The following is a 56,481-nucleotide window of genomic DNA, read 5'->3' as shown; positions in this document are numbered from 1 at the left end:
CTGACCGACGACGAGTTGGCGATGGTTCGTGAGCTGGAAAGCCACACGATGGACCATCCCGATATGCCGGAGACGGTGCGGGTGGAGTGTCCGGAGTGGGCGGAAGGGCCGATGCGGGCTTCGCTCGGCGACCGCTTCGGGGTGGAGATGGAGAAGCTGCTGGAGGCGGCGCCGCTCGACCTGCGTATCAACCCGCTGAAGGCCAACCAGCAGAGCGCGATCAAGGCGCTGGCCAAGGCGCAGATCACGGCGGAGACCACGCGCTGGTCGCCGCTGGGCCTGCGGGTGAAGGGCCGGCCGCCGCTGGGCAGCGTCGACGCCTTCAAGGACGGTCTGGTCGAGATCCAGGACGAGGGGTCGCAGCTGGTCGCGCTGGCGGTGGCGCCGAAGCCCGGCCATCAGGTGGTCGATTTCTGCGCCGGCGCCGGCGGCAAGACGCTGGCCGTGGCCGCGCTGATGAAGAACAAGGGCCGTGTGGTCGCCTGCGACGTGCTGGACAAGCGCCTGAAGCGCGCCGCCGAGCGGTTCCGCCGCGCCGGCCTGCACAACATCGAGGCGCATCCGCTGACCAGCGAGCGCGATCCCTGGGTGAAGCGCCACAAGCGCAAGTTCGATCGCGTGCTGGTCGACGCCCCCTGCTCCGGCACCGGCACCTGGCGCCGCAACCCGGACGCCCGCTGGCGCCAGCTCGGCCCGGGGCTGGAGCAACTGCTGCCGCTGCAGGCCAACATCCTGGACAGCGCGGCGCGTCTGGTGAAGCCGGGCGGGCGGTTGATCTATGCCACCTGCTCCATGCTGCATGACGAGAACGAGGCCCAGGTCGAGGCCTTCCTGCAGACCCACCACGACTTCATCGTGAAGCCGGTCGCCGAGGTGTGGGCGGAGGAGGAGGCCGGCACGCCGCCGCCGGTCGAAGGTCCGTACCTGCGCCTGACGCCCGCCAAGCACGACACCGACGGCTTCTTCGCCGCCGTTCTGGAACGCCGTGTGGAGGAGACGGTGTCGGAGGAAAGCGTTTCCGACGTCGGGATGGAGCAGGGCGAGGTCGATCCGGTCGAACTGGGCAAGGCGATCGATGCGTGAGTGAGGGGAGGGGGGCTGTCGGCTTCGATTGCCCCCTCCCTAACCCTCCCCCTCTTCGAGGGAGAGGGGACTGCCGCCGCTTTGCGGATCCACCCTCTCCCGCGAAGCGGGGGAGGGAAGGGGCCCATGGCGCAGCCATGGGAAGGGAGGGGGCGCCACGCCAACCAACCACCCTTGACAGCCGGGGTGGCGCGCTCCTTATCCGTGGGGTAGGCTTTCCGCCACGCAAACTCCCCCTCAAGAGGACCAGATGAAGTTCTCCTTCGCCAAGCCGTCCCTGCCGGCCTCCGGCGTGCTCGCCGTGACCGTCGCCGCCGACCGCAGCCTCGGCCTGATCGGGCGCGAGCTGGATCAGAAGACCGGCGGGGCGCTGGCCCGCGCCATGGCCGTCGCCCGCTTCAACGGCAAGAAGGACGAGACGCTGACGCTGCTCGCCCCGGCCGGGACCGAGCTTGACCGCATCCTGCTGGTCGGCATCGGCAAGGGTGCCGACCTCACCGATCTGGTCCTCCAGGCCGCCGGCGGCGCCATCGCCGTGCAGCTGGACAAGGCCGCCGACGAGGCGGCGCTGCTGGTCGAACTGCCGGAGGAGGCCAAGCTTTCCCCGGCGGCCGCCGCGGCCGAAATCGCCTTCGGCGCGCAGCTGCGCAGCTACAAGTTCGACAAGTACCGCACGAACGACAAGAAGTCTGACAAGAAGGAGCCGAAGCCCAGCCTGCGCAAGCTGACGCTGCTGGTCGAGGACGACGGCGCCGCCAAGTCGGCCTTCAAGAAGCTGGACACGTTGGCCGACGCCATCCGCTTCACCCGCGATCTGGTGTCGGAGCCGGCGAACGTCATCTATCCGGAAAGCCTCGCCGAGAAGACGAAGGAGCTGGAGCAGTTCGGCGTTGAGGTCGAGATCCTCGACCAGAAGAAGCTGCGGAAGCTCGGCATGGGCGCCCTGCTGGGCGTCGCCCAGGGCAGCGCCTGCGAGCCGCGCGTGGTCATCATGCGCTGGAACGGCAACCCGGATGCCGACGACAAGCGTCCGGTCGCCTTCATCGGCAAGGGCGTGACCTTCGACAGCGGCGGCATCTCGATCAAGGGTGCGGCCGGCATGGAAGACATGAAGTGGGACATGGGCGGCTCCGCCACCGTGATCGGCACCATGTACGCGCTGGCCGCCCGCAAGGCGAAGGTCAACGCCGTCGGCATCGTCGGTCTGGTGGAGAACATGCCGTCCGGCACCGCGCAACGTCCGGGCGACATCGTCACCTCGGCGTCGGGCCAGACCATCGAGGTCATCAACACCGACGCCGAAGGCCGTCTGGTGCTGGCCGACTGCCTGTGGTACGCGCAGGACGTCTACAAGCCCAAGCTGATGGTCGACCTCGCCACCCTGACCGGTGCCATCATCATGGCGCTGGGCCACGAGCATGCCGGCCTGTTCTGCAACGACGACGATCTCGCCATGAACCTGACGGCCGCCGGCCTGAAGGTGGGCCAGCCGGTTTGGCGCATGCCGATGGGCGATGCCTATGACAAGGAGATCGAATCGCCGGCCGCCGACATGAAGAACACCGGGTCTGGCGGCGGCGCCGGCAGCATCGTTGGCGCGCAATTCCTGAAGCGCTTCGTCAACGACGTGCCGTGGGCGCACATCGACATCGCCGGCGTGGCCTGGGCGAAGAAGGACGGCGCCACGGTTCCGAAGGGCGCCTCGGCCTTCGGCGTGCGCCTGCTCGACCGCTTCGTGGCCGAATACCACGAAGGCTGATGACCTGAGTTAAGTGAAGGAGCCATGACCGAAGTCCGCTTCTACCACCTGCAACGGCGCACGATGGAACAGGCGCTGCCCAAGATCCTGGAGAAGGTTCTTGAGCGGAACTGGCGTGCCGTCGTGCTGGCCGGTTCGCCGGAGCGGGTGGACATGCTGAACCAGCATCTGTGGACCTACGATCCCGGCTCCTTCCTGCCGCACGGGGCGGCGCGCGACGGTTTCGCCGACAAGCAGCCGGTATGGTTGACCGACGCCGACGAGAACCCGAACGGCGCCACCGTGCTGGTCACGGTGGACGGCTGCGTCAGCGACCGGATGGACGCCTTCGAGCTTGTCTGCGACCTGTTTGACGGCAACGACGACGAGGCGGTGCTGGCCGCGCGCCAGCGCTGGAAAGCCTGCAAGGCGGCCGGCCACAGCCTGACCTACTGGCAGCAGACCGACCGCGGCGGCTGGGAAAAGCGGGCCTGAGCGGTGCCGGGCCGGCTGCCCGGCCACTCATTTCGCCGGGCTGTTCATTTCGATTGCATTCGATCCGTTCAGAGGCAAATCTAATTGCCCACGCGGACGGTTCAAAGGTGCATGCTCCCGATGAACAGGAGCCAGTTCGACCCGGCGCTCGCCCAGCAGGTCAAGGACGCGAGCATCCTGATCGTGGACGACAACCCGTCCAACGTCGACCTGTTGCGGGAAATCCTGAGTCATGACGGCTATCGCCGTGTGCGCGGCGAGACCGACCCGCGCAAGGTGCCGGACCTCTGCGCCGCGGAGCCGTTCGACCTGCTGCTGATCGACATCCGCATGCCGCACATGAGCGGCTTCGACCTGATGGAGCGGCTGAAGCCGATCTTCGGCGATGACTACGTGCCGATCCTGGTGCTGACCGCCCAGACCGACCAGGAAACCCGGCGCAAGTCGCTGGAACTGGGCGCCAACGACTTCCTGACCAAGCCCTTCATCGCCTGGGAACTGCTGCACCGCGTCCGCAACATGGTGGAGATCCGCAAGCTCTACCGCCGCGCCGCCGAACAGAACCGCGAGCTTGAACACCGGGTTTCGGAGCGCACCGCCGAGCTGTCGGACGCGCTGGAGGCGGCGCGCAAGGCCGACCGCGCCAAGCTGGACTTCCTGGCGGTGATGAGCCACGAGCTGCGCACGCCGCTGAACTCCATCATCGGCTTCGCCGACGTTCTGGCAGGGGAGGGGATGGGCAAGCTGGGCCATCCCGATTACCTGGAATATGTGAAGCTGATCGAGGAAAGCGGCCGGTCGCTGCTGACCATGGTCAACAACATCCTGGATTATACGCGCGGCTCCACCGGTTCCATCGAGATCCAGGAAAGCGACGTCAACATCCCCCAACTGCTGACCGGCTGCGCCGACATGCTGGCGCCGAAGGCGGCGGGCAAGCGGCTGACGGTGGCCGTCCATCCCTGTCCCGCCTTCCGCATGCGCATCGACCGCCGCCGGCTGCGCGAGATGGTGCTGAACCTGCTGGACAACGCGGTCAAGTTCACGCCCACCGGCGGCCATGTCGCCGTCGCGGTGGAGGACCGCGGCAATTTCGTCGGGCTGACCGTGCGCGACGACGGGCCGGGGATTCCGGCCGAGCTGATGGGGCGCATCTTCAACCCCTTCACCCAGGCCGAACGCTCGCTGATCCGCCAGCATGAAGGGGTCGGGCTGGGGCTGCCCATCGTGCGCCGCTTCGCCGAGCTGCATGGCGGCGGCGTGGAGATCGACAGCGCACCGGGGCGGGGAACGGCGGTGACCATCCTGCTGCCGAAGGAGCGGTTGCTGGAGGGGTGATGACCCTCCCTCAATGAAACGTGAACATCTCCGGCGCAGCCCCGATGCGTGCCACCAGCCCGCCGTTGGGGGGAACCTGCCGCCACTGGTCGCGCTGGGCATCGACCGGCTCCGACACCACGATCAGGCCATTCTCGCCCCGGCGCCAGTACAGGCTCGGCGGCTTGTCGTCGGACGCCCAGCGCACCGCCCACATCCGCTCGCCGTCGGTCCAGGTCGCGGTGAAGCGAAGCGGCGCGGTGATGTCCAGCGCCCGCATCTCGTCGCGGATGGCATGCAGCACGCGCTGGAAGGCACCGACCGAATCCCGCTCCAATCCCTGGCCGAGTGCGGCGAGGAAGATCGCCTCGCTGTCGGTGGTGCCGGTGCGGGTGCTGTACAGCTCGTCCGGGATCATCGCCTCGACCCGGCGGCGCAGGCGGGGCCAGTCGCCGACCTGCCCGTTGTGCATGAACAGGAAACGCCCGGCCTTGAAAGGATGGCAGTTGGCCCGGCTGACCGCGGTGCCGGTGGCCGCCCGCACATGGGCGAAGAACAGGTGGGAGCGGACATGGCTGCAGATCGACTGCAGGTTCTCGTCCGACCAGGCCGGGCGGATCTCGCAATAGCGGCCGGGCTCGGTCCGCTCGCTGTACCAGCCGACGCCGAAACCGTCACCGTTGGTTTCGGTCTTCGCCTCCGCGGCGTGCATCGACTGTTCGATCAGGGAATGGCAGGGCGTGCAGACCAGCGTTTCCAGGAACACGGGTTCGCCGCAATAGGCAAGAAACCGACACATCGACCGACGCACCATGGCAGCCGCGACAGGGACTGCGTCAATTTGACCTGATGCGCCGTGTGAAACAAGGGGGCGGAGTCATGGAAGCGTCATGCCCACCGGCACCTGTTGCATTTCCGCCGGTTATCGACGGCACCGCCCGATACTTGTCACCAGACCAGCTTGGGCAACGCTGCGACGCGCAGCGGCCCGACATACAGGGCGCGGTCCTGCACCGTCACCGGGGCGGTGACCAACGGTTCGCCGTTCGGGCCGGTCGGACGCGCCAGCATGGCCAGAACGGTTTTGGCGATGGCGGCCTCGTTCGGGCGCATCATCGGCTTCACCGCGTCCAGGATGGCCGGCGCGCCGCGGATCTCGGCGGTCAGCGCCGCCTGCGGCTGCAGCTGGGCGTCCAGCGCCAGCGTGCCGGACAGCACGGCCCCCAGCGGTCCCCAATCCAGCGCCAGCCGGTCCAGTTCCACCGTGCCGCCGTCGCGGCTCCAGGCCGACAGGCTCGCCGGTTCCGGTCGTGGCGGTATGCCCATGACACGCAGGGTCAGTTCCGTCCGCTTCACCTCGCGGCCCAGCGTCGGCGGCAGCATGCCGTCGGGCAGAGTCAGCCCGTCGGCGGACAGCGTCACGGTCAGGCCGGCGGTGCCGCGTTCGGCCGGCGACCGGTCCGGCTGGGCGGCGCTGACGTCGAGCGCGGCGACCGGCACCGGCTGTCCGGCGACCCGTGCGGTCAGGCCGGTGAAGTGCAGGGCGAGCCGCTCCAGCGTGCCCGACATCCGCATGGTCACGTCGCCGCTGCCACCCTGCGGGGCCAGGATGTCGACGGGCGGCTGACCGGGCTGGACGACGGACAGGCGCTGCTCGCCCGGAAAGGTCAGGGCGATGCGGGTCGGGTTCCAGGGGGCTGCTTCCGCCACCAGGCCCCCGCCAAGCCAGTCGGCACCGCGAGTCGCCAGATGGAGATTTTCCAACTCGGCCCGCAGGGTGAAGGGGAAACCGCCGACGGTCAGCCCGCCATGTTCGACCACTGCCCCGTTGGCGCGCTGGTCGGCGACCCAGGTCTCCAGCCCCTCCCGCACGGACCGGGCCGCCTGCCACCACCACAGCGAATAGAGAAGGGCAGGCAGCAGCAGGACCATCAGCACCAGGATGGCAGCGATCCGGCGCCCGGTCAGCAGGCGGCGCGGGGCGGAAGAGGTGGCGTTGGGTCGCATCCGTGGCATGTCCGTTCCATGTCCGTACCGTTATAGCGACCCCGGAACCCGCATGCTAGGCTCGGTGGCTGTCGATTCGCTTCCGCTGTTCCAGCGACCTCCCTCCTGCGGTTTTCCCCAACGATCTGCCATGGCTCCCGATTCACCGATTCCGACTCCCGCCTGGACCGGCGACATCGCCGTCGAACCCGGCGTCGACCTGTGGGTGTTCGGCTATGGCTCGCTGATGTGGAACCCCGGCTTCATGTTCGCAGAGCGGCATGCGGCGACCCTGGCGGGATACCACCGCAGCTTCTGCGTCGCCTCCTACCGCTATCGCGGAACGCCGGATCGGCCGGGGCTGGTGCTGGGACTGGACCGCGGCGGCTCCTGCCGGGGCATCGTCTTCCGGGTGTCCGCGGCGGACGTGCCCTCCACCCTCGACTATCTGTGGGAGCGTGAGATGGACAGCCGGGTCTATCGGCCGAGGCTGCTTCGCGTGCGCCTGCGCGACGGCCGGTCGGCGGAGGGGTTGGAGTCGGTCAGCGCCTGCTGTTTCGTCGTCGACCGCAACCATCCGCAATATTGCCGTGGCCTCGACGAGACTGCGGTCGTTTGTCGCATCGCGGGCTGCTGCGGCCAGCGCGGCCCCAACATCGATTACCTGGCCAACACGGTGGAGCACCTGCAGGAGCTTGGCATCTGCGATCCGAGGTTGTCAAAGTTGTATGACAAAGTACGTAGACATCCGGGTTGACCCAGGCTTGCGGTCTGTTTCATGGAGTCTTTTCGCTGAAATGTGATCATTTGCGATGGTTGCATTATTGCTTTGTAATTACCCGCTGCGCTTTTCCGCAGAATGATGTCTGAATTGTATGGTTTTGACTTCGATCAACCGGTTCCCTAGACTTTGTATTGTCTATCCGGGAGGTCGTTTGTATGAAAAACGTCAGCATAAGAAAAAAGTTCCTCACCATTTCCGCGGTCATGCTCTGTGCGATCATTGGTATCGCTGTCATCCTTCTCTCGTCCCTGCGAGAGACCCAAGAGGAGAACGGCCGGGCGAAGGTGAGATCCATTGTCGAAGTGGCGATCGGTACCATAAAAGATTTCGAGACTCGCGCGGCGAAGGGGGAAATGCCGCAGGATGCGGCGCGAACCGCGGCCAGGAATGCCGTCCGTGCGATGCGGTATGCCGGAAGCGAATATTTGTTCGTCACGGACGCGGACGGGAAAATCGAAGTCCATGGCGGGCAGCCGCAAATCGAAGGACGGAATCTCGGTGAATCCAAGGATCCGAACGGCGTTCCCTTTGCACAGCTTCTGGTGGAGGAAGCGCGAAGGGGCGGCGGTTACGTCACCTACTCCTGGCCGAAGGTGGCAGGGGCGGAACCCAGCCCCAAGATCGCATACGCGCAGATGACGCCGGGTTGGAAGTGGGTCGTCGGCACCGGGGTCTATGTCGACGACATCGACGCCGAATTCAACCGTCACGCGCTGCAGGCCGGGCTGCTCGGCGGCGGGCTTGGCATCGCGGCCCTGTTGCTGGCGCTGTGGATCGCCCGCTCCATCACGCAACCGCTGTCGCGGCTGACCGCGGCGATGCGGCGGCTGGCCGATGACGATCTCGACGTCGAGGTCACCGACACCGGCCGCCGGGACGAGATCGGGCTGATCGCCGCGACGGTCGGCGTGTTCAAGGAACGCGGGCTGGAAAACCGCCGGCTGCGCGCCCAGCAGGAGGAGATGCACGTCAAGGCGGAGGCCGAGCGGGTGGCCCTGCTGTCCAGGCTGGCCGACGGATTCGAACGGTCCATCGGCGAGGTGGTGCGGCAGGTGACGGCCTCGGCCGGCACCATGAGCCAGACCGCCCAGTCGCTGACCGCCAGCACCGGCACCGCCACCAGCCGCAGCAGCGCCGCCGCCCAGGCCGCGGAAGAGGCGGCGGTCAGCGTCAACACCGTCGCCGGCGCCACGGAGGAGCTGTCCAGCTCCATTGGCGAGATCGGCCGGCAGGTCAGCGCCTCCAACGACGTGGCGAACCAGGCGGTGACCGAAGCGGCCAAGACGAACGAGGTGATGAATGGCCTCGTCCGCGCCGCCAACGAGGTGGGCGAGGTGGTGAGCCTCATCAACTCCATCGCCGGGCAGACCAACCTGCTGGCGCTGAATGCCACCATCGAGGCCGCGCGTGCCGGCGAGCACGGCAAGGGCTTCGCCGTCGTGGCGAGCGAGGTGAAGGGGCTGGCCAACCAGACTGCCCGCGCCACCGAGGACATCCAGAAGAAGATTGCGGAAATCCAGCAGGCAACCAACGTGGCGGTGGTGGCGATCCGCGACATCGGCCATGTCATCGGCGAGATGACCAGCATCTCCAGCGCCATCGCCGCGGCGGTGGAACAGCAGGGGGCGGCGACGCGCGACATCTCCGCCAACGTCCATCAGGCGGCCCAGGGCGCGCAGGCGGTCTCGATCAACGTGGCCGGCGCCAGCGACGCGACAACCGATGCCGGCGTCAAGGCCAACGAGATGCTGGATGAATCCGGCCGCCTGACCGGCGTCGCCGACCGGCTGCGCAGCGAGGTGGACGGCTTCCTGGAAAGCATCCGCGCGGCATGACGCCGCGCTCGCCCTTCGGCGGTCCGGCGCCCATCTTGAGGACCATGACGAAGCTGCGCATCCCGGTCCCGACCCTTGGGGCCCTGGCGGGGGCGGCGCTGACCCTGGGCGCGATTGCCCCGGCCGGTGCCGCACCGCTTCACCATGATATCGACCTGACGCTCGATCCCGCCGCCGGACGGATAGAGGCGGTGGATCGGCTGACCCTGTCGGCGGGGATGCAGTCCCTGAGGCTGGATCCGGCCCTGACGCTGGAGGAGGCGCGGGCCGGCGACAAGCCCGTAGCGGTGGACCGGCGCGGCGACCGGTTGGTGCTGACGGTGCCGGAGGGAAGCGGGTCGGTGACGCTGCGCTACGGCGGCCGATTGCCGGGCTTCACCGCCGGCACCGGCCTTGCCCTGGATGGCGAGGGCGCCTTCCTGCCGGGGCTCGGCGGCTGGCTGCCCGATCCGATCTTGGCGTCGGAAGAACCGCCGACCTGGCGCCTGTCGGTGCGGGTGCCGGCGCCCTATGTCGCGGTCGCCACCGGCCGGCTGGTGGAGGAGGGGCGCGACGCCGCCGGCTACCGCGCGGTGTTCGAGGAAAGCCGCAGCGTGGAGGAACCCTCCGTCTTCGCCGGTCCCTGGACGGTGGAGGAAAGGATGGCGGGGGACCTGCGCCTGCGGCTCTACCGCCATCCGGAGCAGACGGGGCTGGCCGACGGCTATCTCGGACTGTCGGAGCAGGCGATCGCCGCCGGGTCCGCCCGCATCGGCGCCTACCCCTTCGACGGATTCAGCATTGTATCGGTTCCGCCGCCGGTGGGGCTGGGCTTTCCCGGTCTGACCGCGATCGGCCGCGCCGTCCTGCCGCTGCCCTTCATCCGCAGCCAGTCGCTGACCCACGAGATCATGCACAACTGGTGGGGCAACGGCGTGCGGGTGGGCGAGGGCGGCAATTGGGCGGAGGGACTGACCACCTACATGGCCGATTATGCCGCCGCCCAGGCCCGCGGCGCCGATGCCGCGCGGGCGATGCGGCTGGACTGGCTGCGCGACTATGCCGCCCTGCCGGCCGAGCGCGACCGCCCGCTGACGGCATTCCTGTCCAAGACGCACGATGCCTCGCAGATCGTCGGCTACGGCAAGGCGGCGATGCTGTTCCACATGCTGGAGGCGGAAAGCGGGCATGACGTCTTCGATGCCGGCATCCGCCGGTTCTGGAGCGAACATGCCTTCCAGACGGCCGGCTGGTCCGACCTGCGCCATGCCTTCGAGACGGCATCCGGCCGTGACCTGGGCGGGCTGTTCAGTCAATGGGTGGAGCGGCGGGGCGCGCCGATGCTGACCCTGGTCGATGCCCGTGCCGATGGCGACGGTGTGCGGCTGACCCTGCGGCAGGAAGCCGATGCGCCCTATGCGCTGTCCGTGCCGGTGCGGCTGGAGACGGCGGCCGGGGTGGAGGAGCATGGCGTCCAATTCGACAGCCGGCAGGCGACGCTGCGCATTGCATCGAAAGCGGAGGTTCGGGCGGTGGCGGTCGACCCCGACTTCGACCTGTTCCGCCGTCTGGCCCCGGGGGAGGCGCCGCCGATCCTGCGTGACGTGACCCTGCGCCCGGGTGCGGATCGGGTGATCGCCGCAGACGGCGAGGCGGCGGAGGCCGCAAGGATGCTGACCGGCCGGCTGATCGACGGCTCCGGTCGCGAGAGTGGCGGCCGGGAGAGTAGCGGCCAGCATAGTAGCGGTGGAGCGGCGCCGTTGCTGCTGGTCGGCACCGACGTGGCGGTGGCACGGGAACTGGAGGCGCGTGGGCTGCCTCCGGTGCCGGCGGAACTGGCCGGCCGGGGCAGCGCACGGGTGTGGATGTCGCGCGCGGCGGACGGGCGGACGGCGCTGGTGGTGTCGGGTGCCGACGCCGAGGCGTTGCGGGCGCTCGTCCGGCCGCTGCCGCATTATGGGCGGCAGAGTTGGCTGGTCTTCGAGGGCGCGAAGGCGGTGGACCGCGGGGTGTGGGCGGTCGGCGACAGCCCGCTGCGGCGGGTGGTGGGGCGGTGATGGTGGGAGGATGTCGGCTATGGGTGCCCCCTCCCCATCCCTCCCCCGCTTTGCGGGAGAGGGGGCAGGAGCTTTGCGGGATTGCGGCGGCAGTTCCCTCTCCCACGTAGTGGGGGAGGGTTAGGGAGGGGGCACCCCGCAGCCCGTACTTACCCCTCCTTCCCCTCGCCCCAGACCAGCCCGTTGAACAGCGGTTCGATCACCGGCTGGCCGAGGTCGCGGGTGATGAAGACCAGCTTGGTACGGTGGTCGTCGCTGGGCCACTCCTCCAGGCGGACGGGCGGGTGGAACATGTGCTGGACACCGTGGACGACGACGGGCAGCTCGCTTTCCTGGACGTTCAGCAAGCCCTTCACCCGCAGCAGGTTCTCGCCGGCCTGGGCGATCAGTGCCTCCATGAAGTCGACGAAGCCGTTCCAGGGAATCGGCCGGTCGATCACCATGCAGAAGGCTCGGATGTGGTCGTCATGGCGGTTGGCGTCATGATGATGATGGTCATGGCCGCAGTCGGGGGCGCAATGGTCGCCGTGTTCATGGTCATGATCGTGGCTGTGGTCATGACCGTGATCGTGATCGTGTCCATGGTGACCATGGTCATTATGCCCGTGCGCCTTGGCCTGCTCGTCGCGATAGGCCTCCTCGCGCAGCCAGCGGGCGACGTCGGGGCTCTTGGTCTCGGGGTTGTAGAGCCCGGCGTCGAACAGCCTGTTCGGATCGACCTCGCCATGGGCGGCGGGGATGATCGGGGCGGCCGGGTTGATGGCGGCGAGCCGCTGCATCAGGGCGGCGGTCGCCGCCGGGGTGGCGACGTCGGTCTTGGTCAGGACGATGCGGTCGGCGACGGCAGCCTGCTTCACGCTTTCCGGCTGGCGGTCGAGCTGGAGCGAGCCGTGTGCCGCGTCCACCGTGGCGATGACGCCGTCCAGGCGGAAGCGCGCGGCCAGCAGCGGGTCGGACATCAGGGTGTGGATGATCGGGGCGGGGTCGGCCAGCCCGGTCGTCTCCACCACCACCCGGTCGAATTCGGGGATCTCGCCCTTCACCCGCTTCAGGAACAGGTCGCGCAGCGTGTCGACCAGATCGCCGCGGATGGTGCAGCACAGGCAGCCGCTGTCCATCAGCACCATGTTCTCCGACGCCTTGGCGACCAGCAGATGGTCGAGCCCGACCTCGCCGAACTCGTTGATGACGATGGCGGTGCGGGCCATCGCCGGGTTGCGCAGCAGCGCCTGCAGCAGCGTGGTCTTGCCGCTGCCGAGAAAGCCGGTCAGCACCGAGACGGGAAGACGGGCGGGAGGGGCGGCGGGAGCGCTCAACGGGGATTCTCCTGACAGGATTTGCACAGGCCGCGCACCTCGACGGTGGGGCGCTGGACGCGGAAGCCGCGCTCGGCCGCCGCAGCGTCGATGGCGGCGCCGACGCCCGGATCGTCGATCTCGGCGGCGTCGCCGCAGGCCTCGCACACCAGGAACTGCCCGGAATGGACATCCCCCGGCGCGGCGCAGCCGACATAGGCGTTCAGCGATTCGATGCGGTGGACCAGCCCCTGTTCGACCAGGAACTCCAGCGCACGGTAGACGGTCAGCGGCGCCGCCGCCTTGCCGTCCTGCTGGCTGAGATCCTCCAGGATCGCATAGGCGCCGCGCGGCCGGTGGCTGGACCACACCAGCTCCAGCACGCGGCGGCGTAGCGCGGTCAGCCGCGCCCCCCGTTCGGCGCACAGCGCGTCGGCACGGGTCAGGGCATCGGCGATGCAGTGGGTATGGTCGTGAAGCGCGGACATGGGTGTTACTTTATAACACTCCGCCGGCTGTTGCAATGCGCCAAGGGAAAAGGCGGCCCCGGGGGAGGGGCCGCCTTGTCAGGTGGCGGTCGTTCTTTCTTTTTGGGACGGCGCGACCGCACCGGGCCGCTGCCGGCAGGATAGCGAAGGCGCGTGACCGTTTGCGGGCGACGCCATGACTCTTCGATGAAGATCGCCGCTCAGGTCGCGGCCTCCGCCTTGCCCTTGCGCTCGTTGTAGAGGGACAGCGTGCGGTCGCGGGCGACGGCATGGTCGATGATCGGGCGTGGATAATCGTTGCCAAGCCGGACGCCGGCCTGCCGCAGCACCTCGGTCGGCGCGGCCCAGGGTTGGTGGATCCAGCGTGGCGGCAGCCGGTCCAGTTCGGGGACGTAGCGGCGGACGTAATCGCCCTGGGGGTCGAACTTCTCGCCCTGCAGGACCGGGTTGAAGACGCGGAAGAAGGGGGCGGCATCGGCTCCGCAGCCGGCCACCCACTGCCAGTTGCCGGCATTCTGGGCCAGATCGGCATCGACCAGCGTGTCCCAGAACCAGCGCTCCCCCTCCTGCCAGGGCAGCAGCAGGTCCTTGATCAGAAAGGAGGCGACGATCATCCGTACCCGGTTGTGCATCCAGCCGGTCTCCCACAGCTGGCGCATGCCGGCATCGACGATGGGATAGCCGGTGCGCCCGCGCTGCCAGGCTCGCAGGCCGGCGGCATCCTCGCGCCACGGGAAATCGGCGAAGCGGCGGTCCAGCGGGCTGTCGGGCAACTCCGGCGCATGGTGCAGCAGGTGGTATTGGAACTCGCGCCAGCCGATCTCGCGCAGGAAGGCGTCGATGCCGGGCGCCAGTTCCGGCCGGGCCTCGGCCGCATGGCGGGCGGCATGCCAGACCTGCCGCGGCCCGATCTCCCCGAAGGCCAAATAGGGTGACAGGGCAGAGGTGCCGGCGCGGTCCGGCCGATCGCGCTCCGTCGCATAGACCCCGACCGGCCCGTCGAGGAAATCGGCGAGATGGGACAGCGCCGCGGTCTCTCCCGGCACCCAGCGCTTGCGCAGGCCCGCCGCCCAATCGGGCCTTGTCGGCAACAGGCCCCAGCTTTCGAGCGGGTCGCTGGCCGGTGCGGTGCGCGGCGCTAAGAGATCGGACGGTGTGCGGGTCGGCAGCGGCGGGTTCAGCGTGGCCGACAGATGGCGCCAGAAGGGGGTGAAGACCTTGAAGGAACCGCCGCTCTTGTTGCGGACGGTCCAGGGTTCGGCCAGTAGGCCGGCGTTGAAGCTGCGCGTGTCGATGCCGCGCGCCTTCAGCCGCTCCTTGATCGCCGAATCGCGGGCGGTCTGGGCGGGGGTATAGCGGCGGTTCCACAGCACGCACTCCGCACCCGTCTCCGCGATCAGCGCGTCGAGCACGGCGCCCGGTTCGCCCCGGCGCAGCACCAGCGGCGAGCCGTGGCGGGCGCAGCAGGTGGCGAGCCGTTCCAGGCTGCCGTGCAGCCACCAGCGCTGCGCTCCGCCCAGCGCCCAGGGATCGCCGGCTTCCTCTTCCAGGATGTAGAGCGGGATGACCGGCGCGCCGCGCTCGGCAGAGGCTTGAGCGGCGGCGGTCAGCGCCGGGTTGTCGGCAAGGCGCAGATCGTTGCGGAACCAGACGATGATGGGGGCGGGCATGCGCGGTGCTCGGTTGGTCTCATCCGGATCCACCGATATAGGCCGCGCTCACGCTTCGGCCAGAGCATCAGCGCGCGCGGTCCGGCGACAAACGGGCGCAGGGGAAGCGGTAGACCCGGCCGCGCGCCGTCATCAGCACCTCGAAACCCGGCGCCAGCAGCCCGTCGAAGGCGGCATCCAGCACGTTCAGCCCGCCGGTGAAGCTGCCGAAGGCCGGCAGGATCAGCTTGGCGCCGTCATGGGCGAAGCAGCGTTCGCGCACCCGCCGCCCGGCCAGTGCCACGGCGGCGGCCGGATGCAGGTGTCCCGACAATTCGCCCACCGCGCCCGGCTGTGCCTCGTGCCGGAAGGTCAGGGGGCCGACCGACAGTTCCGCCGCCACCCGGCCGCCGAAGCCCTGCGGTGGTTCGGGGTCGTGGTTGCCGGTGATCCACACCCAGTCGGCGACGGCGGCGGTCAGTCCGCACAGCCGCTCCACGTCGGCGGCATCCATCCGCTCCGCCGCGCGGCGGTCGTGGAAGCTGTCGCCCAGGCACAGCACGCGCGCCGGCCGGATTTGCGCGATCAACTCCGCCAGCCGGTCCAACGTCGCCCGCGTGTCGTAGGGCGGCAGCATCCGGCCGCGCGCGGCGAAGGCCGATCCCTTCTCCAGATGCAGGTCGGCGACGGCGAGGATGCCTTCCGCCGGCCACAGCAGCGCGCCCGACGGATCGGCCAGCAGGTCGGCACCGCGGAAGATCAGGGTGGCGCGGCTGTCGTCGCCCTGACAGGCAGAGCCGTGGCCTTGGGAGGAAGCTGACAACATTCGTTTACCGGCAATCATCGGAAAGGGGCGATATCCATGATATTTCTGTGGGCATGATGTTTGCAGCCGGGCGGGCCACCGCCGTGGAGGCATGGCGGATCACAACCATACCCGGAGGATACCCATGGCCACAGTGACGTTCACCGGCCTGAACATGACTAAGGACATGACCGTCTACGCGGTCGCCGGCGATACCGGTACTCTGCTGGCGCTGGCGAAGAAGCACGACATCCCGATTCCGTTCCAGTGCCAGGACGGCGAGTGCGGGTCCTGCCTCGTCAAGGTGACCTATCTGGACGGGAAGACTCCGATGGCGATCGATCTGACCGAAAAGGAGAAAGTTACCCTGTCCGTGAACGGCAAGCTGAACAGGGACCTGTTGGAGGCGGCCGAGAACGCCCACCGCCCGCCGCCCTACCGTCTGGCCTGCCAGTTCATCGTCCGTGACGAGACCATTCTTGTCGAGTTCAGCGGCGAGCCGGGAGTGGAGCCGGAACTGCGCAAGTAACCTGCGGTCGGCATGGGGCGGTGTCACAACGACAACCGTCCCTGCTGCGGGCGCCCCGTTTCCGATTTTCCAGCCCGTGGCGGAGCCAGTTCCGGCATCGCCTCCGCCAGCAGTTCGGCCTCGGCGGCGGCGAGCAGCTCGTCGGTGGCGCTGCCGTCCACCCGCTCGCGCCCGATCTCCAGGATCACCGGCACCGCCAGCGGGGAGATGCGGTCGAGGTCCTTGTGGGTGATGCGCCCGCGCACCCGCGCCAGGAAATCGGACAGGCGGCGGATGTCGGTCAGTCCGCCCGCCGCATCGGCCCGCGTCGCCCGCAGCAACACATGGCCGGGGTCGTGCTTGCGCAGCACGTCATAGATCAGGTCGGAGGAGAAGGTGACCTGCCGCCCGGTCTTCTCCTGCCCCGGATGGCGGCGGTCGATCACCCCGGCGATCAGCGCCACATTGCGGAAGGTCCGCCGCAGCATCGACGATTCGTCCATCCAGGCTTCCAGGTCGTCGCCCAGCATGTCCTGGTCGAACAGCGCGTCCATGTCGGTGCCCATATCCTGGGGAGAGCGCAACGACCACACCGCCAGCACATAGTCGGTGGCGACGAAGCCCAGCGGTCCCAGACCGAAGCGCTCCATCCGCCGGGTCAGCAGCATGCCCAGCGTCTGGTGCGCATTCCGCCCCTCGAACGCATAGGCGACGAGGAAGCGCTTGCCGGCCTTGGGGAAGGTCTCCACCAGCAGCCCATCGCGATTCGGCAGGACCGAGCGGTAACGCTGCAGCCGCAGCCATTCCCGCACATCCTCCGGCAGCCCGTCCCACTGGCGCGGATCGGCCAGCATGGCGCGCACCCGCTCGGCCAGATGGGTGGTCAGCGGCAGCCGCCCGCCGGCATAGGCGGGAACCTTCGGATCGCCGGTGCCGCCCTTGGCGACCTGCGCCTCCATCTCGCGCACGCCGAGGAACTTGAGCAACTGTCCGGCGAACAGGAAGGTGTCGCCGGGGGTCAGGCCCTGGATGAAATACTCCTCCACCTCGCCCAGCACCGGACCGCGGTTCAGGCGGACGCGCAGCAGCGCCTCCTGAGTGATGGTGCCGACATTCATGCGGTACTGGCGCGCCACCGCCGGGCCGGCAACCGCCATCCGTCCGTCCTCGCGCAGCTTCAGACGCTGGAACCGCTCATAGGCGCCGAGCGCGTAGCCGCCGGTGGCGACGAAATCCAGCACGTCGTCGAACTCGTCGCGGGTCATCGCGGCGTAGGGGGCGGCGGAGACCACCTCCTCATACAGCTCGTCGGCCAGGAAGGGCGCGGCGCAGGCCATGCCGAGCAGATGCTGGGCCAGCACGTCCAGCCCGCCCGGCCGCGGCGCCTCGCCATCCAGCGTGTGGTCGTGCACCGCCTCCAACGCGGCGCGGCATTCCAGCACCTCGAAGCGGTTGGCGGGGACCAGCAGGGCGCGGCTGGGCTCGTCCAGCCGGTGGTTGGCGCGGCCGATGCGCTGGACCAGCCGGCTCGCCCCCTTCGGCGCACCGATCTGCACCACGAGATCGACCGCCGCCCAGTCGATGCCGAGATCGAGCGAGGATGTGGCGACCACCGCCCGCAGTTCACCGCGCGCCATGGCGCCTTCGACCTTGCGGCGCTGCTCCACCGCCAGAGAGCCGTGGTGGAGCGCGATGGGAAGGTTGTCGTCGTTGACGCGCCACAGCGCCTGGAACACCAGCTCGGCCTGGGCGCGGGTGTTGACGAACAGCAGGGTGGTGCGCTGGCGGCGGATGCGCTCGTAGATCTCTTTCATGGCGTGCATCGCCATGTGGCCGGCCCAGGGCACCCGCTCCTGCGAGGTCAGGATCTCCACCTCCGCCTGGGCGCCGCTGCGACCCATCACAAGCCGAACGTCGTCGGAGTCGGTTCCGTCATGCCGGCCGCGGCGGGACAGCCAGGCCAGCAGCCGCTCCGGCTCCGCCACCGTTGCCGACAACCCGACCCGTCGGGCGGCGGGGGCGAGCCGCGACAGCCGGGCCAGACCCAGCGCCAGAAGATCGCCGCGCTTGGTGCCGGCCAGCGCATGCAACTCGTCGATGATGACGCAGCGGAGGTTGCGGAACAGCCGGTCGGCGTCGGTATAGGACAGCAGCAGCGCCAGGCTTTCCGGCGTCGTCATCAGCATGTGCGGCGGATGGGTGCGCTGGCGCCTGCGCTTGGCCTCCGGAGTATCGCCGGTGCGGGTTTCCGCGCGGATCGGCAGCCGCATCTCGGCGATGGGCTGTTCGAGGTTGCGCTGGATATCGACCGCCAGAGCTTTCAGCGGCGAGATGTAGAGAGTGTGCAGCCCCTCGCGCGGCCGTTCGGCCAGCTCGATCAGCGAGGGCAGGAAGCCGGCCAGCGTCTTGCCGCCGCCGGTGGGGGCGATCAGCAGGGCGCTTTCACCCTGTTCCGCCGCCTCCACCATGGCGACCTGATGCGGGTGCGGCGCCCAGCCGCGCGACCGGAACCACGCGGCGACGTTGGGCGGGATCAGGGCAGGGGAGGGTGCATCCATGGCGGTCGGACTGTAAATGATCGCCTGGAACGGAGAAAGAACGAATTGGAACTGGCAACCTGCGTGATCGTGGGGGTGTGATGGTCGGCGCCGGCAGCTTGTCTGCTCACCAGCGCTGGCCTGCCGGCACCTCGATTTCCTTCAACCCCAGCGCGGCGGCCATTTCCTTCCGGGTGGCCAGCCGGATGTCCCTGACCATCAGGAAACCCCGGATCATTGCGCCGATCCCGTACGCACCGGCCTCGTTGGATTTGATGATTACCTGCGTCGGATGGCGGGTTTCGCCCTTGAAATCTTCCGATTCGAAATTGATGAAATTGTCAGAGTTGGTGATGACCGTCGTGTAATGTTCTCCGAAATCGAAAGCGAGCAAAATCCTGTCTTTCATGATCCCCTTGCCGGGGCGATAAGCGCTGTTCTTGTCAAAGACCCAGAACGCCTTATCCGATGAACGACCGCCATAAGAGTATGTCAGCTTTTTATTTTTGTAATTCGGGATATCGGGCGAATTGGCGTCCGTCCAGCGATAGACATAGGTCATGGCATCCCCCATTGCTTAGTGACGCATGCCACGATTAGGCAGGGGATAACCTTTGGTGTGCAACCGTTATGAACTGTGACGAACCGCCTTGGTCAGCATTGAGGTTATTTCCCCGATGCGTCCCGCCTAATAAAGTGCGTTCTAATTGGCCGCCTTCTTCATTCCGAAGCAATGTTCCGGCCCCGGAAAGGCGCGGCTGCGCACCTCGGCGGCATAGGTCGCGGCGGCCTCGCCGACCGCTTCGCCCAGGTTGGCGTAGCGCTTGACGAATTTCGGCTGGAAGGCGCCGAACAGGCCGAGCATGTCGTCGGTGACCAGCACCTGCCCATCGCAGGCCGGCGAGCCGCCGATGCCGATGGTGGGGATCGCCACCTCTTCGGTGATGCGGCGGGCGAGTTGCTCCATCGTGCCCTCGATCACCAGGGTGAAGGCGCCGGCCTCCGCGATGGCGCGGGCGTCGGCGGCGATCCGCTCGGCGGCCTCGGCATCGCGGCCGACCGCCTTATAGCCGCCCAACGTGTTGACGGATTGCGGCGTCAGCCCGACATGGCCCATGACCGGGATGCCGCGGGCCGTCAGGAAGGCCACCGTCTCCGCCATTTCCAGTCCGCCTTCCAGCTTGACCGCCTGGGCGCCGGTTTCCGCCATCACGCGGGCCGAGGCGCGGAAGGCGGCCTCCTTGCTCTCCTGATAGCTGCCGAAGGGCAGATCGACGACGACGCAGGCGCGTTCCGATGCACGCACCACGGCGGCGCCATGGGCGATCATCATGTCCAGCGTCACCGGCAGCGTGCTGTCCAGCCCATAGACCACCATGCCCAGCGAATCGCCGACCAGCAGGATATCGACATGCGGGTCGAGCAGTCGGGCAACCGGGGCGGTGTAGGCGGTCAGGCAGACGATCGGCTCGCCCCCCTTGCGGGCGCGCAACGCCGGGACCGAGTGGCGGGCGGTGAGGTTGGAAGCGCTCATGATCTGGTCTTTCCGGGGCTGGCTGCCTGTTCGCTCGCTGATCGTTCGGTACGCTTATCCGGCAATACGCTTGACCGGCGGACAATCGGGCCGAACGAAATGGCGCAGATACACCAAAACCGCCCACGCGAGGATCGCGGGACGGTCGGGTGCAAGACACAAGGGGTCTTGGGCGCGCATCACACGCGCCCTTCGCAGTCGCGACGTGCGACCGACGATTAATAGCCCTCGCGTTCCATCCGCTTACGGAGCAGCTTGCGGGTGCGACGCACCGCTTCAGCCTTCTCACGCGCACGCTTCTCCGAGGGCTTCTCGTAGTTGCGGCGCAGCTTCATTTCACGGAAAATGCCCTCGCGCTGCATCTTCTTCTTCAGCGCGCGGAGGGCCTGATCGACGTTGTTATCTCGGACCAGAACTTGCACGTTTACCGTCACCCTTCCAAGTGAGCCGTGTTGCACCAAGGCAACAAATAGGCATGCGCGGCGGGCGCACCCCTTGTGTGGGCGCAGTGTGTAGCATGCCCCACCGTCTTTGTGAAGGGGAGTCTTCGGCCCGTAAGCATAAGCCCGGCCGGAACCACAGGCGTAGAACCGCAGGAAACGGTTGCTCCGGCCGCATCCACACTCCAGATATAGCGGCATGCCAGTGCTTCCAATCGCCCGGATGGGCAATCCCGTACTCCGCAAGATCGCGGAGCCCATCGCCGACCCGACCGATCCCGCCGTCGCCCGGCTGGCGGCCGACATGATCGCCACCATGCTCGACGCCCCCGGAGTCGGGCTGGCCGCGCCGCAGATCGCGGAGTCGCGCCGGATCATTGTCTTCCGCGTCCCCGCCGACCGTGGCGAGGGGGAGGAGGTGGCGAACACCGTCCTGGTCAATCCGGTGATCGAGCCGCTGACCGACGACATGGTCCTGGGCTGGGAGGGGTGCCTGTCGATTCCCGGCCTGCGCGGGCTGGTGCCGCGCTACGCCCGCATCCGCTATCGTGGCTATGGGCTGGACGGCGCCCGGATCGAACGGGAGGCGTCGGGATTCCATGCCCGTGTGGTCCAGCACGAGGTCGACCACCTGGATGGCGTGCTCTATCTTGATCGCATGAACGATCTGCGGCTCCTCGTCTGCACCGAGGAGATGCATCACCTCAACGCCGCGCTGGCCGCGGCGACTCATATCACGGCCGCGCCGGGCGCGGCCACGGACGCGCCGACCCCGGCCTGAGGGCGAGCGCAGGGAGATTTGGCGATGAGCATCGACACGCTGCGCGACGAGATCCTGGTGGCCAGCCTGCCCAACGTCGTCTTCGACGGATGGAGCCTTCAGGCTCTGCGCGACGGCACCGAGATGGCAGGGCACGAGCCGTCGGCGCTGCTGCGCGCCTTCCCCGGCGGCGTCACCGACGCGGTCGAGCATTTCGCAGACTGGACCGACCGCCAGATGCTGGACCGGCTGGAAGCCCAGCCGATGGCCGAGATGAAGGTGCGCGAGCGCATCTCCCTCGCCGTCCACACCTATTTCGCGGTTCTGGAGCCCTATCGCGAAGCGAAGCGCCGGCAACTGTCCTATCTGGCGATGCCGCAGAACGTGACGCTCGGTCTGCGGCTGCTTTACCGCACGGTGGACGCCATGTGGTTCGCCGCCGGCGACACCTCCACCGACTACAACCACTACACCAAGCGGGCGCTGCTGGCGGCGGTGGTCAGTTCCTCCACCTTCTATTGGCTGGACGACAAGTCGGACGACCATGCGGAGACCCGTGCCTTCATCGACCGCCGGCTGGCCGACGTGATGGCGGTGGGCAAGGCAACCTCGTCGGTCGGCAAGCTCGGCTCGATGCTGAACTTCCTTCCCAACCCCTTGCGCTTCGCCCGCCAGATGCGCCAACGCACCGCCGGCGCCCAGGCGAGCAACGCGACGATCCACATGGCGGACAATATTTGAGGCGCGTGAAGCTCCCTCTCCCGCCCCGGGAGAGGGAGCATTATTTCCGCTTCACCTTCACCGCCTTCTTTGCCGCCGCCCGCAAGGCCGCCTCGAACCCCGACCGGGCCCAGGGGAGCAGTTCGTCGCGGTCGTCCAGCGCCGAATCGGGCGGCGGGTAGTAGGACAGGGTGGTCGGCTTGTCCGGCATCGGCCGGAAGGGCTCCAGGCCCAGCTCCGCGAACGCCGCGCGGTTCACGTCATCCGCCTTGAAATACAGAATCTCGTCGGCGATCAGCGCGAAGGTCAGCCCGTCGATGGAAAGGCCGTAGCCGCCGAACATGCGGCGCGCCCGCACATCACCCAGCGGCGCCATCATCTCGCAGAGCGTGGCGACATATTCGCTGGGCGGTTGGGCGGGCATGTGTGGGAGACGGTTACTTCTTGCGGAAGGCGTCCAGGGCCACGACCTCGCCGCGCTTCGGCTCCTCGGCCGGGGCGCTTTCCTCCGCCTTTTCCTCGGCACGCTCGGCGGCGGCGCGGGGCGGCATGGTCGAGACCTCCGCCGATTCGGCAGCGGCCAGCGGCTGGAACTGCAGGGCGAAGTTCACCGACGGGTCGGCGAAGGTGGTGATGGCGGCGAACGGAATCACCAGCCGCTCATGCACGTTGTTGAAGCTCAGCGTGACCTCGAAATGGTCGTCCGTCACGTCCAGCCCGTAATACTGGAACTGCAGGACGATGGTCATCTCGTTCGGATACTGGGAAGCCAGATAATCCGGGATTTCGACGCCGGGGAAGCCGGTGCGGAAGGTCAGGTAGAAATGGTGATTGCCCGGCAAGCCGCGCTCGGCAACCTCCGTCAGCGCGTCGCGGACAACGCCGCGCAACGCGGTCTCGACCATACGGTCATAGCGGAGCTGCTCTTTCGGCATGCTTGGGCGGGTCCCTGATAACGCGATCGGTCTGGCGTCCCGCCTTGGCCCTATGGCCGGCACGAAACGCTGGAAAGAGAGGTGTGGGCCTTCTGTTGCTAGGCGGCCCACGGCCCCACCCTTAGGCGCTAACCCTCGGGGATTAGGTTTAGGCTACCAGCCGCCGTTAGGCAGCGAGGCGAGCCTGAGCAACGTTGTCGTTGGCAACTATTGCAACGGCCCGATAACGGCGGAACCATGCCGAGCGAAAACCATGCCTTTACCACGCGTGTCGATCCTATTTCGCCCCCAACGACCCCGGTCAACGAGTCCGGTGTATGGTTGGTGGAGGCGCCGGGTACCGCCCCCGGGTCCACAACGCTTATTCCACAAGGCGTTTATCGCCATAGTCGGCGAACCGACGACGGGAATATAGGCACTCCGGCCCGGCAAGGGAAGGGGGTGTGTGCATGATCGCCGAATGCGCCGCGTTGACGCGGACAGGATCGTTCGTTCACCGTTCCCGACAGCCACGCGGTCTGGTAAGACAGCCGGCACCGTAACCCCGGAGTCACCATGCCGATCACGCCCGAGCAGCGCGACGAAATCGATCGCCTGCGCGCCGTCACCGCCACCACCCGCCGCGCCACCGTCCCGGCGCTGGAAGAGATCCTCTATCAGCCGCTGGAGGTTCTGGACCACGGCTTCGTCCGCGTCATCGACTATATGGGCGACGATTCGGCGGTCGTGCAGGCGGCGCGCGTGTCCTATGGCAAGGGCACCAAGAAGGTCAGCGAGGATTCCGGCCTCATCAAGTATCTGATGCGCCACCGCCACTCGACCCCGTTCGAGATGTGCGAGATCAAGTTCCATGTGAAGCTGCCGATCTTCGTCGCACGCCAGTGGATTCGCCACCGCACCGCGAACGTGAACGAGTATTCGGCGCGCTACTCCATCCTCGACCGTGAGTTCTACGTGCCGGCGCCGGAACAGCTTGGCGCCCAGGCCGTGGTGAACCGCCAGGGCCGCGGCGATGTGCTGGAGGGCGAGGAGGCCGCCAACGTCATGCGGCTGCTGCGCGAGGATTCCGAACGCGCCTACAGCCACTATGAAGAGATGCTGAACCACCGCGAGGACGGCAGCGTCATCGACCCGACCCGCCAGGGTCTGGCGCGCGAACTGGCGCGGATGAACCTGTCGCTGAACTACTATACGCAGTGGTATTGGAAGGTCGATCTTCACAACCTTCTGCATTTCCTGTCGCTGCGTGCCGATGCCCACGCCCAGTACGAGATCCGCGTCTATGCCGACGCGATGCTGGACGTGGTGAAGCGCTGGGTTCCGGCGGTCTACGAGTCCTTTACCGAATACCGCATGGGCGGCGCCCACCTGTCGCGCACCGGCCTCGATGTGGTGAAGCGCCTGCTGGCCGGGGAGCCGGTGACTCAGGAGGCCAGCGGCCTGTCCAAGCGTGAATGGCGTGAGCTGATGGACCAGCTCGGCCGCACCGAAGCATAAGACGGAACCGAAGACGATGACGCCGGATCAGGCCGAAAGCATCTACCGCCAGGGCCTGATCGCCGCGCAGGCCGGCCGCTGGGCCGAGGCGCAGAACCTTCTCGCCCAGGCCATCACCGCCCGCCCCGGCGTCGCCGTCTGGTGGGCCAATTACGGGCTGGTGCTGGAAAGTCAGGGCGACGCTCTGGGGGCGGCGCAGGCCTATGCCGGGGCGTTGAACCTCGACGGCGGCCTCGCCATGGCGATGGACGGCCTGCTGGTGATGGCGGAGACGCTGACCGGCGCCGGGCGCGCCGATCTGGCGGAAGGTTGCTACCGCCGCGCCATCGCGCTCAGCCCCGCCACGCTGGCCGTGCTGGTGAATGCCGGCAATCTGCTGCGGGCGCAGGCCCGCAGGACCGAGTCGGTGGCGCTGCACCGCCGCGCGGCACAGCTCGAACCCGACAGCTGGATCCCGCCCTACAACATCGGCAACGCGCTGGCCGAGATGAACCGGCCGGGCGAGGCCGACCGCGCCTATCGCGCCGGGCTGTGCCTGGAGCCGTCGCGGGTGGAGCTGTGGGCCAACCGCGCCAGCCGGTCTCTCGCTCCTCAGGCCCGCATCGGCGAAGCATTGGCCGCGCTCGACCGCGCCCTGCGGTTGGCGCCCGGCGCCGATTCGCTGCACAGCGCCCGGCTGTTCCTCATGCAGTACGACCCGGCGCGGACCATGCCGCAGATCGCGCGGGCCCATGCCGACTGGGGCGCCCGCTATCCTGACCGGCCGCCCGCCTCGGTGGCGGCTCCCTCGCCGAGGCTGCGCGTCGGTTACGTCTCCGCCGATTTCCGGAATCACCCCGTCGGCACGTTCCTGGAGCCGGTGCTGGCCGCCCATGACCGTGCTGCGGTCGAGGCGATCTGCTATTCCAACACCGCCAATCCGGACGCCGTGACGGCGCGGTTGCGCCGTCTGGCCGACGGCTGGGTCGACAGCGCGGCGATGGACGATGCGGCCCTGCTGGAGCGCATCCGCGCCGACGGCATCCATATCCTGGTCGATCTGGCCGGCCACACGCTGGGCAACCGGCTGGGAGTCTTCGCCCGGCGGGCGGCGCCGGTGCAGGTCACCTGGGCCGGCTATGTCGGCACCACCGGCCTGCCGGCGATGGATTACCTGATCTCCGACCCGCGGCAGAGCCCGGAGGGGGCGGACGGCTGGGCCATCGAGGGCATCGTCCGCATGCCCGACGCCTATGTCCCCTGGTCGCCGCCGGCCGCCGCACCCGCCGTGGCGCCGTTGCCGATGGCCGCGCGCGGCGCCCCGACCTTCGGCTCCCTGAATGCCCTGCCCAAGCTGAACGCGCAGGTCGCGGCCTTGTGGACCCGACTGCTGGCGGCGGTGCCTGGATCGCGGCTGCTTCTGCGCACGCCCGGTCTGGACGACGCGGAGTTGCGGGCGCGGACGCTGGCGCTGTTCACGGCCGCCGGCGCCGACGCGGCTCGCATCGAGCTGCGCGGCGCGGCCCCGCATGCCGAATTCCTGGCAACCTATGGCGAGATCGACGTCGCGCTCGATCCCTTCCCCTATTCGGGCGGGCTGACGACGCTGGAGGCGCTGTGGATGGGCGTACCGGTGGTGACGCTGGGCGGCGACCGGTTCTGCGCCCGCCATACGGTGACGCACCTGACCTCTGCCGGGCTTCCGGCGCTGGCGGTCGAGGGGGAGGAGGCCTACATCGCCATGGCGGCGGCGCTGGCGTCCGATCCGGACGGGCTGGCGAGCATCCGCAGCCGCCTGCGCGACCGGCTCGCCTCCTCACCGGCGCTGGACGGCGTGCGCTTCACCCGCGCGCTGGAGGCCGCCTTCGGCGCCATGTGGCAGAGGGCCGCGGCGGGGCAGGGGCGGGCGTCCTTCGCCCTGAACTTCGACTGAGGTCAAACCCTGTCGGCGACCGCTTCAGTTCCGGTCGTAATCGTCGTCCCGCTCTTCCTCGTCGTCTTCCTCTGCCGCTTCGGTGGCGAGGCGGCGCTGGTTGGCCAGCATGTCGAGCGCGCCCTGCAGGATGTAGGCGGCGGCCATCTTGTCCACCACCTCGTCGCGGCGCTTGCGGGTCATGTCGGCCTCGCCGATCATGAAGCGCTCGACGGCCGAGGTGGACAGCCGCTCGTCCCAAAAGGCGATCTCGGCCTCCCAGCCCAGCAGGTCGGGGCGTTCCAGCAGGTTCTTGGCGAAGGCGCGCACCGATTCGGCACGCGGCCCCTCCGTCCCGTCCATGTTCAGCGGCAGCCCGACCACCAGACCGCCGATGCCGTAATCGCGGATGGTCTTGCCCAACTCGCGCGCATCCTGGGTGAACTTGGTGCGCTTCAGCGTGCCGATCGGAGATGCGACGATCAGTCCCGGATCGGCGACCGCCAGCCCGACGGTCTTGGTGCCGACGTCAAGGCCAAGCAAACGTTGGTTTTTGCCCAGCCGGGCCGCGAGTTCGGAGAGGGTATGGATCATCGCCCGACCATAAGGCCGCGGCCTTGTCACTGCAAGATCGCTTGAGTTGTTGTAAAAGATACTTATTCTTCTAAGTATGAGCAGCGCACTCTCCCTTACCGCCCTGTCGCACCGGCCGCTCGCCGACGCCGACATCCCCACCATCTGCGGGTTCCCACGCACCGCGGAGGAGCTGTATTTCCTGTTCCCGCGCGCCGTCTGGCCGCTGACCCCGGATCAGGTCCGGGCGACGCTGGGGCTCCGCCGCGATCCGACGGTGGTCACATTGACCGAGGATGGGCGGGAGCGCGTGGTCGGCTATGCCAATTATGCCACATTCGAGGATGGCCGCACCGCCAGCATCGGCAATGTCAGCGTCGACCCGACCCTGCGCCGCCGCGGCATCGCCGAATATCTGGTGCGGACGATGATCGACCGCGCTTTCGATCACCATCATCTGCCCGAACTGACGCTTTATTGCTTCAGCACCAACACGCCGGGCCTGCTGCTTTATGCCAAGCTCGGCATGATGCCGATCGCGCTGGAGACGCGGGTGACGCCCTGGGGCGAGCCGATCGCACTGTTCAAACTGCGCATGGACCGTGCCAGCTGGCGCTCGGCCGCCCCCATCGCCGCCTGACGCGGCGCCTTCTGAGCGGTGGAGTGGCCGCAATCGTTGCGGTGCGCGTGCGCGGGTGATAGCTTCGCGGCCGATTTCCAATGTTTTGGAAGAGAGTAGAGGCATGTCGCTCGACAAGGCCACGGTGGCCAAGATCGCGCATCTGGCCCGCATCAAGGTGCCGGACGAGGAACTGGAATCCCTGGCTGGGGAACTGAGCCAGATTCTGACCTTCGTGGAACAGCTCAACGAGGTCGACACGAAGGACGTGCCGCCGATGACCAGCGTCGCCGCGCAAAAGCTGCGCCGCCGCAAGGACGAGGTCACCGACGGCGGTTATGCCGCGCAGGTCCTGTCGAACGGTCCGGAAACGGCCGAAGGCTTCTACGTCGTGCCCAAGGTGGTCGAGTGATGACGGCGCTCACGCATCTGACGATGGCGGAGGCCCTGGATGGCCTCTCCAAGAAGGAGTTCACCGCGGTCGAGCTGACCGAGGCGCATGTGCGCGCGGTCGAGGCCGTGCGCCCCTTCAACATCTTCATCACCGAGACCCCCGACGCCGCCCTGTCGATGGCCAAGGCCAGCGACGAGCGCCGCGCGAAGGGCGAGGCCGGTCCGATGGACGGCCTGCCCATCGCGGTGAAGGACCTGTTCTGCACCAAGGGCGTGTCGACCACCGCCGGCAGCCATATCCTGGACGGCTTCAAGCCGGAGTATGAATCCACGGTGACCTCCCAGCTGTGGCGCGACGGCGCCGTCATGCTGGGCAAGGTGAACCTGGACGAATTCGCCATGGGCTCGGCCACCATCACCGCCCACCAGGGCGAGACGGTCAGCCCGTGGAGCCCCGGCGCGCCCGGCGCCTGGGACAAGAAGATCGTCGCCGGCGGCTCTTCTGGCGGTTCGGCCGCGGTCATCGCCGCGCGTGCGGCGCTGGGCGCCACCGGCACCGACACCGGCGGCTCGATCCGCCAGCCGGCCGGCTACACCGGCACCGTCGGCATCAAGCCGACCTACGGCCGCTGCTCGCGCTGGGGCATCGTCGCCTATGCTTCCTCGCTGGATCAGGCCGGGCCGATGACCCGCACGGTCGAGGATGCGGCGATCATGCTGCGCTCCATGTGCGGTTTCGATCCGAAGGATTCCACCTCGGTCGATATGCCGGTGCCGGACTTCCGCGCCGCGCTGACCGGCGACATTCGCGGCCTGCGCGTCGGCATTCCCAAGGAATACCGGGTGGAGGGCCTGTCGGCCGAGATCGCCGCGCTGTGGGACCAGGGCATCGCCTGGCTGAAGGAGGCCGGCGCCGAGCCGGTCGAGGTCAGCCTGCCGCACACCAAATACGCGCTGGCCGCCTACTACATCATCGCCCCGGCCGAGGCGTCGTCCAACCTCGCGCGCTATGACGGCGTGCGCTACGGCCTGCGGGTCGAGGGCGGCAACCTCAAGGAAATGTACGAGAACACCCGCGGCGCCGGCTTCGGCAAGGAAGTGCAGCGCCGCATCCTGATCGGTACCTATGTGCTGTCGGCCGGCTACTACGACGCCTACTACAACAAAGCCCGTCAGGTGCGCACGCGCATCAAGTGGGACTTCGACGAGGCGTTCAAGAGCTGCGACGTCATCCTGACGCCGACCGCGCCCAGCACCCCCTTCGCCATCGGCGAGAAGATGGACGATCCGGTGCAGATGTACCTGAACGACGTCTTCACCGTTCCGATCAACCTTGCCGGCCTGCCGGCCATGTCGGTTCCGGCCGGTCTGGGCGCCGACGGCCTGCCGCTCGGCCTGCAACTGATCGGCCGCCCCTTCGACGAGGAGACGCTGCTGCGCGTTGGCCATGTCGTCGAAAAGGCCGCCAACTTTACCGCGCTTCCGCCCTTCGTGGCGTGATGCGGACGACGTGACAGCGAAAGGGCCGGCTCGCAGGAGCCGGCCCATTTCGTTTGGAATGTCGGCGGCCGACACCCACCCATCACGCTCCGCCGATCCCCTGCACATAGGTCTCGCCGGTCTTCGGATCGATGTTCTCGCCCGTCCCTGGCGTTCCCGGCGGCGCTTCGTCCTTGTCGCTCATCGGCTCGGCCGCCGACTTCACCGGGATCGGCTTGTTCGCCGGGCGATAACTGCCGGACCGGTCGTTGCCAGACCGGTCGTTCTGCGGCAGATCGGACCTGTTGTCTTCGGCCATGGCGGCATCCTCCCTCTGTTGGCTGGCTTCACCTCCACCAACAGGCCGCCCGCCGCTTCGTCACCCTGCGCCGCCACTATTCGGCAGCCTCCAGCGCCACCCGCGCCAGTTCCAACAGCTTCCTGTCCACCTCGGCGGCATCATAGCCGGGGCTGTCGGCCAGGGAGTCGCGCAGGCGCATGGTGATAAACTCACCGGTGTGATGCTTCTCGTAAAGGCGGACGTCGCCCAACGCCTTGGCGACGCGGTGCAACTTGTCGCGATCCATCTTGCCCTCCCGTCTTGGTCACCCATCTTGATCACTGCTGTGGCAACAGCCGGGCCGCCGCATCATTCCTGTGCGTTGAGTTCACCTTGCGCCGTACTGCGCATGGATGCCGGAACAGGACGCGGCTCTCCGGCGTCCCTGTTCATGGCTGCAATCACTGGCGATTGGGGGCGAAGGCATGGACCCGGGACACGATCAACGGCGCGAACTGCTCACCCGCGTCCGCCATGTCGTGGAGCATTACGAGCGCCACAGCACCGCCGGCCCCGCCATCATGCGTGGCGTGCGCTACGACCTCGCGGTGCGGGCGACCGATCTGAACGGCGACGGCTGCCTGTTCCCGGCCTGCAATTGCGCAAAGGCGGATTGCGCGGAGCGAACGGGCAGTGCGCCGCCGGACGTCGGCGTCTGGATCGAACAGGCCAAAAAAGAAAACCGCCCCCGGCGCGAACCGGGAACGGCTTTCGAATGATGCAGAACCGACCGCGGCGCCCGTCGCCGGACGCCGCGGGGGGCGCCGTCTCGTCGAGTGTAACTGCAGCCTTCTATTGGGAGAGGCCTGACCGGTACCGTGACACCTGGCGTGCTTTGCCCTGTCATGTCATGCATAGGCGTCTCTTGAGCAATGTGGCGGGAATTGAATATAGGCCTGGACCGTCAGCTTTCGGGTTGCCAAAATTCGGCGTGCTGTTCTCTCACTAGAATAGAGCGCTGGACGTGAAAGAAAAAATTCAGGCATTCGCTTTTGCTGCGTTTCTGATGATAGTTTTTGGAGCGGTAGGAGGTGCTCATGGCGGCGAAGGGCAAATTTCTGCAGAGCCATCTATGACTCTTAAGCAGTTTGTTGATTACAAGAAGCTTCTTGATGAAGAAGCGAAATCCTATCGTGATTTTATTCAGACGTTTTCGATATTCGGTGGAGCTGCAACATTAATTTTCGGCGCAATTTTGGCGTGGATGAACTGGAAAACTCGCTCAGATGTTCAGATTGAAGTGCAAAAGCAGCTGGAGTCTATCGTTAAAAAAGAAATAGAGAGGCAATTTCCCGGGTTAGAAAAGAATATTTCCGCCGCAGTTGAAGATATAACTAGACGTATGGGTTTGCTTGAAGAAGATGCAAAGCACCATTATGAGGAGCATAAAAATAATCTCGAAGGAATAGTTCGAGATGCCAACGCGAGGCGGGCAGAGATAAACCGTATGATTGTTGAGATATCCGGATCTATACGCCTCTTCAGATCCGTGCGGCCAGAAATCGATGACGAAGCACCTTCGTTGGTTTCGGACAACGTGAGGCTTCTCAATATATTGTGGGTTGATGACGCACCGTCAAATAATGCCTATCCGGTTAATGTCCTTCGTTCAATGGGTGCAAGAATAACCCAAGTTTTAAGCACCAACGACGCTTTTGACGAGTTGGTGGAAAACTCCAAGGCTTCTTATAACTTAATCATATCAGACATGGGTAGGGGGGCTGACTACACGGCAGGCCTGAGCCTTCTAAGGGAGTTGCGTTATAGGAAATTCAATACGGCATATATAATATTTTGCAGTGCCAGAGGTGAGGTCGAACACAAGATTGAGGCTGCTAATCTCGGAGCCTTGGCAATAACATCAAGCACAACAACATTGTTTGGCGAGGTTACAAAAGTAGCGAACAGTATTACAGCTTAGAAAATAGTTTGGCATTGCGAGAAAATAAAGGGACGATCCGAGTTATGCTGCTATATTTTGATATTCTATTCGCTATCTCGTGTGGAGAAGTGTAGATGTTCGCCTTTGTATGAGAAATCAATAATTCATTGCATTGGTTCTCTTCAAAATTGCGTAGGCTATGTTCTTCATCGATATGCCGATTTTTCTCTACTTTGTTCTTATTTTATAAGAGTAGTCGTGGCTCTCTTCTGTCTTCCTCGCGTCGGTATCGGCTGTATCTGGTAGCGGTCATGACAACACGCACGTGGGTGTCCCTCCGAAGGCTTCTTGGTGGAAAAGGAAAAGATGCCAATAACCGCAAAGAAAAGAGGCCCCCTGGTTTCCCAGGGAGCCTCTTGACTGGGTACACCGGGCCGGTACACCCTCCGTTTCCGAAGTGATGAAAGGCCCAGTGTTTCCAAGGGCCAAATCAAACCGAGTAGTACATCTTGTACTCGATCGGGTGCGGCATGGTCTCGAAGGCCATCATCTCTTCCGTGCGGAGGTCGATGTAGCCGTCGATCATGTCCTGCGAGAAGACATCGCCCTTGCGCAGGAACTCGTTGTCCTCGCGCAGGGAGTTCAGGGCTTCGCGCAGCGAGCCGCAAACGGTCGGGACCTTGGCCAGCTCTTCCGGCGGCAGGTCGTACAGGTTCTTGTCCATCGCGTCGCCAGGATGGATCTTGTTCTGGATGCCGTCCAGGCCGGCCATCAGCATGGCGGCGAAGGCCAGGTACGGGTTGGCCGACGGATCCGGGAAGCGGACCTCGACGCGCTTGCCCTTCGGCGAGGCGACGTACGGGATGCGGCAGGAGGCCGAACGGTTGCGGGCCGAGTAGGCCAGCAGCACCGGAGCCTCATAGCCCGGGACCAGACGCTTGTAGCTGTTGGTCGACGGGTTGGTGAAGGCGTTCAGCGCCTTGGCGTGCTTGATGATGCCGCCGATGTAGTACAGCGCCAGCTCCGACAGGTCGGCGTACTGGTTGCCGGCGAACAGCGGCTGGCCGTCCTTCCAGATCGACTGGTGGCAGTGCATGCCCGAACCGTTGTCGCCGAAGACCGGCTTCGGCATGAAGGTCGCGGTCTTGCCGTAGGCGTGGGCGACGTTGTGCACCACGTACTTGTAGTACTGCATGTTGTCGCCGGTGCGGACCAGCGTGTCGAACTTGATGCCCAGCTCGTGCTGGGCGGCGGCCACCTCGTGGTGGTGCTTCTCGACCGGAACGCCCATCTCGGCCAGGACGCTCAGCATCTCGGCGCGCAGGTCGTTGCAGCTGTCGACCGGAGCGACCGGGAAGTAGCCGCCCTTGGTGCCCGGGCGGTGGCCCAGGTTGCCGTCCTCATAGTCCTTGCCCGACGAGTAGGAACCCTCGTCCGAGGCGAACTCGTACGACACCTTGTTCATGTCGACGGAGTACTTCACGTCGTCGAACACGAAGAACTCGGCTTCCGGACCGAAGAAGACGGTGTCGCCGATGCCGGCCGAGGCCGTGTACTTCTCGGCGGCCTTGGCGATGCCGCGCGGGCAGCGGGCGTAGGCGCCGCCGGTGCCCGGATCATAGACGTCGCAGAGGATGTTCAGCGTCGGCTGGGCGGCGAACGGATCCATCACGGCCGTCGTCGGGTCCAGCTTCAGGATCATGTCCGACTCTTCGATGCCCTTCCAGCCGGCGATCGAGGAACCGTCGAACATGATGCCGTCTTCGAACACGTCTTCGTCGATGGTCGAGACGTGCTGGGCCGTGTGGTGCAGCTTGCCGCGCGGGTCGGTGAAGCGCAGGTCCACGTACTTGACGTCGTGTTCCTTGATCAGGTCGAAGACCTTGCTGATGTCGGACATGTCTCTTTTTCCACGCTTTAAGAGGGTTGGATCCCGCTGCGTCAAGCCGCTGCCCAAGCCCCTACGGGGCCCTGGCGGCGGAGGGCGGCGCTCGCGGCGGACGTTATCTCACGCCTTTCTTCCCCGCACAACGCGCCAACCCAAAAAGTCGCACGTTCGCCATAGGCGGCCATCGGCCGTTCGGCGAGGTGTGCGGCCGGGGCCGGCATGAGGTGATGGGGAAAGCGGCGCATGTTGGCGGATTCTGGTCGGGAGGGTGCCGGTCGGAAGGGAGGAGCCGGTGGACGATGCTATCCGGGCGCGGTCAGATCGCGTCGGCGCCCTTCTCCCCGGTGCGGATGCGGACCACCTCCTCCACGGGCGTGACGAAGATCTTGCCGTCGCCGATGCGGCCGGTATGGGCGGCCTGCTGGATCGCCTCGATCGCCCGCTCCACCAGGGAATCCTCCATCACCACCTCGATCTTCACCTTCGGCAGGAAGTCCACGACGTATTCCGCGCCGCGGTAAAGCTCCGTGTGGCCCTTCTGGCGGCCGAAGCCCTTGGCTTCGGTGACGGTGATCCCCTTGATCCCGACTTCGTGAAGGGCTTCCTTCACCTCGTCGAGCTTGAACGGCTTGATGATGGCTTCGATCTTCTTCATGGGTCTCTCGTGTACGAGGTGCCAACGCCGGCAGGCACCGTCCACGGCACTGCCGACAGCGACGACGATAAGCATGGAGCGTGCCACATTCGGCCGATCCGATCCGGCGGCATCGACGCTGGTCATAAGACGGTCGGGTGCCGTCCAATGGGGCAGGGTGCTGCCGAAGGATTCGGCGGAGTGAACAATATTTGTGCAATTGGCGCAAGTGCTCTGCGCTGGCGGGGCTGGATGGTTGCTCCGGACGGGCGAAAGTGGGGCCTTGGCGCCCCGAAATAGGTTTTTTCATTTTTCGTGAAAAAGGTGCTTGACCGGAAAGCCGAGCTGGAGGATAACGCGGCTCCCGACGGCGGAAACGCTGACGGCGGCGGTGGTAGCTCAGTTGGTAGAGCCCTCGGTTGTGGTCCGAGTGGTCGTGGGTTCGAGTCCCATCCATCGCCCCATCTTCCCTTTTCTTTCTTCTGAAAATCCGTTCTTCTTATCGTCCGCACGGCTGATTGGCCGTTTCGCGGGCGTTCATGCTTGTCTGCATCGTGCTTTCCAGGCAAAGACGCAGCCCACGGGTAGAGTGGGGGCGCGAATGTTCGCCCTAGAGAGTTCGCCCGCAAGGGAAGGCAGCGCCGGGGGAATGGGGGATGGATGAGCTTCTATCCGTCGCGGAGATGTATCGGGCCGACCAGTTGGCCATCGCCGCCGGGGTGCCCGGCCCGGCCCTGATGGAGGCCGCCGGCGCCGCCGTGGTCCGCGCCGTGTGCGAGCGCTGGGCGCCGCACCCGACCGCCGTGCTCTGCGGTCCCGGCAACAATGGCGGCGACGGCTTCGTCATCGCCCGGCTTCTTCTGGAGGCGGGCTGGCCGGTGAGGCTGGCCCTGCTCGGCACGCGTTCGGCCCTGACCGGCGACGCGGCGGTGGCGGCGGAGCGCTGGCCCGGCCCGATCGAGGCAGCCGATCCCTACATCCTCAAGGGCAACCCCCTGGTCATCGACGCGCTGTTCGGCGCCGGCCTGTCCCGGCCGCTCGACGGCCTCGCCCGCGCGATCGTCGAGGCGATGGAGGGTCGCACCGTCGTCGCCGTCGATGTGCCGAGCGGCCTGCACGGCGACAGCGGCCGGGTGTTGGGGGCCGCTCCGCAAGCGGCGCTGACCGTCACCTTCTTCCGTCGCAAGCCCGGCCATGTGCTGTTGCCGGGCCGCGCCTTGTGCGGCGAGGTGGTGGTCGCCGACATCGGCATTCCGGAGCGGGTGCTGGACAGCATCGCGCCGCAGACCGCGGTGAACGAGCCGTCGTTGTGGCATCATCGCTTTCCCTGGCCAGCGCTGGACGGCCACAAGTACGCACGCGGCCATGCGGTGGTGCTGGGCGGGGCACGGATGACGGGTGCGGCCCGGCTGGCCTCGGTTGCGGCCCTGCGCGCCGGTGCCGGGCTGCTCACCATCGCCTGCCCGCAGGAAGCCTTCCCCATCTATGCCGCCGGCTGCGCCAGCGTGATCGTCGATCCGCTGGAGGATGACGGCGCGTTCGCCCGGCTGTTGCAGGACCCGCGCAAGAACGCGGTGCTGATCGGGCCGGGGGCGGGCAGGGGGGCGCAGACCCGCGCCGCCGTGATGGCCGCGCTGGACGCGCGCCGGGCCTGCGTCCTGGATGCCGACGCGCTGACCAGCTTCGCCGAGTCGGCCGACGAGCTTCTCGACCGGCTCGACAAGCGCTGCGTCCTCACCCCGCATGAGGGGGAATTCGCCCGGCTGTTCGGTGATTCGGTCGGCATGGACGGCGACAAGCTGTCGCGGGTGCGGGCCGCCGCCGCGCGGTCAGGCGCCGTCGCCGTCCTCAAGGGAGCGGATACGGTGGTCGCCGCCCCCGATGGCCGCGCCGTGGTGAATGTCAACGCGCCGCCCGATCTGGCGACCGCCGGCACCGGCGACGTGCTGGCCGGCATCGTCCTGGGCCTGCTGGCGCAGGGAATGGATGGGTTCGAGGCGGCCTGCACCGCCGTCTGGCTGCATGGCGAGGCGGCGCGCGTGCTCGGCCCCGGCCTGATCTCCGACGATCTGGCGGGAGCGCTGCCCGGTGTTCTGAAGGCGCTGAAGGCGCAGGGTTGAGGCCTGCCAAGACCGGACCATGGGTCGACGTCTGCGGTACCCCTGACGACGGCGTTCGCGCGCCCTCTTGCGGCGGCGCTCCGGTCGGGCCAGACTCCGGGGCATGAGCGACGCACCCGACACCACCACTCTGGAGCCTGTGCCGCCATCCCAGGCCGCGCAGCCCAATTTCTTCGACCGCGCGCTGGACAACCTGCGCACCCGCTGGCGCGAGATCGCGGCGTCGGCCCGCGGCGCCGTCGGCGCGCCGCCGCGCACCCATCTGCCGAAGGAGGACGCCGAGCGCCTCAAGGAGCAGATCGAGGCCTGCCTGGAATCGCGCGGCGGCGAGGTTTCGGCCCGCGCCCGCGCCGCCCAGCTCGGCCGCACCTATCTGGCGCTGGATCCCCAGGGTCGGCGCAACTTCCTAGTAATGCTCGCGCGCGACTTCGACGTCGACCGCGATGCGGTGATGGACGCGATGGCGACCTTCCAGGCTGCCGCCGACCCGGTGGCGCGCGGCCATGCCGAACGGGCGCTGCGCCGTGCGCTGGAACCGCCGCGCCTGCGGTTGCTCACCCAGTTCAACGCCCTGCCGGAAGGTGTGAAGTTCCTGGTCGACCTGCGCGCAGAACTGATGGAAATGGCGCGCGGCGAACCGCTGCTGCAGGCGCTGGAAGACGATCTGAAGAACCTGCTGCGGGCGTGGTTCGACGTCGGCTTTCTGGAGATGCACCGCATCACCTGGGACAGCCCGGCCTCGCTGCTGGAAAAGCTCATCAAATACGAGGCTGTGCACGAGATCAGCGGCTGGCAGGACCTGAAGGATCGGCTCGATTCGGACCGGCGCTGCTTCGCCTTCTTCCACCCGCGCATGCCGCACGAGCCGCTGATCTTCGTCGAGGTGGCTCTGGTCCAGGGCATGTCGGACAATGTGCAGGCCCTGCTCGACCCCACCGCGCCGGTCTGCGATCCAAAAAGCGCAGACAGCGCCATCTTCTATTCGATCTCCAACGCGCAGGTCGGGCTGGCCGGCATCAGCTTCGGCAATTTCCTGATCAAGCGGGTGGTCGACGGGCTGGCGACCGAGTTCCCCAACATCAAGTGCTACGCCACCCTGTCGCCGATCCCCGGTTTCCGCCGCTGGTTCGACCGGTCGCTGGACCGCGACGGCGACGCCCTGCTGACCAACACGGAGGCCGAGCGCATCGCCGAACGGCTGGCCGAGCTGGAACAGGCCGACGATGTCGAGGCGACCACCGAAGGCGGCGTCGGTACCGACGAATCGCCGCTGCTCGTCCGCGCTGTCTCCCGTCCCGGCTGGGCAGAGGATGAAGAGCTGCAGAAGCAACTGCGCGGCCCGCTGATGCGGATGTGCGTCCATTACCTGACAAGTGTGCAGGAGGCGAGGGGCCATGGTCGTGCCCGCGCGCTGGACCCGGTGGCGCATTTCCACCTGACCAACGGCGCCCGGATGGAGCGGCTGAACTGGCTGGCCGACCGCTCGGCCAAGGGGCTGAAGCAGTCGCTGGGAATGATGATCAACTACCGCTACCGGCTGGGCGAAATCGACGCCAATCACGAGGCCTACACCGGCGAGGGACGCATCATCACCTCGTCCGCGGTGCGCTCCCTGGACAAGGCGGGGAGCAAGGCGGCCGGGAAGGCCGGCGGTTGACGCGAACAGAGCGGGCCTCACTCTCTTGAGTGGGGCCATTTTGCCTGTTTGCTTCCGGCGCGCTGTGCTATAGACCGGACTTCGCCGGCGGTCCGGCGGGTGTTTGCGCACCCGTCGCGGCTGCCTTTGCCATGAACGCGGGCGTGGCGGAATTGGTAGACGCGCTGGATTTAGGTTCCAGTGACTTCGGTCGTATGGGTTCAAGTCCCTTCGCCCGCACCATGGCAACACCTTGGACCGCATGGACAACACGGATTCGGGCCGCCCGGACGGGCGCCGCCGGGCCGGAACAACGAGATAGGCTTTCGTTCCGATGAACATCACCGAGACCAGCACCGACGGCCTCAAGCGCGAATTTCAGGTCGTCATTTCCGCCAAGGACATCGAAGAGAAGGTGAACGGCAAGCTGGAAGAGCTGCGCCGCACGGTCCAGCTGCCGGGCTTCCGTCCGGGCAAGGTGCCGGTCACCGTGATCAAGCAGCGCTATTTCGGCGGCGTGCTGTCCGAGGTGCTGGAGGACGCCATCTCCGACAGCTCGCGCCAGGCGCTGAGCGAGCGCGGCCTGCGCGTCGCCCTGCAGCCGAAGATCGAGGTCGAGAAGTACGAGGACGGCGGCGACCTCACCTACAAGATGGCGGTCGAGCTGCTGCCGGACGTCGAGCCGGGCGACTTCTCGGGCATCGAGCTGGAGAAGCCGGTCGCCGAGGTCACCGACGAGTCGGTGGAAGAGGCGCTGACCCGTCTGGCCTCGGCCCACTCGACCCAGGCCCCGGTCACCGAGGACCGCGCCGCCGAGACCGGCGACATCGCCGTGATCGACTTCGCGGGCAGCGTCGACGGCGAGGCCCTGCCGGGCATGGACGGCAAGGACTATCCGCTGGAGCTGGGCGCCGGCCGCTTCGTGCCGGGCTTCGAGGAGCAGCTGGTCGGCGCCAAGGTCGGCGAGCACCGCACCGTCAACGTCACCTTCCCGGAGGACTACCCGCATGAGCGCCTGAAGGGCGCCGCGACGGTCTTCGAGGTCGACGTGAAGGAGCTGCGCAAGAACGTCCCGGCCGAGGTCAATGACGAACTCGCCAAGGAGTTCGGCATGGAGAGCCTGGAGAAGATGCGCGAAGCCATCCGCGACCGCATCAAGGGCGAGTATGACGGCCTGTCGCGCCTGCGCGTGAAGCGCCAGCTGCTCGACAAGCTGGCCGAGGCCCATTCGTTCGAGGTGCCGGCCGGCATGGTCGACATCGAGTTCGAGGGCATCTGGGCCCGCCTGCAGGAAGAGCTGAAGAACGGCACCGCCGGCGAGGACGCCAACAAGTCCGAGGACGAGCTGAAGGCCGAGTACCGCTCGATCGCCGAGCGCCGCGTCCGCCTGGGCCTGCTGCTGTCGGAAGTCGGCCGCCGCAACAACATCCAGGTCACCCAGGACGAGGTGAACCGCGCCCTGATCAACGAAGCCCGCCGCTTCCCCGGTCAGGAACGTCAGGTGTTCGAGTTCTTCAAGCAGAACCAGCAGGCGCTCGAGAACCTCCGCGCCCCGATTTTCGAGGACAAGGTCGTCGACCACATCCTGGATCAGGCCAAGGTGACCGAGAAGACCGTCAGCGTCGAAGAGCTGAGCAAGGACGAGGACGAGGCAGGCAGCGAGTCTGCGGCGGCCTAACTCCCCGAAAGGAGTGGGGGCGGACTACCATCCGCCCCCAAAGGTTCCTATATGTGGTTCCGTGCCGGCAACGATCACCGGTTCAGCCAACTGCGGGGGCAGGGAAGAACACATGTACGACTTCGAGCCGAAGATGAATGCTCTGGTCCCGATGGTCATCGAACAGACCAACCGGGGCGAGCGCGCGTACGACATCTATTCGCGCCTGCTGAAGGAGCGGATCATCTTCCTGATCGGCGGAGTGAACGACGCCGTCGCCAGCCTGATCTGCTCGCAGCTGCTGTTCCTTGAGTCGGAGAACCCGAACAAGGACATCGCGCTCTACATCAATTCGCCGGGCGGCTACGTCTCGGCCGGCCTCGCCATCTACGACACCATGCAGTACATCCGTCCGCAGGTGTCGACGGTGTGCATGGGGCAGGCGGCCTCGATGGGCTCGCTGCTGCTGGCCGCCGGTGCGCCGGGCAAGCGTTTCTCGCTGCCCAACAGCCGCATCATGATCCATCAGCCGTCGGGCGGCGCCCAGGGCCAGGCCTCGGACATCGAAATCCAGGCCCAGGAAATCCTGAAGCTGCGCTCGCGCCTGAACGACATCTACGTCAAGCACACCGGGCAGGACCTCGACACCATCGAGACCGCCATGGAGCGCGACAAGTTCATGTCGCCGGAGGAGGCGAAGGCCTTCGGTCTGATCGACGAGGTGGTGGAGAAGCGCCCCGGCGTCGACCACCATTCGTAAGCCGCGGTTTCCAAGCCCTCCCAACAAAGGGTTGATCGGGTCGTGACGCTGTTGTTGAATGGCGGTGACACGATCCGGTCATAGGGGGCGGTCATAGGGGAATCCCCTTGTGGCACGTCCGGTATGCGGATTGTAATGCGTCGCTAAACCGGCGCGTGACCTTGTCGCGGGCGTCGTCCGCGATAACCTGAGTAGGACCGGCGTCGGGGGGCGCCGCGAACGGGCATGGTCCCAGGGGACCACGCCTCCCGCGAGATGACGGAGTACCGATGAGCAAGTCCAGCAGCGGCGATTCGAAGAATACGCTCTACTGCTCCTTCTGCGGCAAGAGCCAGCACGAGGTCCGCAAGCTGATTGCCGGTCCGACGGTGTTCATCTGCGATGAATGCGTCGAACTGTGCATGGACATCATTCGCGAGGAGAACAAGACGACCCTCGTGAAGTCCCGCGACGGGGTCCCGACTCCGCGCGATATTCATGCGGTGCTCGACGATTACGTCATCGGACAGTCTTACGCAAAGCGCGTGCTGTCGGTGGCGGTCCACAACCATTACAAGCGCCTCGCCCACGGGACGAAGCATAACGACGTCGAACTGGCGAAGTCGAACATCCTGCTGATCGGCCCGACCGGCTGCGGCAAGACGCTGCTGGCCCAGACGCTGGCCCGAATCATCGACGTTCCCTTCACCATGGCCGACGCCACGACGCTGACCGAAGCCGGTTATGTCGGCGAGGATGTCGAGAACATCATCCTCAAGCTGCTCCAGGCCGCCGACTACAATGTCGAGCGGGCGCAGCGCGGCATCGTCTACATCGACGAGGTCGACAAGATCAGCCGCAAGTCCGACAACCCGTCGATCACCCGCGACGTGTCGGGCGAGGGCGTGCAGCAGGCCCTGCTGAAGATCATGGAGGGCACCGTCGCCTCCGTGCCGCCGCAGGGCGGGCGCAAGCATCCCCAGCAGGAATTCCTGCAGGTCGACACCAGCAACATCCTGTTCATCTGCGGCGGTGCCTTCGCCGGCCTGGACAAGATCATCGCCCAGCGCGGCAAGGGCACCAGCATCGGCTTCGGCGCCGATGTCCGCTCCGCCGACGAGCGCGCCACCGGCGAGATCCTGCACGAGGTCGAGCCCGAGGATCTGCTGAAGTTCGGCCTGATCCCCGAGTTCATCGGCCGTCTGCCGGTGCTCGCCACCCTGTCCGACCTGGACGAGGGGGCACTGGTCGAGATCCTGAGCAAGCCGAAGAACGCCCTGGTCAAGCAGTACCAGCGCCTGTTCGAGATGGAGGACGTCCATCTGGAGTTCTCCGAGGACGCCATGCGGGCCATCGCCCACAAGGCGATCGCCCGCAAGACGGGTGCCCGCGGTCTGCGGTCGATCATGGAAGCCATCCTGCTCGACCCGATGTTCGACCTGCCGGGTCTGACCGGCATCGAGAGCATCCTGGTCAACAAGGAAGTGGTCGAAGGGCGCGCCAAGCCGCTCTACGTCCACGCCGAACGGCGCAGCGAAGCGCCGGGCGCGTGATCGGACCAATAGGCCGTCGCAGTCTTTGCGACGGGACGACGAGAGGGGCGCTTAGGCGCCCCTTTTCTTTTTTGGCCCGTTTCCGATGCAGCCGGCGCATGGCGCCCGGACAGTTCATTCCGAATCGTCGCCCCTGGGGGGCCTATGCGGCGGATCGTCTGCGGCTGACAGGGTGAATGGCGCCGCAAAGCTTCCGTTTGGGTGGTCGAAGGGGGGCAAAACCGGCTCGAACCGCCTGTTAAGTCGTCCGAAAGGAGAGCAAAGGCGGTCTTGGCCGGCCAAACGGCCTTTTCACCTTGCGGAAACGGCGGGAAGACGGTCGCAGCCCCTTGAAGGGCGCATGGCCGTGTGCCACGTTAGTCCGGTGCCGTAGGCGATCCCCGCGCTCAACCCGAGGCGAGGGCCGTGTCAGGCCCATTCCGGGCTGGCGGCGATCCATTCATTGAGGCCCTGCCCATGATCGAACTCTCCCGTGGTGCCCTCTACCCGGTCCTGCCGTTGCGCGACATCGTGGTCTTCCCCCACATGATCGTGCCGCTGTTCGTCGGGCGCGAGAAGTCCGTGCGCGCGCTGGAAGACGTGATGAAGGATGACAAGCAGATCCTGCTCGTCACCCAGAAGAACGCCGCGCAGGACGATCCGACTCCGGCCGACATCTACAGCGTCGGCACCGTCGGCACCGTGTTGCAGTTGCTCAAGCTGCCGGACGGGACCGTCAAGGTGCTGGTGGAAGGTGGCCAGCGCGCCGCCATCACCAAGTTCGCCGACAATGAGGAGTTCTTCCAGGCCCAGGCCGAGCTGGTCGAGGAGAAGACCGGCGAGAACCAGGAGCTGGAGGCGCTGAGCCGCGCCGTCGTCTCCCAGTTCGAGCAGTACATCAAGCTGAACAAGAAGATCCCGCCGGAGGTGCTGGTCTCGATCAACCAGATCGAGGAAGCCGGCAAGCTGGCCGACACCGTCGCCTCGCATCTGGCGCTGAAAATTCCGGAAAAGCAGCAGTTGCTGGAATGCGCGACCGTGTCGGAGCGTCTTGAGCGGGTCTATGCCTTCATGGAAGGCGAGATCGGCGTGCTGCAGGTGGAAAAGCGCATCCGCAACCGCGTCAAGCGGCAGATGGAGAAGACCCAGCGCGAGTACTATCTGAACGAACAGCTGAAGGCGATCCAGAAGGAACTCGGCGAGACCGAGGACGGCCGCGACGAATCGGCGGAACTGGAAGAGAAGATCAACAAGACCCGCTTCTCCAAGGAAGCCCGCGAGAAGGCTCTGGCCGAGCTGAAGAAGCTGCGGTCCATGAGCCCGATGTCCGCGGAAGCCACCGTGGTCCGCAATTACCTGGATTGGATGCTGTCCATTCCGTGGAAGAAGCGCACCAAGGTGAAGCGCGACCTGAAGCTGGCGCAGAAGGTGCTGGACGACGATCATTACGGTCTGGAGAAGGTCAAGGAGCGCATCCTCGAGTACCTCGCCGTCCAGAACCGCATGAACAAGGTCAAGGGGCCGATCCTCTGCCTCGTCGGCCCGCCCGGCGTCGGCAAGACCTCGCTCGGCAAGTCGATCGGCAAGGCGACCGGCCGCAACTTCGTCCGCATGTCGCTCGGCGGCGTCCGTGACGAGGCCGAGGTGCGCGGTCACCGCCGCACCTACATCGGCTCGATGCCCGGCAAGGTCATCCAGGGCATGAAGAAGGCCAAGTCCTCCAACCCGCTCTTCCTGCTGGATGAAATCGACAAGCTCGGCGCCGACTGGCGCGGCGACCCGTCGTCCGCCCTGCTGGAGGTTCTGGATCCGGAGCAGAACGGCACCTTCAACGACCATTACCTGGAGGTCGACTACGACCTGTCCGACGTGATGTTCGTCTGCACGGCCAACACGATGCGCATGCCGCAGCCGCTGCTGGACCGCATGGAGATCATCCGCGTCGCCGGCTACACCGAGGACGAGAAGGTCGAGATCTCCAAGCGCCACCTCATCGAAAAGCAGGTGGAGGCGAACGGCCTGAAGAAGGGTGAGTTCGCCATCTCCGACGACGCGTTGCGCGATCTGATCCGCTACTACACGCGGGAAGCCGGCGTCCGTTCGTTGGAGCGCGAGATCGCCAACCTCTGCCGCAAGGCGGTGAAGGAGATCCTGCTGAAGAGCGGCAACGCCAAGGTTTCGGTCACCCGCCGCAACCTCGACAAGTATGCCGGTGTCCGCCGCTTCCACTATGGCGAGGCGGAGCTGGAGGATCTGGTGGGCGTCACCACCGGTCTGGCCTGGACCGAGGTCGGCGGCGAACTGCTGTCGATCGAGGCCGTGGGCCTGCCCGGCAAGGGCCGCGTCACCACCACCGGCAAGCTGGGCGACGTGATGAAGGAGTCGGTCCAGGCGGCCGAGAGCTACGTCAAGTCGCGCGCCGTCGCCTTCGGCATCAAGCCGACGCTGTTCGAGAAGAAGGACATCCACGTCCACGTTCCCGAAGGCGCCACGCCGAAGGATGGCCCGTCGGCCGGTGTCGCCATGGCCACCTCCATCGTCTCGGTGCTGACCGGCATTCCGGTCCGCAAGGACGTGGCGATGACCGGCGAGATCACGCTGCGCGGCCGGGTCCTGCCCATCGGTGGACTGAAGGAAAAGCTGCTGGCCGCTCTGCGTGGCGGCATCAAGCATGTGCTGATCCCGAAGGACAACGAGAAGGACTTGGCGGACATCCCGGACAACGTGAAGCGTGGGCTGGAGATCATGCCCGTCGGCACGGTGGACGAGGTGCTGCGCAACGCCCTGGTGCGTCCGCTGGAGCCCATCGAGTGGACCGAGCCGGAGGTCGATCCAGCCGCGGCGAAGGCCCAGGAGAAGGGTGCCGACGGCGAGGTCCTGCGTCACTGATCCGGGGCCAGAACGGCCATGATCTGATCGTAGCCGTCGCCGGACAGTCGACTTTTGGGACAAGAGGAGCTTAGCCGCCCGTCGGGAATTGACGGGCGGCAAACGCTGTGCTTATCCTTTGCTTCCAAAAAGTCGTGGACGAAAAGTCCTGGGGCGGCTTTTGTCTTTCAGTATTTGCTGAATTTCGAAGGGGGATTGCGTGAACAAGAACGATCTCGTGGCGCATGTTGCCGAAGCGTCCGGTCTGTCCAAGACCGACGCCACGAAGGCCGTCGACGCCGTGTTCGACAGCATCGCCGAATCCTTGAAGAACGGCGATGAAGTCCGTCTGGTCGGCTTCGGCACCTTCGCGGTGGCTGAGCGCCCCGCGACCGAGGGCCGCAACCCGCGCACGGGCGAGAAGATCGACATCCCGGCATCCAAGCAGCCGAAGTTCAAGGCGGGCAAGACCCTCAAGGACGCTCTGAACTGAGCGAGAGGTTTGGCAGGCTTGAAGTTTCCAGCCCACTCAGGGCATAGTGCGGCCGGCCGGGCAACCACCCGGCCGGATTGCATTTCAGTGCATGATTTTTCAGGTTCGGGCGATTAGCTCAGCGGTAGAGCGTCTCGTTTACACCGAGAATGTCGGGGGTTCGATCCCCTCATCGCCCACCATTCCCCACCACTCCCAACACTGTCCATGATGTCAGGCCCCGTTCCGGGGCTTTTTTCACGCCCGGATACTGGGGGGCGCCGGATGGGCGCCCCCTATCCGCCTATTGCTCGCCGCAGGGATTCGGCTGGTCCTTCATCCCGACATAGCCTTGCTTCGCGTCGTACAGGAACTGGTACTGTCGCAGGAAATGGCGGCCGGTATTGATGAACGGCGCCTTCTTGGGAGCAGGCGGGGGCGGTTCGGTGCTGGAGGGGATCACCTGCGCCGGTTCGTTCGGTGCGCCGGCCCCGACGATGAAGGCATCGTTCGCAATCGGGTTGCCGGCATTCGGAATCTGGACGGCGACCGACGTGTTGGGCGCAAGCACCCATACCATCTTTGTCGGCTCGCTCAGATCGGCCTGCTGCACCTTGCCGAATTGGATCGAGGGCGGCAGCGTCATGTAGCTCTGCGGGATTCCGGTATCCACCAGGATGTTGGCCATTGTGCAGACAGGGCCGTCGGCATTGCGGTTCACCTCCGGATTCACCGTGATGCAGCCCTGCGGCATCATCCAGTCGCCGAAATATTGCGGGTAGGGGGCCAATTGGGCGAAGCGGAAGCCGGACGTGTTCGCAGCGGTCAGGCCGACCTGGATGCCCTGACGGCCGATGATGTAACCCTTGTTGAACGTGCCGTCGACGATGGGCTGGCCGTTCACGCTGCGCAGGTTCAGCAGGACATTCTTGTCGGGTGTGCCTTGCGGCTGGAAATCGGCCTCCTGGCCGAATCCGACCCCCATATACAGCACCGGCTTCTCGGGCGCAGGCAGATTGGAGCAAATCTGCTGGTCGCTCTGGTAGCTGTCGCAGGTACCGGACTTCTCCACGCCCAGGATCAAGACCTCGGAGGTCGTGACCGGCGTGTTGGCGCGGTCATAGAGCGTGACCGTCATGGGCACCCAGGTGCCGACCCACAGCACCTTGCTGCTCGACAGGAACTGGGTCCCCGGCTTGGCGCCCGGCGCTGACTTCAAAGTCTCGTAATTCGGGATACTCGTGGCGGACATGGCCACCCCGACGGACCCGGTGTCCATGGTCACCGTGTGGATGGTGTTGTCGCCGGCGATGCTGAAATTCAGCTTTGGCGGATCGGTGAAGGACACCGGCTGAAAAATGGCGAATGGGATGCACTGCGTCACGCTGGCGCCGCCGTAATCCCGCAGGCCCTGGGCCAGCGCAGGGGCGGTCGCAACCAGGGTCAATGCGGCGGCGGTGACGGAGCGTGAAGGCCAACCGGAGACTCTCATGGAAATGCTCAGCAATGGTTGCGAATTCCAAGAGAGTTACCGGCATATTGCCTCAAGTCCAGCGATCAATATCGCCAAAATTGCGCAAATCTCCGCAATCACGCAACCGTTGGCCCGGCCGTTGGGCGGTGGTCAGCGTGCGTGCTGATCCAGAAAACTGCGGCATTGATCGAAATCGTGCAGGCACGGGTCGGGCAGGGCGATGCCCTTGCGCTCTGCCAGGCTGCGGGCGAAGGCGACCATGCGCTCCGTCGGTTCGCGACGGCGGCGCGACTCCGGAATGGGCGAAGCCTCTGCCGGCCCGCTTTCAGCCACTGCGGCTGCCACTGCGGCGATTGGCGGGGCGCTGCCGGTTCCCTTGGCCTTGCGGGTGCGCCGCGGCTTTGGCGCCGCTGCGTCCCCCTCGGCGGGTGCCGCAACCTTGCGGGTCCGCCGTCGCGCAGGCTTCGCCACATCGCCCGACACAGCACCGCCGCCTCGCGTCGTCGTGCGTCGTCCAACTGCGCCACGGCCGGCGAATCGAACCTTGGCGGCGGGCAGGCCGAGATCCAGCGCGGTACCGCGTTGCCCGACCAATGCACCGATCAGCCGTTCCGCCTCGGTCGCAATGGCGTCGATGACGCGGCGGAAATCGGCGCGGCCGGTGACGACCTCATCCAGCTTCATTTCCCACAGCGCGGTGGTTCCGGGATCCACCAGCGTCGGGGCGGCGGCGCGCAACGTCTCGAACAGGTGCAGGCCCGCCGGTGTCGGGACCAGCCACTTGCCGTCCGCCCCCAGCAGGTTCTGCTTGCGCAACCCCTTGATGACTTCGGCGCGGGTGGCCGGAGTGCCGATACCCTTGGCCTCCTTCAACCGGTCGCGCAGGGCCGGGTCCTCGACGAAGCGCCAGGCGTTCTGCATGGCGTCGACCAGCGTGCCTTCATTGTAGCGTGGGGGAGCCTGGGTGCGCTTGGCCTCCACCTTGGGATCGGTCAGGATCGCCGATTCGCCGTCGGTCAGCGGCGGCAGGGTCTGCTCTGCCTCCTCCTCCGCCTTGCCGCCGGAGCGGTCGTCGCTTTCGGCGGATCCGAACGCGGCCTTCCAGCCCAGCTTCAGCGGGATGCGGCCGACGGCCCGGAAGGCGACGGGCTTGCCACCCTCAGCCGATGGCACCGGAACCGGCATGGTCACGCTGGTCTGGCGATACTCGTAATCCGGCATCACCGCGGCGAGGTAGGAGCGGCAGATCAGCGCGAACAGCCGCTTCTCGTCATCGGTCAGCCGGACCAGCCGCGATTCCAGATCGTCCAGCACATTGACGTTGGGGATCACCGCATGGTGCGACACGCCTTCCAGTGCCTTGTCGCAGAAATGGCCGGACTTGCCCTTGCGGATCACCGGCCGGGCAATGTCGAGGTGGGCAAAGCCGCGCAGCCGGGTCAGCGCCCCGACGATGGCCGGCGCGTCGGCGATCTGGTTCTCCGACAGGTAGCGCGCTTCGGCGCGCGGATAGGTGATGAGCTTCTTGCCCTCGCCGTCATACAGTTCCTGCGCCACCGCCAGCGTGCGGTCGGCGGTCCAGCCCCAGCGCTGACCGCAGGTCTTCTGCAGCGAGGGCAGGTCGTACAGCTTGGGCGGCGCCTGCCGCTTCTCCTCGACGGTGACGGTCAGCGGGCCGCGGTGGTTGTCGGCGGCGCGGGCGATGGCCTCGGCGGCGGTGCGGTCCTTGATGCGGTCCTTCGGCGCCGGGGCGTGGCGCATCTGGAAGCTGCCCTCCGCCACGGCGGCGGTCGCCACAACCTCGAAATAATCCTCCGGCTTGAAGTTGCGGATCTCAAGCTCGCGCAGGCAGACGATGGCCAGTGTCGGCGTCTTGACCCGGCCGATGCCGATGACGCCACGGGTGCCGGGGGCCAGCAGGGTCTTGGTCGCCGTGCGGGTCAGCGACAGGTTGTAGATCTGGTCGGCCTGCTGACGCGCCACCGCCGCCTCGTAGAGCGGCCGCATGGAGTCGTTGGGCTTCAGCGCGGCGAAGGCGTCGCGCAGGGTCTTCGGGTCCTGGGCTGTGAAAAGCGCGCGCCGCACCTTGCCGCGATAACCGACATGCTCCAGGATCTCCTGGCCGATCAACTGGCCCTCGCGGTCGCAGTCGGTGGCGAGGATTACCTCGTCGCAGGCGCGCAGCGCGGCGGTGATCGCCTGCAGCTTCGCCGCCTTGTTGCCACCCTGGTCGGGCCGGGTGGGGAAAAGCCCGTCCGGCTTCAGCAGCGTCGGCGACCAGCGCTTCCAGGCGGGATCGACCTCGTCCGGCTCGGCAAGCCGCAGCAAATGGCCCTCGGCCGGCAGGATGCGGCCGTAGCGGTCGCCCAGGGCCGCGCGCAGGTCCTTCGCCTGACTGGATTTTTCGGTGATGATCAGCGTCGCCATGCGTCGGAGGATACGGTATTGAGGGAAACGGAGCAAGAACATGCGCGCGGTCGGCCCGACCTTCGCCTTGGCCGTGTGGTCGCAACCGGGCTTGCCCTTACGATCCTGGCCGGTGCGCCGGTCGTCCATGCCGAACGGCCGCTGCTTCCCGGCGTCGGGCTTGGCGACCGGCGGGCGCCGGTGGATGCGACTTCGGCGCCTTGGCGCAGCATCGTCCGGGTGCAGACCAATCTGGCCGGCCGCTGCACCGGGGCGCTGGTCGGCCGGCACACGGTGGTGACCGCCGGCCATTGCCTGTTCAATCCGCGCACGCGGCGCTTCCTGCAGGCGTCCTCCCTGCATGTCCTGTTCGGCTATGACCGGGGGGAGTTCACCCGCCATGTCACGGTGGCGCGCGTCGCGACCGACCCGGCCTACGACCCCGCATCCGCGACTCCCAAGGTCGCCGACGACTGGGCGGTGCTGACACTTTCAGAGCCCGCCCCGGAGTCGGTGCCTTCGCTGCCTCTCAGCGCCGGACAGTTGTCGCCGGGAACGCCGGTGATGCTCGGCGGCTACAGCCAGGACCGGGCGCAGATCCTGATGGCCGACCGCGACTGTCATCTTCTGGGGGAAAGCGCCGGCCTGCTGGTGCATGATTGCGACGCCACGCGCGGGACCAGCGGCGGGCCGCTGCTGGTGCGGACACCGACGGCGAATGGAGAGGGCTGGTCGGTCGCCGGAGTCGGCGTCGCCGCCGGACCCGGCCCGGCCGTGCGCAATTTTGCGGTCCCGTCCGCGCGTTTCGCCGCACTTTTGGCGAAGGATGGCGCTGCGGGTCAGCCCTGAGCGGCTGAGACGCATTTTTCGCTTCGCGCGCGGCCCCGAATGGCATAGACGTACCCGCGTCTTTTTTGAGCCCCCCGGAACCCGGAGTCTTTCCGCAATGTCGATCCAGCGCTTCCACACCGGACCGCGCATGAGCCAGATGGTCGTCCACAAGGACACGGTCTATCTCGCCGGTCAGGTCGCCGACGAGCCGACGCCCGACGTCGAGCGTCAGACCGCCCAGATCCTGGCCCAGATCGACGCCTTGCTGGCGGAAGCGGGCAGCGACAAGAGCAAGCTGCTGTCGGCCACGATCTATCTGGTGGACATCGCCAGCTTCAGCGCGATGAACAAGGCGTGGGAGGCCTGGGTCGATCCGGCCAATCCGCCGGCGCGCGCCACAGTGGAAGCCAGGCTGGCCGCTCCTGAGTATCTCGTTGAAATTCAGGTCACCGCTGCTAAATAAGGCGGCGGAAACGGGGCGACCCGGCAGCCTCGGTTGGGGTGTGCCGGCGTGGCCCGAACGCTGTGAGGGCCGCGCGCTTCAATATTCCGACAAATTGCTTGTCGGTTTACGGAATGTTAATGACGCCTTAACAGATCGCCCGTAAAACCCCGACCAACCTCTGCCGCCGAAGCGGACGACCCTGACGGTCGCGCTTCGGTTGTCGCGTTACTGCAATGGAACCGCAACATGCCGCGCCAAACGCCACTGTCTGACATTCGGAACATCGGCATCATCGCCCACGTCGACGCGGGCAAGACGACGACCACCGAACGCATTCTGTACTACACCGGTCGCAAGCACACGATCATCGACGTCCACGAGACGAAGGATCTGAAGACGTCGACCACGACCGACTATATGGAGCAGGAGCAGAAGCGCGGCATCACCATTCAGTCCGCCGCGGTCTCGGCTTTCTGGCGCGACAAGAAGATCAACGTCATCGACACCCCCGGCCACGTCGACTTCACCATCGAGGTGAACCGTTCGCTGCGCGTGCTCGACGGCGCGGTCGTGGTGTTCGACGGCGTCGCCGGCGTGGAGCCGCAGTCGGAGACCAACTGGCGTCTGGCGGACAACTACAACGTTCCGCGCATCTGCTACGTCAACAAGATGGATCGCTCGGGCGCCAACTTCCAGCGCTGCGTCAGCATGATCCGTCAGCGTCTGAACGCCCGTCCGGTCTGCATCCAGGTTCCGCTCGGCTCGGAAGACAACTTCCGCGGCATGGTCGACCTCGTCGAGATGAAGGCCTATGTCTGGTTCTCGGACGACAAGGACGCCAAGTGGGAGACCTGGGAGATCACCGACGATCTCGCGGCCAAGCTCAACCTGACCGTCAAGGAAGACCTGGACAACGTCGCCAGCATTCCGGCCCTGCGCGCCGAACTCGTCGACACTGCCCTGGAGCAGGACGACGCGGCGATGGAAGCCTACCTGGACTCGGGTGAGGAGCCGTCGGCCGACGTGCTGCGCGCCTGCCTGCGCAAGGGCACCATCACCGGCGCCTTCACCCCGGTCCTGTGCGGCTCGTCCTACAAGAACAAGGGCGTCTGCCAGGTTCTGGACGCGGTCGTCGATCTGCTGCCGGCCCCGACCGACGTCGAGGCGATCAAGACGGTGGACGAGGACGGCAACGCGAACGGCGAGCGTCTCAGCTCCGACGACGCGCCCTTCTCGGCGCTGGCCTTCAAGGTGCTGAACGACACCTACGGTTCCATGACCTTCATCCGCGTCTATTCGGGCGTGCTGACGAAGGGCATGTCGATCCTGAACTCGACCCGCGGCAAGCGCGAGAAGATCGGCCGCATGGTCGAGATGTTCGCGAAGGAAGCCAACCCGATCGAGGAAGCCCGCGCCGGCGACATCATCGCGCTCGTCTCCCTGCAGGAGACCGAGACCGGTGACACGCTGTGCGACGCCGCCCACCCGGTCATCCTGGAGCGCATGCGCTTCCCCGACCCCGTCATCAGCGTCTCGGTCGAGCCGAAGACCAAGGGCGAGCAGGAGAAGTTCTCGATCGCTCTCGGCAAGATGGTCCGCGCCGATCCGTCGCTCCGCCTGGAGACCGACCGTGAAACCGGCCAGACCATCCTGCGCGGCATGGGCGAGCTGCACCTGGAAGTGACGCTGGACCGCATGCGCACGGAGTTCGGCGTGGAAGGCAACATGGGCAAGCCCCAGGTCGCCTACCGCGAGACGATCACCAAGCCGGTCGAATACACCTACACCCACAAGAAGCAGACCGGCGGTTCGGGCCAGTTCGCCGAAGTGAAGATCATCTTCGAGCCGCTGGAGCGTGGCGCCGGCTTCACCTTCAAGGACGAGACGGTCGGCGGTTCGGTTCCGCGCGAATATGTTCCGTCGGTCGGCAAGGGCCTGGAAATGCAGAAGGAAGACGGCGTCCTCGCCGGCTACCCGACTGTGGACTTCAGCGCCCGCCTGGTGGACGGCAAGTACCACGACGTCGACTCGAACGCCCTGACGTTCGAAATCGCCGCCAAGGCCTGCTTCCGCGAGGCTCTGCCGAAGGCCGGTCCGATCCTGCTCGAGCCGGTGATGAAGGTCGAGATCGTCACGCCGGAGGATTACCTGGGCGACGTCATCGGCGACGTGAACCGTCGTCGCGGCACTGTCCTGGGCCAGCTGGAGCGTGGTTCGAACATCGCCGTCGAGGCCAATGTCCCGCTGAACGAAATGTTCGGCTACATCGGCCAGCTGCGCGGCATGACCTCGGGCCGTGCGTCCTACACGATGGAGTTCAGCCACTACGAGCCGGTGCCGCGCAACGTCACCGACGAAATCGTGGCCGGCCGCAACAAGGCCGCCTGATCGCCTTTGGGACGATCTGGACACATCCGGTAAAGCAGACGGCCGGCGGAGCGATCCGCCGGCCGTTCGCCGTTTCCGACCATTTTTCGGCCTGCACCAATGGTATAGGGGCATAGGTCGGCGGCTCTAAAGCCCAAGGGCAGCGCCTCTGACCAATTCTTTAGCGTTTTGCAACCAAAAAATAGTTGGCAGCCCGTCGAATCCGTGCCCAAATTTGGAGCATGATGATTCGACGCTTCTTTTCCTTGACAGTGCTTTTGCTGCTGACCCTCGGGGTGCCGGCCGGCGCGGGGCAGGGGAACATGCGTCTCGACAGTCTTTTCCAGGCCTTGCACAGCACCGCGGACGCCGCCTATGCCGAATCGGTGGAGGAGCATATCTGGGACTTCTGGCTGGAGCATCCCGACCCGGTGATGGTGCGCGACATGCGCGCCGGGGTGCTCAGCCTGAATGGCGACGACTACGAGTCGGCGCTGCACGCCTTCGACGCGGTGGTCGCCCGCGACCCGTCCTATGCCGAAGGATGGAACAAGCGCGCTGCCGCCCATTACATGCTGGGCGACTATCGCGCCGCCATGCTGGACCTGCGCCATACCCTGTCGCTTGAGCCCCGTCATTTCGGGGCGCTGGTCGAGCTGGGCCTCGTCTATCTGGCGCTGGGCGACGAAAAGCCGGCGCTGCGGGCGTTCGATGCGGCGCTGAAGATCAACCCGCATCTCAACCGCGTCCGTGTCCAGGCCGAAGCGATCCGTCATCGGATTGCGGGGACCGACCTGTAGGCGGACGGGCTTGCGCTGCGGATTGTCGCGCGCAAAATTGCATTATAAATCCCTCAATGAGAGTATAACCTTCGGCGGCGCGACCGCCGGGCGGCCGTGCTGTCTTGGCTGCACGTCCGGAAAGCGACGTGTCGGCACTGCGGGCTGGGGCCGGCTGGGGGCGTGATGTTCGACGAAGTGATCCATGTGGTCGGCGAGTTGCGGGTGCTGAGCGCACTCGGTCTGCTCGGCCTGTCCTTCATCCTTCCGCTGACGATCTTCATCGGCCGCAGCAACATCAAGAATGTGCGTCAGAAGATCATCGCGGACCTGGAGTCGGTCTTCCGCATCGAAGGGCAGGATCACGACCAGCTGATCCCCTCCTTCGAGTTCGCGGCCTATAAGTACCGCGCGCTGCCGCAGGGACCGGACAACACGCAGCCGTCGGAATGGCGCGCCTATTTCTTTCCGGTCCTGGTCTTCATCATGGTGTCCTTCAGCGGCTTTCTGACCTCCAGCGGCATGCTGCTGGGCAAGGACCGGCTGGATCATTTCCAACCGCTGTTCAGCGGCATGACGCTGTACGGAGTCGACGGCGTCACGTCGATGGATCTGGTGCATTATCAGCTCCAGACCGTGGCGGTGTTGTCCTTCGCCTTCTTCGGCGCCTATGTTTGGTCGATCGACTACCTGATCCGCCGCATCTCCAACTATGATCTGTCGCCTATCTCCTTCCTGCGGGTGACCGGCCACATCATCCTGGCCTGCATCACCGCGGTCACCCTGCATCACGCCTATATGGACATGGCGCGCATCGTGCCGGAGGGCGCGGTCGGTGACGGCGTACCGGAATTGCTGGTGGCCTTCCTGACCGGATTCTTCCCCAAACTCGGCCTGCAAACGCTGCTGAGTCGGGTGCCGCAATTGCAGATCCGACGCATCGACCCGCGGGCCCAGGGCTTCATCCGCGAATATCCGATCGACATGATTCTCGGCATCGACTCGGCCATCAAGTTCCGACTTGCCGAGTTCGAAATCGAGGACGTTCAGAACCTGGCCACGGCTAACCCGATCCTGCTGTTCGTCGAAACGCCCTACGGCATCTACGAGACGATGGACTGGGTGGCTCAGGCGCAGTTGATCCTGGCGCTCGACCTCGACCAGATCGAGGCGCTGCGGGTCATCAATGTCCGCACCATCTTCGACATCGAACGCTTCATGAGCCGGCCGGAGTCGCGGCCACGGCTGATGCAGGCGCTGAATTGTCCGAAGACCGACGGCAAGGGTGCGGTGCTGCTGGCCGACCGCGGCATCACGTTGGAGAACCTCGAATCGGTGGTGCAGGCGATCGGCGAGGACCTGCATGTCCAGCGCCTGCGCCAGATCTGGCGCAACATCGAATTGAAGCTTAGCCTCGACCTGCCGCAGGTTCTCCGCGACCGTGCCCTGCTGAAGGCCGGCCGGATGCCGCTGCGGCCAGTTCCGGTCGAGGACATGCCGGACGAGAACTCCGGACCCGGCTTCGAACAGGCCGCCACTGGCCCGGCGACGGCCCGGCAGCCGGTTCCAGCCGAATAACCGCCGGCAATTCACCTTGACAAGTTCCGCGGTTTTCCTATAGTCGCACCCTCTCGCCATCCCACAGGGGTGGCGGGTAACATTGTGCGTTCCTGGTCCCGGCGTTGTGCCGGGCGGGATTTGCTCGGTGTGTAGGCGGCCCGACGGGCTGCCGTTGAGATATCGAGATCGAGGAGAGCAGCGTGGCGCGTATCGCTGGCGTCAACATCCCCGCGCAGAAGCGCGTGGAGATCGGGTTGACCTACATCCATGGCATCGGCCCCTTCAAGGCCAAGGAAATCTGCGCGAAGCTGGAAATCCCGGCCGAGCGTCGCGTGAACGAGCTGACGGACGACGAAGTCCTGAAGATCCGCGAGACCATCGACGCCGACTACCGCGTCGAGGGCGATCTTCGTCGTGAAGTCGCCATGAACATCAAGCGTCTGATGGACCTGGGCTGCTACCGTGGCCTGCGTCACCGCAAGGGCCTGCCGGTCCGCGGTCAGCGCACGCACACGAACGCCCGCACCCGCAAGGGTCCGGCCAAGCCGATCGCCGGCAAGAAGAAGTAAGAGGACGAACGCAAAATGGCCAAGCCCTCCGCCGCTTCTCAGCGCCTGCGTCGTCGCGAGCGCAAGAACATCACCGCCGGCGTCGCTCATGTGAACGCCTCGTTCAACAACACGATGATCACCATCACCGACGCGCAGGGCAACACCATTGCCTGGTCGTCGTCGGGCACCATGGGCTTCAAGGGTTCGCGCAAGTCGACGCCCTACGCCGCCCAGGTCGCTGCCGAGGACGCCGGCCGCAAGGCCCAGGAACACGGCATGAAGACCCTGGAAGTCGAAGTGAAGGGTCCGGGTTCGGGGCGTGAGTCCGCCCTGCGCGCCCTGCAGTCGATCGGCTTCCAGATCACGTCGATCCGCGACGTCACGCCGATCCCGCACAACGGCGTTCGCCCGCCGAAGAAGCGTCGCGTCTGATTCAGCATTGTTTCCGCACCCGCGGGGACCAGCCATTCCGGGACAGGGGGCCGCAGCCATCGCGGTCCCCTCAGCATGGGAATGGTTCGGGCCCCGCGGGTTCGTGTTCACCCGATGGCATCTTGAGGTCGATCCGTGCTTCAGAAGAACTGGCAGGAACTGATTAAGCCGAGCAAGCTGGACATCCAGCCCGGTGACGACGCCGACCGTTTCGCGACCGTGGTCGCCGAACCGCTGGAACGCGGCTTCGGTCTGACCCTGGGCAATGCCCTGCGCCGCATCCTGCTCTCCTCGCTGCAGGGCGCCGCGGTCACGTCGATCCATATCGACGGCGTGCTGCACGAGTTCTCCTCCATCCCCGGCGTCCGCGAGGACGTGACCGACATCGTCCTGAACATCAAGACGATGGGTCTGCGCATGGGCGGCGACGGCCCGAAGCGCATGCGCCTGCGCGCCGAAGGCCCGGGCGAG

Annotated in this window: 51 protein-coding genes, 3 tRNA genes and 1 other RNA gene (2 of these 55 running past the window's edge); 35 read left to right on the top strand and 20 right to left on the bottom strand. The window is 66.4% G+C overall.

What is annotated here, in order from left to right; all coding sequences use genetic code 11:
- The 4 genes from FZ029_RS01590 to FZ029_RS01575 all read left to right on the top strand — a co-directional run.
- Positions 1 to 1,083: the 3' portion of an RsmB/NOP family class I SAM-dependent RNA methyltransferase gene (locus tag FZ029_RS01590; RefSeq protein WP_149267750.1), read on the top strand. 318 nt of this gene lie to the left of the window's left edge; 1,083 of the gene's 1,401 nt are visible here — the last part of the coding sequence; the start codon falls outside the window, past its left edge; its stop codon occupies positions 1,081 to 1,083.
- A 250-nt stretch (positions 1,084 to 1,333) separates the two neighbouring features.
- Entirely contained in the window at positions 1,334 to 2,842 is a 1,509-nt protein-coding gene (locus tag FZ029_RS01585; protein WP_149267749.1) for a leucyl aminopeptidase, read from the top strand.
- Between the two features lie 24 nt (positions 2,843 to 2,866).
- Complete coding sequence (locus tag FZ029_RS01580) at positions 2,867 to 3,316, top strand: DNA polymerase III subunit chi (RefSeq protein WP_149267748.1); 450 nt, start codon at positions 2,867 to 2,869, stop codon at positions 3,314 to 3,316.
- A 120-nt stretch (positions 3,317 to 3,436) separates the two neighbouring features.
- On the top strand, positions 3,437 to 4,654 hold the full coding sequence (locus FZ029_RS01575; RefSeq protein WP_149267747.1) for an ATP-binding protein: 1,218 nt from the start codon (positions 3,437 to 3,439) through the stop codon (positions 4,652 to 4,654).
- A 10-nt stretch (positions 4,655 to 4,664) separates the two neighbouring features.
- Here FZ029_RS01575 and FZ029_RS01570 read toward each other — a convergent pair whose 3' ends face one another.
- Both FZ029_RS01570 and FZ029_RS01565 read right to left on the bottom strand, forming a co-directional pair.
- Positions 4,665 to 5,432, bottom strand: coding sequence for a class II glutamine amidotransferase (locus tag FZ029_RS01570; protein ID WP_149198303.1), 768 nt, complete (start codon positions 5,430 to 5,432; stop codon positions 4,665 to 4,667).
- A gap of 149 nt (positions 5,433 to 5,581) precedes the next feature.
- Positions 5,582 to 6,649, bottom strand: coding sequence for a DUF2125 domain-containing protein (locus tag FZ029_RS01565; protein WP_247892094.1), 1,068 nt, complete (start codon positions 6,647 to 6,649; stop codon positions 5,582 to 5,584).
- A gap of 121 nt (positions 6,650 to 6,770) precedes the next feature.
- Here FZ029_RS01565 and FZ029_RS01560 point away from each other — a divergent pair, with 121 nt between their 5' ends.
- The 3 genes from FZ029_RS01560 (at position 6,771) to FZ029_RS01550 (ending at position 11,274) form a co-directional block, all read left to right on the top strand.
- A complete protein-coding gene (locus tag FZ029_RS01560) occupies positions 6,771 to 7,376 on the top strand; it encodes a gamma-glutamylcyclotransferase (RefSeq protein ID WP_149267746.1) in 606 nt (201 codons plus the stop codon).
- A gap of 182 nt (positions 7,377 to 7,558) precedes the next feature.
- A complete protein-coding gene (locus FZ029_RS01555) occupies positions 7,559 to 9,238 on the top strand; it encodes a cache domain-containing protein (protein ID WP_149267745.1) in 1,680 nt (559 codons plus the stop codon).
- 44 nt (positions 9,239 to 9,282) lie between these two features.
- Positions 9,283 to 11,274 carry a M1 family aminopeptidase gene (locus tag FZ029_RS01550; RefSeq protein ID WP_149267744.1) on the top strand — a complete coding sequence of 664 codons (1,992 nt, stop codon included), beginning with the start codon at positions 9,283 to 9,285 and terminating at the stop codon, positions 11,272 to 11,274.
- Positions 11,275 to 11,423: 149 nt separating this feature from the next.
- On the opposite strand, the gene FZ029_RS01545 is transcribed toward FZ029_RS01550, so the two are convergent.
- The 4 genes from FZ029_RS01545 to pdeM form a co-directional block, all read right to left on the bottom strand.
- The gene (locus tag FZ029_RS01545; RefSeq protein WP_149267743.1) at positions 11,424 to 12,617 is read right to left on the bottom strand and encodes a GTP-binding protein; all 1,194 of its coding nucleotides are present in this window, start codon (positions 12,615 to 12,617) and stop codon (positions 11,424 to 11,426) included.
- On the bottom strand, positions 12,587 to 13,057 hold the full coding sequence (locus tag FZ029_RS01540; RefSeq protein WP_085089810.1) for a Fur family transcriptional regulator: 471 nt from the start codon (positions 13,055 to 13,057) through the stop codon (positions 12,587 to 12,589). The genes FZ029_RS01545 and FZ029_RS01540 overlap by 31 nt, the downstream gene beginning before the upstream one ends.
- 200 nt (positions 13,058 to 13,257) lie before the next feature.
- On the bottom strand, positions 13,258 to 14,727 hold the full coding sequence (locus tag FZ029_RS01535; protein WP_149267742.1) for a deoxyribodipyrimidine photo-lyase: 1,470 nt from the start codon (positions 14,725 to 14,727) through the stop codon (positions 13,258 to 13,260).
- 67 nt (positions 14,728 to 14,794) lie between these two features.
- On the bottom strand, positions 14,795 to 15,532 hold the full coding sequence (pdeM, locus tag FZ029_RS01530; protein WP_149267741.1) for a ligase-associated DNA damage response endonuclease PdeM: 738 nt from the start codon (positions 15,530 to 15,532) through the stop codon (positions 14,795 to 14,797).
- A 124-nt stretch (positions 15,533 to 15,656) separates the two neighbouring features.
- Here pdeM and FZ029_RS01525 point away from each other — a divergent pair, with 124 nt between their 5' ends.
- Positions 15,657 to 16,040 (top strand): 2Fe-2S iron-sulfur cluster-binding protein, encoded by a 384-nt coding sequence (locus tag FZ029_RS01525; RefSeq protein ID WP_149267740.1) that lies wholly within the window; start codon positions 15,657 to 15,659, stop codon positions 16,038 to 16,040.
- A gap of 23 nt (positions 16,041 to 16,063) precedes the next feature.
- Here FZ029_RS01525 and FZ029_RS01520 read toward each other — a convergent pair whose 3' ends face one another.
- The 4 genes from FZ029_RS01520 to rpsU all read right to left on the bottom strand — a co-directional run bounded on the left by FZ029_RS01520 (position 16,064) and on the right by rpsU (position 20,512).
- A complete protein-coding gene (locus FZ029_RS01520) occupies positions 16,064 to 18,577 on the bottom strand; it encodes a ligase-associated DNA damage response DEXH box helicase (protein ID WP_149267739.1) in 2,514 nt (837 codons plus the stop codon).
- Positions 18,578 to 18,683: 106 nt separating this feature from the next.
- A complete protein-coding gene (locus tag FZ029_RS01515; RefSeq protein WP_149267738.1) occupies positions 18,684 to 19,118 on the bottom strand; it encodes a hypothetical protein in 435 nt (144 codons plus the stop codon).
- Between the two features lie 141 nt (positions 19,119 to 19,259).
- Complete coding sequence (gene panB / locus FZ029_RS01510; protein WP_149267737.1) at positions 19,260 to 20,090, bottom strand: 3-methyl-2-oxobutanoate hydroxymethyltransferase; 831 nt, start codon at positions 20,088 to 20,090, stop codon at positions 19,260 to 19,262.
- 218 nt (positions 20,091 to 20,308) lie between these two features.
- Positions 20,309 to 20,512, bottom strand: a complete 204-nt coding sequence (rpsU, locus tag FZ029_RS01505) for a 30S ribosomal protein S21 (protein WP_012974546.1) — start codon at positions 20,510 to 20,512, stop codon at positions 20,309 to 20,311.
- A 217-nt stretch (positions 20,513 to 20,729) separates the two neighbouring features.
- Between rpsU and def the strand changes: the two genes are divergently transcribed.
- Positions 20,730 to 21,311 (top strand): peptide deformylase, encoded by a 582-nt coding sequence (gene def, locus FZ029_RS01500; RefSeq protein ID WP_149267736.1) that lies wholly within the window; start codon positions 20,730 to 20,732, stop codon positions 21,309 to 21,311.
- A 24-nt stretch (positions 21,312 to 21,335) separates the two neighbouring features.
- On the top strand, positions 21,336 to 22,031 hold the full coding sequence (locus FZ029_RS01495; RefSeq protein WP_149267735.1) for a COQ9 family protein: 696 nt from the start codon (positions 21,336 to 21,338) through the stop codon (positions 22,029 to 22,031).
- A gap of 40 nt (positions 22,032 to 22,071) precedes the next feature.
- On the opposite strand, the gene FZ029_RS01490 is transcribed toward FZ029_RS01495, so the two are convergent.
- From FZ029_RS01490 to ssrA, 3 genes are all read right to left on the bottom strand, one after another.
- Complete coding sequence (locus FZ029_RS01490; protein WP_149267734.1) at positions 22,072 to 22,434, bottom strand: TfoX/Sxy family protein; 363 nt, start codon at positions 22,432 to 22,434, stop codon at positions 22,072 to 22,074.
- A gap of 13 nt (positions 22,435 to 22,447) precedes the next feature.
- Positions 22,448 to 22,945: a ClpXP protease specificity-enhancing factor SspB gene (locus FZ029_RS01485; RefSeq protein WP_149198316.1), complete on the bottom strand. Its 498-nt coding sequence runs from the start codon at positions 22,943 to 22,945 to the stop codon at positions 22,448 to 22,450.
- An 80-nt stretch (positions 22,946 to 23,025) separates the two neighbouring features.
- Positions 23,026 to 23,386, bottom strand: a transfer-messenger RNA (tmRNA) gene (gene ssrA / locus FZ029_RS01480).
- Positions 23,387 to 23,500: 114 nt separating this feature from the next.
- Between ssrA and thyX the strand changes: the two genes are divergently transcribed.
- On the top strand, positions 23,501 to 24,442 hold the full coding sequence (gene thyX / locus FZ029_RS01475) for an FAD-dependent thymidylate synthase (protein WP_136704260.1): 942 nt from the start codon (positions 23,501 to 23,503) through the stop codon (positions 24,440 to 24,442).
- 16 nt (positions 24,443 to 24,458) lie between these two features.
- The gene (locus FZ029_RS01470; RefSeq protein WP_149267733.1) at positions 24,459 to 26,354 is read left to right on the top strand and encodes a hypothetical protein; all 1,896 of its coding nucleotides are present in this window, start codon (positions 24,459 to 24,461) and stop codon (positions 26,352 to 26,354) included.
- Positions 26,355 to 26,378: 24 nt separating this feature from the next.
- Here the strand turns inward: FZ029_RS01470 and ruvX are convergent, their stop codons facing one another.
- Complete coding sequence (gene ruvX / locus FZ029_RS01465) at positions 26,379 to 26,927, bottom strand: Holliday junction resolvase RuvX (protein ID WP_149267732.1); 549 nt, start codon at positions 26,925 to 26,927, stop codon at positions 26,379 to 26,381.
- A 76-nt stretch (positions 26,928 to 27,003) separates the two neighbouring features.
- On the opposite strand from ruvX, the gene FZ029_RS01460 reads away from it, so the two are divergent.
- The 3 genes from FZ029_RS01460 to gatA all read left to right on the top strand — a co-directional run bounded on the left by FZ029_RS01460 (position 27,004) and on the right by gatA (position 29,418).
- Complete coding sequence (locus FZ029_RS01460; RefSeq protein WP_149267731.1) at positions 27,004 to 27,546, top strand: GNAT family N-acetyltransferase; 543 nt, start codon at positions 27,004 to 27,006, stop codon at positions 27,544 to 27,546.
- 103 nt (positions 27,547 to 27,649) lie between these two features.
- Complete coding sequence (gene gatC / locus FZ029_RS01455; protein WP_014248134.1) at positions 27,650 to 27,937, top strand: Asp-tRNA(Asn)/Glu-tRNA(Gln) amidotransferase subunit GatC; 288 nt, start codon at positions 27,650 to 27,652, stop codon at positions 27,935 to 27,937.
- Positions 27,937 to 29,418 carry an Asp-tRNA(Asn)/Glu-tRNA(Gln) amidotransferase subunit GatA gene (gene gatA, locus FZ029_RS01450; RefSeq protein ID WP_149267730.1) on the top strand — a complete coding sequence of 494 codons (1,482 nt, stop codon included), beginning with the start codon at positions 27,937 to 27,939 and terminating at the stop codon, positions 29,416 to 29,418. The genes gatC and gatA overlap by 1 nt, the downstream gene beginning before the upstream one ends.
- A gap of 82 nt (positions 29,419 to 29,500) precedes the next feature.
- On the opposite strand, the gene FZ029_RS01445 is transcribed toward gatA, so the two are convergent.
- Both FZ029_RS01445 and FZ029_RS01440 read right to left on the bottom strand, forming a co-directional pair.
- Positions 29,501 to 29,716 carry a hypothetical protein gene (locus FZ029_RS01445; RefSeq protein WP_149267729.1) on the bottom strand — a complete coding sequence of 72 codons (216 nt, stop codon included), beginning with the start codon at positions 29,714 to 29,716 and terminating at the stop codon, positions 29,501 to 29,503.
- 76 nt (positions 29,717 to 29,792) lie between these two features.
- Positions 29,793 to 29,984, bottom strand: coding sequence for a hypothetical protein (locus tag FZ029_RS01440; protein ID WP_149267728.1), 192 nt, complete (start codon positions 29,982 to 29,984; stop codon positions 29,793 to 29,795).
- A gap of 178 nt (positions 29,985 to 30,162) precedes the next feature.
- On the opposite strand from FZ029_RS01440, the gene FZ029_RS32850 reads away from it, so the two are divergent.
- Both FZ029_RS32850 and FZ029_RS01430 read left to right on the top strand, forming a co-directional pair.
- Positions 30,163 to 30,456, top strand: a complete 294-nt coding sequence (locus FZ029_RS32850) for a hypothetical protein (protein WP_211104086.1) — start codon at positions 30,163 to 30,165, stop codon at positions 30,454 to 30,456.
- Positions 30,457 to 30,701: 245 nt separating this feature from the next.
- Entirely contained in the window at positions 30,702 to 31,658 is a 957-nt protein-coding gene (locus FZ029_RS01430) for a response regulator (protein ID WP_149267727.1), read from the top strand.
- Positions 31,659 to 32,109: 451 nt separating this feature from the next.
- Here FZ029_RS01430 and glnA read toward each other — a convergent pair whose 3' ends face one another.
- Positions 32,110 to 33,519, bottom strand: a complete 1,410-nt coding sequence (gene glnA, locus FZ029_RS01425) for a type I glutamate--ammonia ligase (RefSeq protein ID WP_109086114.1) — start codon at positions 33,517 to 33,519, stop codon at positions 32,110 to 32,112.
- A gap of 304 nt (positions 33,520 to 33,823) precedes the next feature.
- Positions 33,824 to 34,162, bottom strand: coding sequence for a P-II family nitrogen regulator (locus FZ029_RS01420; RefSeq protein ID WP_012974531.1), 339 nt, complete (start codon positions 34,160 to 34,162; stop codon positions 33,824 to 33,826).
- Positions 34,163 to 34,529: 367 nt separating this feature from the next.
- Between FZ029_RS01420 and FZ029_RS01415 the strand changes: the two genes are divergently transcribed.
- From FZ029_RS01415 to FZ029_RS01370, 10 genes are all read left to right on the top strand, one after another.
- Positions 34,530 to 34,605 (top strand) — tRNA-His (locus FZ029_RS01415).
- A 192-nt stretch (positions 34,606 to 34,797) separates the two neighbouring features.
- Positions 34,798 to 36,261 (top strand): NAD(P)H-hydrate dehydratase, encoded by a 1,464-nt coding sequence (locus tag FZ029_RS01410; RefSeq protein WP_149267726.1) that lies wholly within the window; start codon positions 34,798 to 34,800, stop codon positions 36,259 to 36,261.
- Between the two features lie 103 nt (positions 36,262 to 36,364).
- On the top strand, positions 36,365 to 37,918 hold the full coding sequence (locus FZ029_RS01405) for a malonyl-CoA decarboxylase (protein ID WP_149198331.1): 1,554 nt from the start codon (positions 36,365 to 36,367) through the stop codon (positions 37,916 to 37,918).
- A 137-nt stretch (positions 37,919 to 38,055) separates the two neighbouring features.
- A tRNA-Leu gene (locus tag FZ029_RS01400) sits at positions 38,056 to 38,140 on the top strand.
- Positions 38,141 to 38,231: 91 nt separating this feature from the next.
- Positions 38,232 to 39,575, top strand: coding sequence for a trigger factor (gene tig / locus FZ029_RS01395; protein ID WP_149198332.1), 1,344 nt, complete (start codon positions 38,232 to 38,234; stop codon positions 39,573 to 39,575).
- 112 nt (positions 39,576 to 39,687) lie between these two features.
- A complete protein-coding gene (gene clpP / locus FZ029_RS01390) occupies positions 39,688 to 40,314 on the top strand; it encodes an ATP-dependent Clp endopeptidase proteolytic subunit ClpP (RefSeq protein WP_042688570.1) in 627 nt (208 codons plus the stop codon).
- A gap of 269 nt (positions 40,315 to 40,583) precedes the next feature.
- A complete protein-coding gene (clpX, locus tag FZ029_RS01385; RefSeq protein WP_149198333.1) occupies positions 40,584 to 41,846 on the top strand; it encodes an ATP-dependent Clp protease ATP-binding subunit ClpX in 1,263 nt (420 codons plus the stop codon).
- 456 nt (positions 41,847 to 42,302) lie between these two features.
- A complete protein-coding gene (gene lon, locus FZ029_RS01380) occupies positions 42,303 to 44,714 on the top strand; it encodes an endopeptidase La (RefSeq protein WP_149267725.1) in 2,412 nt (803 codons plus the stop codon).
- 199 nt (positions 44,715 to 44,913) lie between these two features.
- Positions 44,914 to 45,186 (top strand): HU family DNA-binding protein, encoded by a 273-nt coding sequence (locus FZ029_RS01375; RefSeq protein WP_012974523.1) that lies wholly within the window; start codon positions 44,914 to 44,916, stop codon positions 45,184 to 45,186.
- 107 nt (positions 45,187 to 45,293) lie between these two features.
- Positions 45,294 to 45,368: transfer RNA gene (locus tag FZ029_RS01370), tRNA-Val, on the top strand.
- 101 nt (positions 45,369 to 45,469) lie between these two features.
- On the opposite strand, the gene FZ029_RS01365 is transcribed toward FZ029_RS01370, so the two are convergent.
- Together FZ029_RS01365 and FZ029_RS01360 are read right to left on the bottom strand one after the other, a co-directional pair.
- Positions 45,470 to 46,657, bottom strand: coding sequence for a hypothetical protein (locus FZ029_RS01365; RefSeq protein WP_149267724.1), 1,188 nt, complete (start codon positions 46,655 to 46,657; stop codon positions 45,470 to 45,472).
- A 132-nt stretch (positions 46,658 to 46,789) separates the two neighbouring features.
- Positions 46,790 to 49,066, bottom strand: coding sequence for a DNA topoisomerase (locus FZ029_RS01360; RefSeq protein ID WP_149267723.1), 2,277 nt, complete (start codon positions 49,064 to 49,066; stop codon positions 46,790 to 46,792).
- An 18-nt stretch (positions 49,067 to 49,084) separates the two neighbouring features.
- Between FZ029_RS01360 and FZ029_RS01355 the strand changes: the two genes are divergently transcribed.
- The 8 genes from FZ029_RS01355 to FZ029_RS01320 all read left to right on the top strand — a co-directional run.
- Entirely contained in the window at positions 49,085 to 49,894 is an 810-nt protein-coding gene (locus tag FZ029_RS01355) for a trypsin-like serine protease (RefSeq protein WP_247892093.1), read from the top strand.
- 97 nt (positions 49,895 to 49,991) lie between these two features.
- Complete coding sequence (locus FZ029_RS01350) at positions 49,992 to 50,339, top strand: RidA family protein (RefSeq protein WP_149267721.1); 348 nt, start codon at positions 49,992 to 49,994, stop codon at positions 50,337 to 50,339.
- A 228-nt stretch (positions 50,340 to 50,567) separates the two neighbouring features.
- Positions 50,568 to 52,709 (top strand): elongation factor G, encoded by a 2,142-nt coding sequence (gene fusA / locus FZ029_RS01345; protein ID WP_149198338.1) that lies wholly within the window; start codon positions 50,568 to 50,570, stop codon positions 52,707 to 52,709.
- A gap of 302 nt (positions 52,710 to 53,011) precedes the next feature.
- Complete coding sequence (locus tag FZ029_RS01340) at positions 53,012 to 53,488, top strand: tetratricopeptide repeat protein (protein ID WP_247892092.1); 477 nt, start codon at positions 53,012 to 53,014, stop codon at positions 53,486 to 53,488.
- A gap of 165 nt (positions 53,489 to 53,653) precedes the next feature.
- Complete coding sequence (locus FZ029_RS01335) at positions 53,654 to 55,045, top strand: hypothetical protein (protein ID WP_149267719.1); 1,392 nt, start codon at positions 53,654 to 53,656, stop codon at positions 55,043 to 55,045.
- 182 nt (positions 55,046 to 55,227) lie between these two features.
- Complete coding sequence (rpsM, locus tag FZ029_RS01330) at positions 55,228 to 55,596, top strand: 30S ribosomal protein S13 (RefSeq protein ID WP_012974491.1); 369 nt, start codon at positions 55,228 to 55,230, stop codon at positions 55,594 to 55,596.
- Positions 55,597 to 55,611: 15 nt separating this feature from the next.
- Positions 55,612 to 56,010, top strand: coding sequence for a 30S ribosomal protein S11 (gene rpsK / locus FZ029_RS01325; protein ID WP_012974490.1), 399 nt, complete (start codon positions 55,612 to 55,614; stop codon positions 56,008 to 56,010).
- 135 nt (positions 56,011 to 56,145) lie between these two features.
- Positions 56,146 to 56,481, top strand: partial view of a DNA-directed RNA polymerase subunit alpha gene (locus FZ029_RS01320; protein ID WP_085089782.1) — the 5' portion only. 681 nt of this gene lie beyond the right edge of the window; the window shows 336 of its 1,017 coding nt (coding positions 1–336); its start codon is at positions 56,146 to 56,148; its stop codon lies off the right edge, out of view.

Origin of the sequence: Azospirillum sp. Sh1 (genome assembly GCF_008365135.1) — a bacterium.
Classification (GTDB): Bacteria; Pseudomonadota; Alphaproteobacteria; order Azospirillales; family Azospirillaceae; genus Azospirillum; species Azospirillum oryzae.
Note: the sequence above shows the minus strand (reverse complement) of the source record. Positions and strands in the feature narration are given on the sequence as shown.

Bases quoted from the DNA above. Each gene is read 5' to 3' on its own strand.
- FZ029_RS01585 (WP_149267749.1), top strand. From the start codon at position 1,334: ATGAAGTTCTCCTTCGCCAAGCCGTCCCTGCCGGCCTCCGGCGTGCTC.
- FZ029_RS01580 (WP_149267748.1), top strand. From the start codon at position 2,867: ATGACCGAAGTCCGCTTCTACCACCTGCAACGGCGCACGATGGAACAG.
- FZ029_RS01575 (WP_149267747.1), top strand. From the start codon at position 3,437: ATGAACAGGAGCCAGTTCGACCCGGCGCTCGCCCAGCAGGTCAAGGAC.
- FZ029_RS01570 (WP_149198303.1), bottom strand. From the start codon at position 5,432: ATGTGTCGGTTTCTTGCCTATTGCGGCGAACCCGTGTTCCTGGAAACG.
- FZ029_RS01565 (WP_247892094.1), bottom strand. From the start codon at position 6,649: ATGCCACGGATGCGACCCAACGCCACCTCTTCCGCCCCGCGCCGCCTG.
- FZ029_RS01560 (WP_149267746.1), top strand. From the start codon at position 6,771: ATGGCTCCCGATTCACCGATTCCGACTCCCGCCTGGACCGGCGACATC.
- FZ029_RS01555 (WP_149267745.1), top strand. From the start codon at position 7,559: ATGAAAAACGTCAGCATAAGAAAAAAGTTCCTCACCATTTCCGCGGTC.
- FZ029_RS01550 (WP_149267744.1), top strand. From the start codon at position 9,283: ATGACGAAGCTGCGCATCCCGGTCCCGACCCTTGGGGCCCTGGCGGGG.
- FZ029_RS01540 (WP_085089810.1), bottom strand. From the start codon at position 13,057: ATGTCCGCGCTTCACGACCATACCCACTGCATCGCCGATGCCCTGACC.
- FZ029_RS01535 (WP_149267742.1), bottom strand. From the start codon at position 14,727: ATGCCCGCCCCCATCATCGTCTGGTTCCGCAACGATCTGCGCCTTGCC.
- pdeM (WP_149267741.1), bottom strand. From the start codon at position 15,532: ATGTTGTCAGCTTCCTCCCAAGGCCACGGCTCTGCCTGTCAGGGCGAC.
- FZ029_RS01525 (WP_149267740.1), top strand. From the start codon at position 15,657: ATGGCCACAGTGACGTTCACCGGCCTGAACATGACTAAGGACATGACC.
- FZ029_RS01520 (WP_149267739.1), bottom strand. From the start codon at position 18,577: ATGGATGCACCCTCCCCTGCCCTGATCCCGCCCAACGTCGCCGCGTGG.
- FZ029_RS01515 (WP_149267738.1), bottom strand. From the start codon at position 19,118: ATGACCTATGTCTATCGCTGGACGGACGCCAATTCGCCCGATATCCCG.
- panB (WP_149267737.1), bottom strand. From the start codon at position 20,090: ATGAGCGCTTCCAACCTCACCGCCCGCCACTCGGTCCCGGCGTTGCGC.
- def (WP_149267736.1), top strand. From the start codon at position 20,730: ATGCCAGTGCTTCCAATCGCCCGGATGGGCAATCCCGTACTCCGCAAG.
- FZ029_RS01495 (WP_149267735.1), top strand. From the start codon at position 21,336: ATGAGCATCGACACGCTGCGCGACGAGATCCTGGTGGCCAGCCTGCCC.
- FZ029_RS01490 (WP_149267734.1), bottom strand. From the start codon at position 22,434: ATGCCCGCCCAACCGCCCAGCGAATATGTCGCCACGCTCTGCGAGATG.
- FZ029_RS01485 (WP_149198316.1), bottom strand. From the start codon at position 22,945: ATGCCGAAAGAGCAGCTCCGCTATGACCGTATGGTCGAGACCGCGTTG.
- thyX (WP_136704260.1), top strand. From the start codon at position 23,501: ATGCCGATCACGCCCGAGCAGCGCGACGAAATCGATCGCCTGCGCGCC.
- FZ029_RS01470 (WP_149267733.1), top strand. From the start codon at position 24,459: ATGACGCCGGATCAGGCCGAAAGCATCTACCGCCAGGGCCTGATCGCC.
- ruvX (WP_149267732.1), bottom strand. From the start codon at position 26,927: ATGATCCATACCCTCTCCGAACTCGCGGCCCGGCTGGGCAAAAACCAA.
- FZ029_RS01460 (WP_149267731.1), top strand. From the start codon at position 27,004: ATGAGCAGCGCACTCTCCCTTACCGCCCTGTCGCACCGGCCGCTCGCC.
- gatC (WP_014248134.1), top strand. From the start codon at position 27,650: ATGTCGCTCGACAAGGCCACGGTGGCCAAGATCGCGCATCTGGCCCGC.
- gatA (WP_149267730.1), top strand. From the start codon at position 27,937: ATGACGGCGCTCACGCATCTGACGATGGCGGAGGCCCTGGATGGCCTC.
- FZ029_RS01445 (WP_149267729.1), bottom strand. From the start codon at position 29,716: ATGGCCGAAGACAACAGGTCCGATCTGCCGCAGAACGACCGGTCTGGC.
- FZ029_RS01440 (WP_149267728.1), bottom strand. From the start codon at position 29,984: ATGGATCGCGACAAGTTGCACCGCGTCGCCAAGGCGTTGGGCGACGTC.
- FZ029_RS32850 (WP_211104086.1), top strand. From the start codon at position 30,163: ATGGACCCGGGACACGATCAACGGCGCGAACTGCTCACCCGCGTCCGC.
- glnA (WP_109086114.1), bottom strand. From the start codon at position 33,519: ATGTCCGACATCAGCAAGGTCTTCGACCTGATCAAGGAACACGACGTC.
- FZ029_RS01420 (WP_012974531.1), bottom strand. From the start codon at position 34,162: ATGAAGAAGATCGAAGCCATCATCAAGCCGTTCAAGCTCGACGAGGTG.
- FZ029_RS01410 (WP_149267726.1), top strand. From the start codon at position 34,798: ATGGATGAGCTTCTATCCGTCGCGGAGATGTATCGGGCCGACCAGTTG.
- FZ029_RS01405 (WP_149198331.1), top strand. From the start codon at position 36,365: ATGAGCGACGCACCCGACACCACCACTCTGGAGCCTGTGCCGCCATCC.
- tig (WP_149198332.1), top strand. From the start codon at position 38,232: ATGAACATCACCGAGACCAGCACCGACGGCCTCAAGCGCGAATTTCAG.
- clpP (WP_042688570.1), top strand. From the start codon at position 39,688: ATGTACGACTTCGAGCCGAAGATGAATGCTCTGGTCCCGATGGTCATC.
- clpX (WP_149198333.1), top strand. From the start codon at position 40,584: ATGAGCAAGTCCAGCAGCGGCGATTCGAAGAATACGCTCTACTGCTCC.
- lon (WP_149267725.1), top strand. From the start codon at position 42,303: ATGATCGAACTCTCCCGTGGTGCCCTCTACCCGGTCCTGCCGTTGCGC.
- FZ029_RS01365 (WP_149267724.1), bottom strand. From the start codon at position 46,657: ATGAGAGTCTCCGGTTGGCCTTCACGCTCCGTCACCGCCGCCGCATTG.
- FZ029_RS01360 (WP_149267723.1), bottom strand. From the start codon at position 49,066: ATGGCGACGCTGATCATCACCGAAAAATCCAGTCAGGCGAAGGACCTG.
- FZ029_RS01350 (WP_149267721.1), top strand. From the start codon at position 49,992: ATGTCGATCCAGCGCTTCCACACCGGACCGCGCATGAGCCAGATGGTC.
- fusA (WP_149198338.1), top strand. From the start codon at position 50,568: ATGCCGCGCCAAACGCCACTGTCTGACATTCGGAACATCGGCATCATC.
- FZ029_RS01340 (WP_247892092.1), top strand. From the start codon at position 53,012: ATGCGTCTCGACAGTCTTTTCCAGGCCTTGCACAGCACCGCGGACGCC.
- FZ029_RS01335 (WP_149267719.1), top strand. From the start codon at position 53,654: ATGTTCGACGAAGTGATCCATGTGGTCGGCGAGTTGCGGGTGCTGAGC.
- rpsK (WP_012974490.1), top strand. From the start codon at position 55,612: ATGGCCAAGCCCTCCGCCGCTTCTCAGCGCCTGCGTCGTCGCGAGCGC.